General features: G+C 68.9%; 45 protein-coding genes and 3 pseudogenes (1 of these 48 running past the window's edge). 34 read left to right on the top strand and 14 right to left on the bottom strand.

The window, feature by feature from the left end:
• From GQ57_RS41250 to GQ57_RS01405, 3 genes and pseudogenes are all read left to right on the top strand, one after another.
• Positions 1-122 (top strand): annotated as a pseudogene (locus GQ57_RS41250) (electron transfer flavoprotein subunit alpha/FixB family protein); the annotation flags it as partial.
• A gap of 63 nt (positions 123-185) precedes the next feature.
• Complete coding sequence (locus tag GQ57_RS01410) at positions 186-824, top strand: MarC family protein (protein WP_034196836.1); 639 nt, start codon at positions 186-188, stop codon at positions 822-824.
• A 52-nt stretch (positions 825-876) separates the two neighbouring features.
• On the top strand, positions 877-2,472 hold the full coding sequence (locus GQ57_RS01405) for a 5-guanidino-2-oxopentanoate decarboxylase (protein WP_034196835.1): 1,596 nt from the start codon (positions 877-879) through the stop codon (positions 2,470-2,472).
• Between the two features lie 72 nt (positions 2,473-2,544).
• Here the strand turns inward: GQ57_RS01405 and GQ57_RS01400 are convergent, their stop codons facing one another.
• Positions 2,545-3,201 carry a TetR family transcriptional regulator C-terminal domain-containing protein gene (locus tag GQ57_RS01400; protein ID WP_235214998.1) on the bottom strand — a complete coding sequence of 219 codons (657 nt, stop codon included), beginning with the start codon at positions 3,199-3,201 and terminating at the stop codon, positions 2,545-2,547.
• A 238-nt stretch (positions 3,202-3,439) separates the two neighbouring features.
• On the opposite strand from GQ57_RS01400, the gene GQ57_RS01395 reads away from it, so the two are divergent.
• The 17 genes from GQ57_RS01395 to GQ57_RS01315 all read left to right on the top strand — a co-directional run bounded on the left by GQ57_RS01395 (position 3,440) and on the right by GQ57_RS01315 (position 18,211).
• A complete protein-coding gene (locus tag GQ57_RS01395) occupies positions 3,440-4,246 on the top strand; it encodes an ABC transporter ATP-binding protein (RefSeq protein ID WP_034196834.1) in 807 nt (268 codons plus the stop codon).
• Positions 4,247-4,314: 68 nt separating this feature from the next.
• Entirely contained in the window at positions 4,315-5,112 is a 798-nt protein-coding gene (locus GQ57_RS01390; RefSeq protein ID WP_034196833.1) for a transporter substrate-binding domain-containing protein, read from the top strand.
• Positions 5,113-5,166: 54 nt separating this feature from the next.
• Complete coding sequence (locus tag GQ57_RS01385) at positions 5,167-5,883, top strand: ABC transporter permease (RefSeq protein WP_031401475.1); 717 nt, start codon at positions 5,167-5,169, stop codon at positions 5,881-5,883.
• A gap of 49 nt (positions 5,884-5,932) precedes the next feature.
• Complete coding sequence (locus GQ57_RS01380; RefSeq protein ID WP_031401474.1) at positions 5,933-6,628, top strand: ABC transporter permease; 696 nt, start codon at positions 5,933-5,935, stop codon at positions 6,626-6,628.
• A 48-nt stretch (positions 6,629-6,676) separates the two neighbouring features.
• Positions 6,677-7,888: a pyridoxal phosphate-dependent aminotransferase gene (locus tag GQ57_RS01375; RefSeq protein ID WP_031401473.1), complete on the top strand. Its 1,212-nt coding sequence runs from the start codon at positions 6,677-6,679 to the stop codon at positions 7,886-7,888.
• A complete protein-coding gene (locus GQ57_RS01370; protein ID WP_034196832.1) occupies positions 7,885-8,895 on the top strand; it encodes a succinylglutamate desuccinylase/aspartoacylase domain-containing protein in 1,011 nt (336 codons plus the stop codon). Before GQ57_RS01375 ends, GQ57_RS01370 begins: the two co-directional genes overlap by 4 nt.
• Before the next feature lie 380 nt (positions 8,896-9,275).
• Positions 9,276-11,660, top strand: a complete 2,385-nt coding sequence (locus GQ57_RS01365) for an MCP four helix bundle domain-containing protein (protein WP_034196831.1) — start codon at positions 9,276-9,278, stop codon at positions 11,658-11,660.
• 7 nt (positions 11,661-11,667) lie between these two features.
• Positions 11,668-12,411: a methyl-accepting chemotaxis protein gene (locus tag GQ57_RS01360; protein WP_034196830.1), complete on the top strand. Its 744-nt coding sequence runs from the start codon at positions 11,668-11,670 to the stop codon at positions 12,409-12,411.
• Positions 12,408-12,995: a hypothetical protein gene (locus tag GQ57_RS01355; RefSeq protein ID WP_034196829.1), complete on the top strand. Its 588-nt coding sequence runs from the start codon at positions 12,408-12,410 to the stop codon at positions 12,993-12,995. Before GQ57_RS01360 ends, GQ57_RS01355 begins: the two co-directional genes overlap by 4 nt.
• A gap of 21 nt (positions 12,996-13,016) precedes the next feature.
• The gene (locus GQ57_RS01350) at positions 13,017-13,976 is read left to right on the top strand and encodes a chemotaxis protein CheX (protein ID WP_031401468.1); all 960 of its coding nucleotides are present in this window, start codon (positions 13,017-13,019) and stop codon (positions 13,974-13,976) included.
• 29 nt (positions 13,977-14,005) lie between these two features.
• Positions 14,006-14,371: a response regulator gene (locus GQ57_RS01345; protein ID WP_031401467.1), complete on the top strand. Its 366-nt coding sequence runs from the start codon at positions 14,006-14,008 to the stop codon at positions 14,369-14,371.
• Between the two features lie 78 nt (positions 14,372-14,449).
• The gene (locus tag GQ57_RS01340) at positions 14,450-14,695 is read left to right on the top strand and encodes a hypothetical protein (protein WP_152603160.1); all 246 of its coding nucleotides are present in this window, start codon (positions 14,450-14,452) and stop codon (positions 14,693-14,695) included.
• Positions 14,696-14,844: 149 nt separating this feature from the next.
• Positions 14,845-15,147, top strand: coding sequence for a hypothetical protein (locus tag GQ57_RS01335; RefSeq protein WP_034196827.1), 303 nt, complete (start codon positions 14,845-14,847; stop codon positions 15,145-15,147).
• A gap of 9 nt (positions 15,148-15,156) precedes the next feature.
• The gene (locus GQ57_RS01330) at positions 15,157-15,609 is read left to right on the top strand and encodes a DUF3592 domain-containing protein (protein ID WP_034196826.1); all 453 of its coding nucleotides are present in this window, start codon (positions 15,157-15,159) and stop codon (positions 15,607-15,609) included.
• 140 nt (positions 15,610-15,749) lie between these two features.
• Entirely contained in the window at positions 15,750-16,703 is a 954-nt protein-coding gene (locus GQ57_RS01325) for a hypothetical protein (protein ID WP_034196863.1), read from the top strand.
• A 75-nt stretch (positions 16,704-16,778) separates the two neighbouring features.
• Complete coding sequence (locus GQ57_RS01320) at positions 16,779-17,282, top strand: DUF3592 domain-containing protein (protein WP_235214997.1); 504 nt, start codon at positions 16,779-16,781, stop codon at positions 17,280-17,282.
• A gap of 134 nt (positions 17,283-17,416) precedes the next feature.
• Positions 17,417-18,211: an enoyl-CoA hydratase gene (locus GQ57_RS01315; protein ID WP_034196825.1), complete on the top strand. Its 795-nt coding sequence runs from the start codon at positions 17,417-17,419 to the stop codon at positions 18,209-18,211.
• Positions 18,212-18,428: 217 nt separating this feature from the next.
• Here the strand turns inward: GQ57_RS01315 and alr are convergent, their stop codons facing one another.
• Positions 18,429-19,550 (bottom strand): alanine racemase, encoded by a 1,122-nt coding sequence (alr, locus tag GQ57_RS01310; protein ID WP_034196824.1) that lies wholly within the window; start codon positions 19,548-19,550, stop codon positions 18,429-18,431.
• Between the two features lie 300 nt (positions 19,551-19,850).
• On the opposite strand from alr, the gene GQ57_RS01305 reads away from it, so the two are divergent.
• Positions 19,851-20,222, top strand: coding sequence for an MAPEG family protein (locus tag GQ57_RS01305; protein WP_034196823.1), 372 nt, complete (start codon positions 19,851-19,853; stop codon positions 20,220-20,222).
• 38 nt (positions 20,223-20,260) lie between these two features.
• On the opposite strand, the gene GQ57_RS01300 is transcribed toward GQ57_RS01305, so the two are convergent.
• Entirely contained in the window at positions 20,261-21,208 is a 948-nt protein-coding gene (locus GQ57_RS01300; RefSeq protein WP_034196822.1) for a LysR family transcriptional regulator, read from the bottom strand.
• Between the two features lie 121 nt (positions 21,209-21,329).
• Here GQ57_RS01300 and GQ57_RS01295 point away from each other — a divergent pair, with 121 nt between their 5' ends.
• The 5 genes and pseudogenes from GQ57_RS01295 to GQ57_RS01275 all read left to right on the top strand — a co-directional run.
• Entirely contained in the window at positions 21,330-24,869 is a 3,540-nt protein-coding gene (locus tag GQ57_RS01295) for an ABC transporter ATP-binding protein/permease (protein WP_034196821.1), read from the top strand.
• Positions 24,870-25,085: 216 nt separating this feature from the next.
• Complete coding sequence (locus tag GQ57_RS01290) at positions 25,086-26,135, top strand: C45 family autoproteolytic acyltransferase/hydolase (protein ID WP_034196862.1); 1,050 nt, start codon at positions 25,086-25,088, stop codon at positions 26,133-26,135.
• Positions 26,136-26,150: 15 nt separating this feature from the next.
• Positions 26,151-27,485: an aspartate aminotransferase family protein gene (locus GQ57_RS01285; protein WP_034196820.1), complete on the top strand. Its 1,335-nt coding sequence runs from the start codon at positions 26,151-26,153 to the stop codon at positions 27,483-27,485.
• Positions 27,486-27,522: 37 nt separating this feature from the next.
• Positions 27,523-28,077 (top strand): carboxymuconolactone decarboxylase family protein, encoded by a 555-nt coding sequence (locus GQ57_RS01280; RefSeq protein WP_034196861.1) that lies wholly within the window; start codon positions 27,523-27,525, stop codon positions 28,075-28,077.
• A 209-nt stretch (positions 28,078-28,286) separates the two neighbouring features.
• A pseudogene (locus GQ57_RS01275) lies at positions 28,287-28,851 on the top strand (aspartyl/asparaginyl beta-hydroxylase domain-containing protein); the annotation flags it as partial.
• A gap of 114 nt (positions 28,852-28,965) precedes the next feature.
• On the opposite strand, the gene GQ57_RS01270 reads toward GQ57_RS01275, so the two are convergent.
• The 3 genes from GQ57_RS01270 to ahpC all read right to left on the bottom strand — a co-directional run bounded on the left by GQ57_RS01270 (position 28,966) and on the right by ahpC (position 32,854).
• Positions 28,966-30,204 carry a lipase family protein gene (locus GQ57_RS01270; RefSeq protein WP_052000987.1) on the bottom strand — a complete coding sequence of 413 codons (1,239 nt, stop codon included), beginning with the start codon at positions 30,202-30,204 and terminating at the stop codon, positions 28,966-28,968.
• A 372-nt stretch (positions 30,205-30,576) separates the two neighbouring features.
• Positions 30,577-32,175, bottom strand: a complete 1,599-nt coding sequence (gene ahpF, locus GQ57_RS01265) for an alkyl hydroperoxide reductase subunit F (protein ID WP_031401452.1) — start codon at positions 32,173-32,175, stop codon at positions 30,577-30,579.
• A 115-nt stretch (positions 32,176-32,290) separates the two neighbouring features.
• Positions 32,291-32,854, bottom strand: coding sequence for an alkyl hydroperoxide reductase subunit C (gene ahpC, locus GQ57_RS01260; RefSeq protein ID WP_031401451.1), 564 nt, complete (start codon positions 32,852-32,854; stop codon positions 32,291-32,293).
• Positions 32,855-33,138: 284 nt separating this feature from the next.
• On the opposite strand from ahpC, the gene GQ57_RS01255 reads away from it, so the two are divergent.
• Positions 33,139-34,338, top strand: coding sequence for an MFS transporter (locus tag GQ57_RS01255; RefSeq protein ID WP_052000980.1), 1,200 nt, complete (start codon positions 33,139-33,141; stop codon positions 34,336-34,338).
• 43 nt (positions 34,339-34,381) lie between these two features.
• Here GQ57_RS01255 and GQ57_RS01250 read toward each other — a convergent pair whose 3' ends face one another.
• Positions 34,382-35,329 (bottom strand): LysR family transcriptional regulator, encoded by a 948-nt coding sequence (locus GQ57_RS01250; RefSeq protein ID WP_052000978.1) that lies wholly within the window; start codon positions 35,327-35,329, stop codon positions 34,382-34,384.
• Between the two features lie 196 nt (positions 35,330-35,525).
• Positions 35,526-36,422, bottom strand: a complete 897-nt coding sequence (locus GQ57_RS01245; RefSeq protein WP_031401448.1) for a LysR substrate-binding domain-containing protein — start codon at positions 36,420-36,422, stop codon at positions 35,526-35,528.
• 177 nt (positions 36,423-36,599) lie between these two features.
• On the opposite strand from GQ57_RS01245, the gene GQ57_RS01240 reads away from it, so the two are divergent.
• The 3 genes from GQ57_RS01240 to GQ57_RS01230 are packed head-to-tail and all read left to right on the top strand — an operon-like array spanning position 36,600 to position 39,577.
• Positions 36,600-37,766, top strand: coding sequence for a branched-chain amino acid ABC transporter substrate-binding protein (locus GQ57_RS01240; protein WP_031401447.1), 1,167 nt, complete (start codon positions 36,600-36,602; stop codon positions 37,764-37,766).
• A 28-nt stretch (positions 37,767-37,794) separates the two neighbouring features.
• The gene (locus GQ57_RS01235) at positions 37,795-38,319 is read left to right on the top strand and encodes an L-2-amino-thiazoline-4-carboxylic acid hydrolase (RefSeq protein WP_031401446.1); all 525 of its coding nucleotides are present in this window, start codon (positions 37,795-37,797) and stop codon (positions 38,317-38,319) included.
• Positions 38,312-39,577: a Zn-dependent hydrolase gene (locus GQ57_RS01230; protein ID WP_031401445.1), complete on the top strand. Its 1,266-nt coding sequence runs from the start codon at positions 38,312-38,314 to the stop codon at positions 39,575-39,577. Before GQ57_RS01235 ends, GQ57_RS01230 begins: the two co-directional genes overlap by 8 nt.
• A gap of 92 nt (positions 39,578-39,669) precedes the next feature.
• Here GQ57_RS01230 and GQ57_RS41245 read toward each other — a convergent pair whose 3' ends face one another.
• A complete protein-coding gene (locus GQ57_RS41245) occupies positions 39,670-40,197 on the bottom strand; it encodes a hypothetical protein (protein ID WP_152603159.1) in 528 nt (175 codons plus the stop codon).
• Between the two features lie 108 nt (positions 40,198-40,305).
• On the opposite strand from GQ57_RS41245, the pseudogene GQ57_RS38680 reads away from it, so the two are divergent.
• Positions 40,306-40,473: pseudogene (locus GQ57_RS38680) on the top strand (IS3 family transposase); the annotation flags it as partial.
• 59 nt (positions 40,474-40,532) lie between these two features.
• Here GQ57_RS38680 and GQ57_RS01220 read toward each other — a convergent pair.
• The 4 genes from GQ57_RS01220 to GQ57_RS01205 all read right to left on the bottom strand — a co-directional run bounded on the left by GQ57_RS01220 (position 40,533) and on the right by GQ57_RS01205 (position 42,869).
• Positions 40,533-40,961, bottom strand: a complete 429-nt coding sequence (locus tag GQ57_RS01220; protein ID WP_034196818.1) for a MarR family winged helix-turn-helix transcriptional regulator — start codon at positions 40,959-40,961, stop codon at positions 40,533-40,535.
• Positions 40,954-41,409 (bottom strand): SRPBCC family protein, encoded by a 456-nt coding sequence (locus tag GQ57_RS01215; RefSeq protein ID WP_081896550.1) that lies wholly within the window; start codon positions 41,407-41,409, stop codon positions 40,954-40,956. Before GQ57_RS01215 ends, GQ57_RS01220 begins: the two co-directional genes overlap by 8 nt.
• 90 nt (positions 41,410-41,499) lie before the next feature.
• A complete protein-coding gene (locus GQ57_RS01210; protein WP_235214996.1) occupies positions 41,500-42,006 on the bottom strand; it encodes a GNAT family N-acetyltransferase in 507 nt (168 codons plus the stop codon).
• A 26-nt stretch (positions 42,007-42,032) separates the two neighbouring features.
• Positions 42,033-42,869 (bottom strand): c-type cytochrome, encoded by an 837-nt coding sequence (locus tag GQ57_RS01205; RefSeq protein WP_034196815.1) that lies wholly within the window; start codon positions 42,867-42,869, stop codon positions 42,033-42,035.
• A 181-nt stretch (positions 42,870-43,050) separates the two neighbouring features.
• Between GQ57_RS01205 and GQ57_RS42960 the strand changes: the two genes are divergently transcribed.
• Positions 43,051-43,215 carry a hypothetical protein gene (locus tag GQ57_RS42960; protein WP_160257496.1) on the top strand — a complete coding sequence of 55 codons (165 nt, stop codon included), beginning with the start codon at positions 43,051-43,053 and terminating at the stop codon, positions 43,213-43,215.
• A 31-nt stretch (positions 43,216-43,246) separates the two neighbouring features.
• Here the strand turns inward: GQ57_RS42960 and GQ57_RS01200 are convergent, their stop codons facing one another.
• Positions 43,247-44,242, bottom strand: coding sequence for a LysR substrate-binding domain-containing protein (locus tag GQ57_RS01200; protein ID WP_034196814.1), 996 nt, complete (start codon positions 44,240-44,242; stop codon positions 43,247-43,249).
• A gap of 388 nt (positions 44,243-44,630) precedes the next feature.
• Between GQ57_RS01200 and GQ57_RS42955 the strand changes: the two genes are divergently transcribed.
• Together GQ57_RS42955 and GQ57_RS01195 are read left to right on the top strand one after the other, a co-directional pair.
• Positions 44,631-44,846 carry a hypothetical protein gene (locus GQ57_RS42955; RefSeq protein WP_160257495.1) on the top strand — a complete coding sequence of 72 codons (216 nt, stop codon included), beginning with the start codon at positions 44,631-44,633 and terminating at the stop codon, positions 44,844-44,846.
• On the top strand, positions 44,843-44,925 hold the beginning of the coding sequence (locus GQ57_RS01195) for a circularly permuted type 2 ATP-grasp protein (protein ID WP_031401437.1). 1,333 nt of this gene lie beyond the right edge of the window; 83 of the gene's 1,416 nt are visible here — the first part of the coding sequence; it begins with the start codon at positions 44,843-44,845; its stop codon lies off the right edge, out of view. Before GQ57_RS42955 ends, GQ57_RS01195 begins: the two co-directional genes overlap by 4 nt.

Here is a 44,925-nt window from a genome sequence, read left to right as displayed (position 1 = left end):
ATTCGAAGGTGATCGTCGCGATCAACAAGGATCCGGAAGCGCCGATCTTCGGCGTGGCCGACTACGGCCTCGTCGGCGACCTGTTCGCGACGGTCCCCGAACTCCACGCCGAACTCGGCTGACGGCGTCCCCGGCCGCGACGCCCTCGCGCCGCCCATTCAACCGACCGCATCCGGGCGTGAACCATGACCCTGACGTCGAGCGACGTGTTGCTGTTCCTGACGGGCCTGCTGACACTGTTCTGTCCGCCCGTCGCGATCCCGATGTACGCGGCGGTCACCGGGCACTTTCCGGACGCGACCCAGCGGCAGATCGCGTTCCGGCTGTTCGCGTGGATCGCGACGCTGATGGTCGGCGCGGTGTGGGGCGGGCAGTTCCTGCTGCGCGTGCTCGGCCTGACGCTCGGCGCGTTGACGTTGACCGGCGGCGTCGTGCTTTGCCTGTGGTCGATCCCGATGATGCGCGGCATCGCGAACGACGAGCGCAGCAGCGGCGACACGCGGCTCGAGTATGCGCAATGGCGCAACTACATCGCGGTGCCGCTGATTTTCCCGCTGTCGATCGGCAGCGCGGTGATGTCGCTCGTGATCACGACCGCGACGCGCTTCCATTCGCCAGCCGACCTGCTGGCGCTGAGTGCGACCTGCGTGCTGCACGCGGGCGTGATCGGGCTCACGTATGCGTGTTCGGCGTCGTGGTGCCGCCGGCTCGGCGAGATCGGCCGCACGCTGGTCGAGCGGCTGTCCGGCATCGTGCTGACCGCGATCGCGTTCCAGATGCTCGCGCAAGGCGTTCGCGAGCTGCTGCCGGGGCTCGCGCACTGACGCCGTCGGCCGGCGAACGATCCTGAAACCTGTCCTGAAGAACGGAAACCTCATGAAAACAGTAGGCATGTATCTCGTCGACCTGCTCGCGGCGCACGGCGTCGACACGGTGTTCGGCATACCCGGCGTCCATACCATCGAGCTGTATCGCGGGCTGGCCGGCAGCGCGCTGCGCCACGTGAGCGCGCGCCACGAGCAGGGCCTCGGTTTCATGGCGGACGGCTATGCGCGCGCGACCGGCAAGCCCGGCGTGTGTTTCGTGATCACCGGGCCCGGCATGACGAACATCGCGACGTCGATGGCGCAGGCGTATGCGGATTCGATTCCGATGCTGGTGATCTCGAGCGTGAATGCGTCCGGCGACATCGGCTCGGGCAACGGCCATCTGCACGAATTGCCGGACCAGCACGCGTTCGCGGAGAACGTCGCCGCGTTCAGCTACACGGTGCCGTGCGCCGCTGCGTTGCCGCAGGCGATCGCACGCGCCTTCGCCGTGTTTTCCGGCGGCCGCCCGCGGCCCGTGCACCTCCAGATTCCGCTCGACGTGCTCGCGGCGCCGGCCGATGCGCTGCCGCGCGTGCCGGCCGCGCCGCCGCGCATCGCCCCCGGCCCGGCGCGCGCCGACGGCGTCGATGCCTTCCGCGCGATGGCGTGCGCCGCGCGTGCGCCGCTGATCCTCGCGGGCGGCGGTGCGCTCGACGCGGTCGACGAGGTGCGCTGGCTCGCGGAAACGCTCGACGCGCCGGTCGTGATGACGATCAACGGGCGCGGCGTGCTGCCGCCCGCGCATCCGCTCGGCGTCGCGTGGTCGGCGTCGAGCGACGCGGTGCGCGCGCTGATGCGCGCCAGCGACCTGATTGTCGCGCTCGGCACCGAGCTGGGCCCGACCGACTACGACCTCTACGCGACGCGCAGCTTCGCGATGCCCGCGCCGCTCGTGCGGATCGATGTCGACCCGCAGCAGCTGTGCCGCAACGCGGTGCCCGCGCTGCCGCTGCTCGGCGACGTCGGCGAAACCGTGCGCGCGCTCCGGCGCATCTGGCCGGCCGATGCGCGCGCGCCCGGCGCCGGCGTCGAGCGCGCGGCGCGGTGCCGCGCGGCGGCGCGGCAGGAACTGAACGACGAGATGCGGCGCGATCTCGCGCTGCTCGACAGCGTGCGCGACGCGCTGCCCAATGCGGCGATCGTCGGCGATTCGACGCGCCTCGTCTACGCGGGCAACGTCGGGTTCGCCGCGCCGCGCCCGCGCAGCTGGTTCAACGCCTCGGTGGGATTCGGCTCGCTCGGCTACGGGCTGCCGGCCGCCGTGGGCGCAAGCCTCGGCGACGCGTCGCGGCCTGTCGTCTGCCTGGCCGGCGACGGCGGGTTCCAGTACACGCTCGCGGAACTCGGCACCGCGGTGCAGCATCGCGCACGCGTGATCGTCGTGCTGCTGAACAACGGCGGCTATGGGGAGATCAAGCGCGCGATGGTCGACGGCGGCGTCGAGCCGGTCGGCGTGGACCTGTACACGCCGGATTTCGTCGCGATCGCGCGGGCCTACGGATGGGGCGCGCAGCGCGTCGACGAAGGCGACTCGCTGGCCTCGGCGCTGAACGAAGCGGCGGCGCACGATGCGCCGTACCTGATCGAGATTCGCGCCGACTGAAAACGCAGACGGCCTCGCATCGCGAGGCCGTCGCGGCCGCCGTCGCCCGCGCGGCGGCGGCGCAGGCAGGTGTTACGCGCGCTTGCGGGCCGCCTTCGGCGGCGGCAGGAACGTGCCGACGACCCGCAGGCAGCCCGCCAGCGCGTCTTCCGCGGTGAACGACGTGGGATCGCGCGCCAGCTCCAGCCAGAAGCCGTCGATCACGGCCGTCAGCGTCAATGCGGCGAGATCGCTGTCGACGGTGCCGCCGCGCACTTCCGCGATCTGGTCGAACAGCTTCTTCAGCGCTTGCCGGTAGCCGCTGTACAGCTCCTTGTGCGCCTTGCGGATCACCGGGTCGCTGTGCGCGACGCTCCAGAAGCCGAGCCAGACCTTCACGTTCTTCGGGGCGAACACCGGCGCGGCGAAACAGACCTTGATGATCGCGTCGAGCTTTTCCTCGGGGCCCGTCGCGTTCGCGGCCGCGGCCCGCGATACGTCGAGCAGGTCGGTCGCGAGCCGCTTGTAAGTCTGCGCCATCAGCTCGTCTTTCGACTGGAAGTGATGATTGATCAGCCCGCGCGACACCTTCGCTTCCTCGCAGATGCGGTCGATGGTGGTCTCGGAATAGCTGTAGCGCGCGATGCAGCGCATCGTCGCGTCGATGATCGATTGCTGGCGCACCGCGGGCGTTTCTCGGATGCCGCGGCTGCGTGTCTGAACCGGTGCGGTGCCAGGAGTCTTTTTCACGTGATGACCTTACGGAATCGTCAGGGCACCGATTATAGGGGAGTGCCGGACGCTTGTTCAATTGCACCGTCGATCTTGCCGCGACACCCGCGAAAACCCTCGGGCCGGTTTTTATTGAAACTGTTGAACCATCGTTCAACATAGCCTATAGTCGATCCCGCATGAGGTTGGTCGGCCATTCAACAAGGTGCCGCGTTCCTGCACGGGGCGGGCATGAGGATTCGACACGGGAGACAGCATGTTGGCGCGGGTGGAGAGCGTGAAATCGGCGGTCGAGGAGCGGGTGCGGGTGCTGGACCTGCACAAGCGGTTCGGCGAGCTGGAAGTGTTGAAGGGGGTATCGCTGAGTGCGTGCGAAGGCGAGGTGATCTCGCTGATCGGCGCGAGCGGATCGGGCAAGAGCACGCTGCTTCGCTGCATCAACCTGCTGGAGACGCCGAGCCGGGGGCGTATCGTCGTCGACGGCGAGGAGATCGGGCTGAGCGTGGACCGCAAGGGGCGCACCGTCCCGACCGATCCGCGCCAGGTCGAGCGGATCCGCACGCGGCTCGGCATGGTGTTCCAGGGCTTCAACCTGTGGGCGCATCGCACGGTGCTCGAGAACGTGATCGAGATGCCCGTGCATGTGCTGCGCGAGCCGCGCGCCGAGGCGGTCGCGCGCGCCGAGCAACTGCTCGAGCGCGTCGGCCTCGCCGACAAGCGCAACGTCTATCCGGCCTTCCTGTCCGGCGGCCAGCAGCAGCGGGTCGCGATCGCGCGGGCGCTGGCGATGCGGCCGAAGGTCATGCTGTTCGACGAGCCGACTTCCGCGCTCGATCCCGAGCGTGTCGGCGAAGTGCTGAAGGTGATTCGCGATCTCGCCTGCGAGGGCCGTACGATGATTCTCGTCACGCACGAGATGGCCTTCGCGCGCGACGTGTCGAACAAGGTGCTGTTCCTGCACCAGGGGCGCGTCGAGGAGAGCGGCACGCCGGCCGAGATCTTCGATGCGCCGCAAAGCGAACGCTGCCGCCAGTTCGTCAACGCACACCGGCAACACCACTGAATCGCGGGCGCGGCCCGCGAGCGCGCGGGCCGTGCCGATCCCCGTCTTTCCCTGCAAGGAGTCCGACCATGAAACGCGTCGTTCGCAGTCTGCTGTGCCTGTTCAGTCTCGTCGCCGCGGCGCTCGCGCCGCTGGGGTCCGCGCATGCGTCGTCGGGCGTGCTGCGCTTCGGTGTTGCCGCCGAGCCGTATCCGCCGTTCCTGATGAAAAGCCCGACGGGGCAGTGGAGCGGCTTCGAGGCCGACCTGATCCGGGCGCTGTGCGACCAGATGAAGGCCCGGTGCGAGATCAAGGAGGTGTCGTGGGACGGCATCATCCCGGCGTTGCTCGGCGACAAGATCGACGTGATCTTCAACTCGATGTCGATCACGCCGGAGCGCGAGAAGGTGATCGCGTTCTCGCGGCCGTACTACGAGACGCCGGCCACCTTCGTCGCCGCGAAGAACGCGAAGCTCACGCTGACGCCCGACGGCCTGAAGGGGAAGGTGATCGGCGTGCAGGGTTCCACCGCGAACGCCGAGTTCATCAAGGCGGCCTACGGCAAGAGCGCGACGGTGCGCCTGTACAACACGCAGGACGACTGCAATGCCGACCTCGTCGCGGGCCGGATCGACGCGACGTATCTCGACCAGCTCGGCATTCTCGATTTCCTGAAGTCGAAGGACGGCGCGGCGTTCGAGCTGAAGGGCCCCGGCAGCGTGAAGATGGATCCGGCGATCTTCGGCAACGGCGTCGGCGCGGGCCTGCGCAAGACCGATGCGCCGCTGAAGCGGCAGATGGACCAGGCGCTCGAACAGCTGCATGCATCGGGCAAGTATGCGCAGATCGCGAAGAAGTATTTCCCGATCGATCTCTGGCCGCACTGAGAGCGCTGATACGGGCTTCGGGCACACCGGCGGACGCACGGACGAGGAGGCGGGATGGACGGTTGGGGATGGGTGAGCTACCTGGGCATGGACCCGGACGGCTGGGGCGTCGCATTGCTGCAGGGCGCGGGCGTGACGCTCGAGATTTCGCTCGGCGCGTTCGTCGTCGGCATCCTGCTCGGGCTGCTGGGCGCGGCCGCGAAGCTGTCCGGCGTGCGCGCGCTGGAACGGATCGCACAGGCTTACACGACCGTATGCCGCGCGGTGCCTGAACTGCTGCTGATCCTGCTGCTCTATTACGCGGGCACCGACGCGATCAACCTGCTGATGACCGCGGTCGGCGCCGGGCCCGTCACGGTCAACGGGTTCGCGGCCGCGGTGATCGTGCTCGGCATCGTGCAGGGCGCGTACGCGGCGGAAATCATCCGCGGCGCGATCCTTGCGATCCCGTACGGGCAGATCGAGGCCGGCCGCGCGTTCGGCGCGCGGCCGTCGCTCGTGTTCCGGCGCGTCACGCTGCCGGCGATGGCGCCGTACGCGCTGGCGGGCTTCGCGAACCTGTGGCTGATCCTCGTGAAGGACAGCGCGCTGATCAGCGTGGTCGGCTACAGCGAACTGCTCTACACGGCGAAGCAGGCGGCCGGCTCGACGCGCGAATACATGCACTACTACCTGATGGTGGCCGCCGTGTATTTCGCGATCACCTGGCTGTCGGGGCAGCTGTTCCGCGAGGTCGAGCGCCGCTTCGGGCGCTGGATGCCCGCGTCGTGAGCCGCGCCGCGCGCGCCCGCGCACCTTCCCATCGAACCGGACCAATGTCATGGATCTGAGCGTACTGTCCTCCTACGGGTCGTTGCTGCTGCTCGGCGTGCTGACCACCGTCAAGCTGCTGCTCATCTCGGCCGTCTTCGGTTTCGGGCTCGCGATCGTCGTCGCATTCGCGCGGCTGTCGCGCAACCCGTTCGTCGCGCACGCGAGCCGGGGCTTCACCGAGGTGATCCGCGGCACGCCGCTGCTCGTGCAGATCTACCTGATCTACTATGGCGTCGGCTCGCTGTTCGCGGGCTGGCCGGCGCTGCGCGACAGCGTGCTGTGGCCGTTCCTGCGCGACGGCTTCTGGTACGTCGCGTTCGCGCTCGCGATCAGCGTCGGCGCGTATGTCGGCGAGGTGCTGCGCGCGGGCCTGCGCGGCGTGCCGAAAGGCGAGATCGAGGCCGCGCGCGCGATGGGGATGCGCCCGTCGATGATCGCGCGCCGCGTGTGGCTGCCGCGTGCGATCCAGATCCTGCTGCCGACGCTGGCCGGCGAGACCGTGATGCTGCTGAAATCGACCGCGCTCGCGTCGACGGTCGCGGTGATGGACGTGCTCGGCGCCGCGAACTACATCCGCGCGCAGACGCTGCGAACCTATGAACCGCTGCTGGCGATCGCGCTAATCTACGTCGTGCTCGCGTTCGCGATCGAGCGCGCGTTCGGCCGGCTCGAGCGGCGCGTGCCCGTGCGCATGCCGCGCTGAAGAACCCACTGACGGCGCGGCGGCCGGCCGCCGCGCGATGGAGGATGCATGAACTATTCGAAGCTGGTCGATCGTCTGCAGGGCAAGCGCACGCGCGCCTGGGACATTCACTACGCGGCGCAGCAGGCGGTGGCCGCCGGCGAGCCGGCGATCATCCTGAGCGTCGGCGATCCCGATTTCGCGACGCCCGACGTGATCGTCGATCGCGCGGTCGCCGCGCTGCGCGAAGGCGACACGCACTACAGCGCGGTGCGCGGCCGCGTCGAGCTGCGCACGGCGATCGCCCGCGAGCATGCGGCCGTAGCGGGGCAGGCGGTTGGCGCGGAGCACGTGATCGTGACGGCCGGCGCGCAGAACGCGCTGTTCGCGATGGCGCTGTGCCTGTGCGAAGCGGGCGACGAAGTGATCGTGCCGGAGCCGATGTACCTCACGTACGAGGCGACCGTGCGCGCGTCGGGCGCGACGCTCGTGCCGGTGCCGGTCGATGCGTCGCGCGGCTTTCATCTCGATTGCGACGCGCTCGAAGCGGCCGTCACGCCGCGCACGAAGGCGATCTTCTTCGCGACGCCGTGCAACCCCACCGGCGTCGTGACGCCGCGTGCGGACCTCGAACGGATCGCGCGGCTCGCGTGCGAGCACGACCTGTGGGTCGTGTCCGACGAGGTGTACGCGGCGCTGACGTTCGAGCGCGAGATGGTCAGCATCGCGGCGCTGCCGGGGATGGCCGAGCGCACGGTGACGATCGGCAGTCTGTCGAAATCGCATGCGATGCCGGGCTGGCGGGTCGGCTGGGCGATCGGCCCGACCGAACTGATCGAGCATGCGGAGCGGCTCGCGCTGTGCATGCTGTACGGGCTGCCGGGCTTCATCCAGCAGGCGGCCGTCACCGCGCTCGACAACCGGGCCGCGATCGTCGCGGACATGCGCGAACTCTACCGGCGCCGCCGCGACCTTGCGCATGCCCGCCTGCGCGACGTGCCGGGCCTGCGCTGCCTGCTGCCGGAGGCGGGGATGTTCATGATGGTCGACGTGCGCGGCACGGGGCTCGACGCCCATGCGTTCACGTGGGGGCTGTTCCGCGCGAAGCAGGTCGCGCTGCTCGACGCCAGCGCTTTCGGCGATACGGCGGCGGGCTTCGTGCGCTTCGGTTTCGTCGTCGACGATGCGCAGCTGGCCGAGGCGTGCGAGCGCATCGCGTCGTTCGTCGCCGGTCTCGATGCGGGAGCGCATGCGTCGATTCCGCTGGAGACGGGGCGATGATCGAGGCGTTGACCTGGCCGGTGCCGGGCGACGGTGGGCAGCCGCTCAAGATCCGTGCGTGGCGGCTGTCGGGCGGCGACGGGCCGCGGGTGTACCTGCAGGCCGGCGTGCACGCGGACGAGATCGCGGGCATGCTCGTGCTGCACCGGCTGTTGCCGCAACTGGCGGCGGCGCACGATCGCGGCGTGTTGCGCGGCACCGTGACGGTCGTGCCGCAAGCCAACCCGCTCGGGCTCGCGCAATTCCGGCAGGGGCGGCTGCTCGGCCGCTTCCATGAAACGACGCACCGCAATTTCAACCGGCATTTCCACGAATCGGCCGCGCTGCGCTCGCCCGCGACGACGTTCGCGGCGTGGCAGCGCACGTTGCTTGCCGCCGCGTGCAACGCCGATATCGTGCTCGACCTGCATACCGATTCCGAGGCGCTGCCGTACCTGTACCTGCATCGCGACCTGTGGCCGGCCGGCCGCGACCTCGCGGCGGCGCTGGGCGCCGACGTCGCGATCCTGTGGGACGAGGACGGCGACGGCGCATTCGAAGGCGCCGTCGCCGCGCACTGGGTGCGCGACGGCGGGCTGCGCGGCCGGCTTGTCGCGACGGTCGAACTGCGCGGGCAGTCGGACGTGTCGGACGCGCTCGCCGGGTGCGATGCCGACGGCATGCTCGCGTTCCTGCGCGGCCGCGGCGTGATCGCGGAGTCGCCCGGCGTGCGCGACTGGCACGGCGAGGCCGTCCCGATCGCCCACATGGAGACGGTGCTCGCGCCCGTGTCGGGCGTGCTCGTCTACGAACGCGAACTCGGGGCGACGGTCGAGGCTGGCGAGCGCGTCGCGCGGATCGTCGCGCATCCGGGCGTGCCCTCCAGCGAATACGTGCTCGTTGCGCCGCAGGCCGGGCGCATCGTCACGCGCAATCGCGAGCGGCTCGTCGCGCAGGGCGACGTCGCGCTGAAGCTCACGGGTTCGCGGCCGTCGGCCGGCTGGTCGGGCGGCGCGCTCGATCCGTAAGCGACAACGCAGGCCCGTGCGTCGCATCGGGGTTTTCCGCAGCGGGGCGCCAATACGGATCGATTCGCGGGATAATGCGCAAACGTTTTACGGGTATTTAAAAAACCGGATAAACGAAATATAAATAAAAATATGAATATCCGTTGGCCTGTCGATCCCGTCAGTGCCGCAACCGCTCTGGACAAGACGCCCCGAGGTTAACGGACGATCCGGTAAAAACTTTAGGGTTTTCCGGGGAAATTTGTTATTTCAATTTATTCGGTGATCGATTGATTAACGGTCATCGGACAGTCATACACCATCCCCGATAATTCGGCGCTCACATTCTTTCAATCGGCCAAACGGCGGTCGAATCCGGATCGCTGCGGGGAGCTGTACTCATGACCATCCGTCATCGCATTACGCTGCTAGTCGTCCTGACGTTCTTCGCGCTGTCCGCGATCGGCATCTATGCCGTGTACCAGACGCGCAAGAGCGCGTCCGAGGTGCGCCAGGTCACCCAGGGAATCGTGCCGAGCGCGCTCGCGTCGGCGGATCTCGTCGCCGATGTGAAGAACATCCAGATCGCGACGATGACGCTCGTCTACGCGCCCGACGCGAATACCGCCGCGCAGGCGCGCGACGAGCTGAAGGCGAAGCAGGCCGCGCTGCGCGCCGCGCTCGACGTGCAGGCGAAATCGGCGGTCGGCCAGGCGCAGGTCGGGCTGGTCACGCAGGCGAAGGAAAGCGCGACGAACTACTTCGCGGCGATCGACGACACCGTGAAGATGAAGGCGGACGGCAAGGCCGAGATGGCGCAGGCCTACCTGTTCGCGAACGTCGCGCAGTATCGCGACGAGCTCGAAAGCATCGTCGATACGCTGCGCGTCGAGAAGAACCGCCAGAAGGACGACGCGATCAACGCGCTGAACGGGATGCTCGCAACGACGGCGACCGCGATCGCGGGCGTCGCCGGCACGGTGATCGTGCTGCTGACCGCGCTCGGCCTGCTGCTGTATCGCCAGATCACGCGCCCGCTGATCGGCATGCAGACGGCGATGAGCGAGATCGCGACGAGCCAGGACTTCACGCGGCGCGTGCCGGTCGGGCGGATGGATGAAATCGGCCATTCGATCGTCGCGTTCAACGGGATGATCGAGAAGATCCAGGAGAACTCGGCGCAGCTCAAGCAGAAGACCGCCGACATCCAGGCGATGCTGCAGAACATGCAGCAGGGGATCCTGACCGTGGTGGACGGCGGCGTCGTGCATGCCGAGTATTCCGCATACCTCGAAACCATCTTCGAGACGGGCGACATCGCCGGCCGCGACCTGATGGCGCTCGTGTTCGACGATTCGGACATCGGCGCCGACGCGCGCTCGCAGGTCGACGCGGCGGTGCACGCCTGCCTCGGCGAAGACAGCATGAACTTCGAGTTCAACGAGCACCTGCTGGTCAACGACGTCGCGAAGCGCATGCCGGACGGCCGCGAGAAGTGGCTCGACCTGAGCTGGTCGGCGATCACCGACGAGACCGACACGGTTGTCCGCCTGATGCTGTGCGTGCGCGACGTGACCGAGATTCGCGAGCTGACCGCGCAGGCCGGCGAGCAGCAGCGCCGCCTGGAGATGATCGGCGAGATCCTGTCGATCAGCCAGGACAAGTTCCACGACTTCGTGCACAGCGCGAAGGGCTTCCTCAGCGAGAACGAGCGGATGATCCGCCAGCACGAGCGCGCCGATCACTCGATCGTCGCGGCGCTGTTCCGCAACATGCACACGATCAAGGGCAATGCGCGCACGTACAGCCTCCAGCATCTGACGAACATCGTCCACGAAGCGGAGCAGGCGTACGACTCGCTGCGCCGCGCGGACGGCGGCCCCGAGTGGAACCGCGACGCGCTGATGGACGACCTGGCCCGCGTGCGCGAGGCGGTCGAGCACTACGCGACGATCAACGCGGTCACGCTCGGCCGCAGCGGCGAGCCGGCGCCGGGCGGCGCGGACTTCCTGATGGTCGAACGCGCGCACATCAGCGAGAGCCTGCGCGTGCTCGACGGCGCCGATCCCGCGAACGCGGCCGACTGGCACGCGGCGCGCGACGCGGTGCGCCGCATGCTGAGCCAGCTCGGCACGCAGGGTATCGGCGATGCGCTCGGCGGCGTGATCGAGTCGCTGCCGTCGCTCGCGGCGGAACTCGGCAAGCCGGCGCCCGTCGTGCACATCGACAGCCACGGCCATCGCGTGCGCAGCGAAATCGCCGCGACGCTGAAGAACGTGTTCATGCACCTGCTGCGCAATTCGATCGACCACGGAATCGAGTCGTCCGACGAGCGGCGCGCGGCCGGCAAGGCGGCGTCCGGCACGATCGACATCGCGGTCGGCGTGGGCGGCGGCGAGCTGTGGTTCGTGCTGGGCGACGACGGCCGCGGCCTCGCGCTCGACCGGATTCGCGGCATCGCGCGCGAGCGCGGCTGGATCGAAGCCGGCCAGGATGCGGCGCTGTCCGACGACGAGGTGGCCGAGCTGATCTTCCGGCCGGGCTTCTCGACCGCGAACGTCGTCACCGAAGTGTCGGGGCGCGGCGTCGGCATGGACGCGGTGCGCAACTTCCTGAAGCGCGACGGCGGCGATATCGCGCTGCGCTTTACCGACGATCGCGTCGGCGCGCCGTATCGCGCGTTCGAAACGATCGTGTCGCTGCCGGCACGCTTCGCGGCGGACGGCGTCGCGCACGGCGCCGCGCACGAGCGTGCGCGCAGCGCGGATATCGACGCGACGGAGTGATGCGGTGATGGTGCAGGGTTGGATGATCGAAGGGGCTGCCGCGCTGGCGGTCGGTGTAGCGGTCGCGGGCGTCGCGGCGATCGTGTTTCGCATGATGCGCAAGCGGCTCGTCGCGGCGCTGACGCACGATGCGCACGCGTTGCGCGGCGCGCTCGACGCGGCCGGCGTGCGGGCCGAGCAGGCGGCCGCCGCGCATGCGGAGGCGGCCGATGCGTGGGCGCAGCGCGAGGCGCAGCTCGTGGACGCGCTGGCGCGCGAGACGTCCGAGGCCGGCGTGCAGCGCGACGCGCTGCAGGCGCTGTCGGCCGACCGCGCGGCGCTCGCGCAGCAGGCGTTGAAGATCGCCGACGAAGCCGCGCGCCTGCGCGGGCTCGCCGGCACTTTCGAGCGCTGGCATGAGCAGATGATTTCGCTGACCACGCAGAACCAGGACATGCGCGCGAAGAACCTGGAGCTGTCGGCGATCGTCGCGCACGTGTCGATCGTGTCGCTGAATGCGTCGATCGAGGCCGCGCGCGCGGGTACGGCGGGGCGCGGCTTCTCGATCGTCGCGAGCGAGGTGCGCGGGCTGGCCGCGCGCTCGCAGCAGCTGTCGAACAGCTATCGCGACAGCCTGAACCGCAACGATCTGGTGACGGCCGCGACGTTCCAGGACATCCAGGCCGGCGGCAAGATGATCACGGCCGCGCTCGCGACCGTCGAGACGCTGGCCGGGCAGCTGCACACGCGGATCGAAGGGGGCGCGGCGTGATCAGCGCGCAGGCGAAGGCCGGGTTCGAGCGGATCTTCTTCGATGCGGCGCGCACGCGGCTCGCGTCCGGCGGCACGTGCGACATCCGGCCGTCCGCCGGCGCCGCGCACGACGGCCACGATCATGCGCACGCGCAGTCGAAGTCGCGCGCGAAACCGAAGGTGCCCGAGCACGTCGCGGTGCTGACGATCTCGGCGCTGCATTTCCGCCTGCTGCTCGCGCTGCGCTTCAGCGACGACGATCCGACGCGCCGCCATTTCGCCGGCGCGACGGCCGGCGCGAGCCACGCGCGGCCATTGCCCGAGGCGTTCATGGAAGTCGCGAACCTGTGCTGCGGCGCGATCAACCAGGCGCTCATCGTGCCGTTTCCCGATCTCGGGATGTCGACGCCTTTCCTGCTGAGCGGCGCGAGCATCGACTACCTGCCCGCACTCGCGCCCGATCATGTGGCCGCCTACGACGTGACGCTCGACGGCGACGTGCGGGTCGGCGCGACGTTGTGCGTGTGCGCGAATGCGCCGGTCGATTTCCACGTGCCGGAGACGGCCACGATGGAGAGCGGCGGCGAGCTGGAACTGTTCTGACCGACCCGGAGGACCCGCGAGATGATCGAAGACCAACCCGTCAGCAAGGTGCTCGTGCTCGACGACAGCCGCAAGCACGCCGATGCGATCAAGCGTTTCTGCGACGAGCACAACCTGGTCGGCCTGACCGTGCGGCGCAACCGGCTGCTGCAGGTGCTGCGCTCGAACATCGATCTCGGCGCGATCCTGCTCGCCGAGGATTACGGCGGCTCGCCGGCGGAGAGTGCGATCGTCGCGACGCAGATCGATGCGCTGCGGCCCGAGCTGCCGATCATCCTGCGCCGCGAATCGCTCGCGTCGCGCGACGGGCTGCCGGAGGCGCTCGCGCGCGTGGCGTGCGCGGCCTACGTCGCGGAGGACATGACGCCGCTCAAGCGTGCGATCGACGAATACCTGTTCGGCCGCGACTACCCGAACGCGCTCGTGCGCGGCATCGCGGAGATCACGGAGGCGCGCCTCGACAGCCTGTTCCCGGGCATGACGGTCGAGCACGAGACGCCGTGCATCGTGCGCGACCAGATCATCTTCGGCGAAGTGTTCAGCCTGATCGCGCTCGAAAGCGCGTGGTGCCGCGGCTACATGCTGCTGCAGACCAGCGAGCAGCCGCTGCTCGACATGCTCGGCGGCACGCGCGATACCTGCCGCGCGCCGGATTTCCGCGACGTGAACAGCGTGCTCGGCGAGCTGACCAACCTCGTGTGGGGCGCGTTCAAGAACCGTTATCTCGGCGACGCCGAGGCGCTGGCCCGCCATCCGGTGCAGGTGCCGCTCGTCGTCAATCACAAGCAGAAGTTCATTTCGTTCGGCGGCGACTGTCCGCAGCTCTGCTTCCAGTACCGGATGACTGACCCGGCATCGGGGCGCTCCGTCCGTCTCGACCAGCGCTTCGTGTTCAGCCTGAGCTGGTCGCCGGAGGATTTCCGCGAATCGGTACGGGACGTGGGGCCGATGGTCGAGTCGGGCGAACTCGAACTGTTTTGAAGTCAGCAACAAGGAAAGGGGAACAACGCATGGCAAAGATTCTGGTGGTCGACGATTCCGGCACGGTGCGCGACGAGGTCGCGGGCTTCCTGCGCAATCACGGGCTCGACGTCGCGACGGCGGTGGACGGCAAGGACGGGCTCGCGAAGCTCAAGGCGACGCCCGGCGTGCGCCTCGTGATCAGCGACGTGAACATGCCGAACATGGACGGCCTGACGATGGTCGAGAAGATCCGCGGCGAACTGGCGAACGCGACGGTCAACGTCGTGATGCTGACGACCGAAAGCAGCCCGGCGATGAAGGAGCGCGGCAAGGCCGCCGGCGTGAAGGGCTGGATCGTGAAGCCGTTCAAGGGCGACGCGGTGCTCGACGCGCTGAAGAAGCTCGCGGGCTGACCCGCATCGGGCCGCTGTACGGGCGCCGCGGGGCCCCGGTTCGGCGCCGCGATGCGGGCCGTCCGGCCGCCGTGTCGCGTGTCAACCGTTGCCCGTTGCCCGTTGCCCGTTGCCGGTCGCGGGCGTGTGTCGTGGCTCGACGATCATCTCCGTGAAGACCGGCGCGACGACGCGCGGCTGCGCGTGTTCGCACCGCCGTTCCCGAGCGGCGCGTTCGAGTTCGCGCCGCACCCGCCTGAACGCCGGCAGGCCGACGCCGCACATGTCAGTCTGCTGAAGACGTGCGTGCGTGCGTGCGCGCCGCCGGTCGCCGGTCGCGGGTAGCGGGTAGCGGGTAGCGGCGAGCGCGAGCGCGAGCGCAATTTACAGCGTGCCGCGATATCCGTATCCTGCCGGATGCCGAGGGCGGCGTGCCCGCGCGACATGCGCGGCGCGCCCGGCATCCACGACGATCGGGAACGGGACACCTTCCAGTGAAAACGAACATCCAGCGGGCGGCGCACGTGCGCGGCGCTTGCGTGCCGCAGGCGGCTGCGCTTGCGCGCCGAACGAGCGGCGCATGCATCCGCATGGGCGCAGACGGCCCGACGGCGTGCATCCCGGTGCGTGTCCGTCCGGCGAGCATCGGGCGCGCGCCATTCGTGCAGGACCGAGCCAATGGCAACGGCTACAACGGGCCGTACGCAGGCGCGGTCGGCACGACGACGCGAGGCGTGCCGCGCCGCTGCAACACGCGCGCGAAGATCGGCGTGTCGTTCCATCCATCCCGCCCGTAGGCGGCCGGGATGCCGACGGAATCCTCCCGCGCCGCCGCGCAGCGCATCGAGACGCTGTTCGCGAAAGGCGTTGTCTTCACCGTGCTGGGCGCCGGCATGCTGATCGGTGTCGCGCTGTACGCGCAGTGGACGCGCGAGTTCCTGCGAACGTCGGTCGTCGTGCCGGGCCGCGTCGTCAAGCTGAACGCGGGCCCGCATCATCCGGAGATCGCGTTCACGACGCTCGCGGGCGAGCATGTCGAATACCCGCAGGGTGGCGCGGTCAGCGAGCAGGACGGTGCGGCGGTCGAGGTGCGTTACGCACCGGATGCACCCAGGATGACCGCGCGGCTGAATACGTTCGGCGCGATCTGGGGGGACGTGCTGATGCTCGGCGGGATGGGAGCCGTGTTTTTCGGCGGGGGCGTCGGCCAACTGTGGGCGGGCGTGCGCGCATGGCGCAGCCGGCGCCCGCCCGCCTGAGCGCGTGCCGTGCGAACCCCGCCGGGCCGGTCCGCATGGAACCCGTTCGCAACACCGTCGGGCCGCGCGTGTTGCGGCGCGGATGCACGCATGCGCCGCGTTGCCGTATTTTGCTTCGTCACTTCACGGGATATTCCGGCATGACAATCCGCTTGATGGCCCGGCTGGCCGCGCTCGGCGCGGCATGCGCGTGCCTGGCCGCACACGCGGCGGGCACCGCCCGCTCGCTCGACCAGGTGCCGGGGAAACTCGCCTCGCCCGATGCGCGCGCGGCGTACGTGCGCGACATGACCGGCGCACCCGATCCGGACGGTTTCGGCCTGCGCCTGCCGCCGGGCTTCACGAAGGAGGCGCTGGTTGCGCAACTGGCCCCGGGCGAACCGCTCGAGCGCGTCGTGCTGGTCGGCGCGAAGCCGTGGCCGCAGCGCTCCGGTGCGTTCGTCGCGATCGTCTGCGCGGCGCCGACCGATGCGCTCGCGCGCGACGCGCTGCGCTTCCGGGCGCCCGACGACTGCGACGGCTACGAAGCGGGCGCCGATGCCGATACGGTGAAAGGGCAGGTCTGGCTGGGCGTGTTCGAGCGCGGCGCGGACGGTGCGCCGCGCCTCGTCGCGCGCACCGAACAGCCGCTCGACCAGCCGACCGACTGGAGCAGCACGCAACTCGACGCGCCCGACGTGCTCGAACGCGCGACGCAGCCGGGCGACCGCACGTTGCGGCCCGAGCGGTGGTCGAGGTTCGATCTCGCGCCGTACGTGCTGCGCACGGGCGATGCGGCGTTCGGCGTGCGGGCGGGCTGGTCGGTCGGTTATGCGGGCGGCGGCGCATCGTTCGAGGCGCTGTATCTGTTCCGGATCGACGGCAAGGCGCTGCGCGTGGTGTTCGCGCAGCCGATGATGTTCTACCGGAATATCGCCGGCGACTGGCATGCCGACGGCACGCGCGATCACGACATCACGGAAGGCAGCAACACGCTGGCCGTGCTGCCGGCCTCGACGGCGGGTTTCCACGACCTGCAGCTGCGCGAGCGCGGCGGCACGTGGCGCCAGACGTTTCGCTGGTCCGCGCGCGATGGCGAGTACCAGCCGCGCTGACGCCGGGGCGATGCCCGGCCTCGGCGCGCGTCGAATTCAACGGAGCGTTCCGGCATGACGGTATTCAAGGGCTGCATGGCCATGCTGACCGGCGTGGCGCTGCTGGTCTCGGCGGTGGTCGATGTCCGGTCGACGCGGCATTTCGTGCATGAGTCGATCGTCGTTCCGGGCCGCGTGATCCGGCTGGACTACGGTCCGCATCACCCGGACATCGCGTTCACGACGCTCGCGGGCGAACGGATCGAATACCCGCAAGGCGGCGATGTCGACGTGGACCTCGGCGATGCGGTCGAGGTGCGCTACCTGCCGGCCGACCCGCGCAGCAGTGCGAGGATGAATGCGTTCTGGGCGTTGTGGGGCGGCCCGATCACGTTTGGCGCGGCGGGCGCGCTGTTCATGCTGGCCGGGCTGCGGGCGGCGCGGTCGTCGGGGGCGTGTGGATCGTCGGGGGCGTCGGGGGCGCCGGGATCGCCGGGATCGCCGGGATCGCCGGGATCACCGGGATCACCGGGATCACCGGGATCACCGGGATCACCGGGATCGGGCAGCCAGCGGGGCGACGGCACACCCGCCGAATGACGCCGGCGCGCAAGCGCACGCGGTGCCGCCCGCCCGGCGCCGCGCCGATCGCCGGGCACGCCGCCGAACGTGGCGCGATTGGACTATATTGACGCGTCGGCTGGTCGCGGCCGCCTTCAATCTGGTGGACCATCATGGATTCGAACCCCTCGTCGTCGGAACCCGTTTTGCTGCGTGAGGAGCGCGACGGCGTCGTCACGCTGCGCCTGAACCGGCCGCAGCAGTTCAATGCGTTGTCGGAGGCGCTGCTTGCGAGCCTGCACGACGCGCTTGCGTCGCTCGCGGACGATCCGCGGGTGCGCTGCGTCGTGCTGGCCGCCGAAGGCAGGGCGTTCTGCGCGGGCCACGATCTGCGGCAGATGCGCGGCACGCCGGAACTCGACTACTACCGCACGCTGTTCGCGCAGTGCAGCCGCGTGATGCTCGCGATGCGCGGGTTGCCGGTGCCGGTGATCGCACGCGTGCACGGCATCGCGACCGCGGCCGGCTGCCAGCTGGTCGCCGCGTGCGATCTGGCGATCGCGGCCGACACCGCGCGCTTCGCGGTGTCGGGCATCAACGTCGGGCTGTTCTGTTCGACGCCGGCTGTCGCGCTGAGCCGCAACGTCGCGACCAAGCGCGCGTTCGACATGCTCGTCACCGGGCGCTTCATCGACGCGGCGACGGCTGCCGCATGGGGGCTCGTCAACGAGGCCGTGCCCGAGGATGCGCTCGACGCGGCCGTCGCGCGCAAGGTCACGGAGATCGTCGCGAAGAGCCCGGCCGCGGTGCGGTACGGCAAGCAGATGTTCTACCGCCAGCGCGAGCTAGGGCTCGACGAAGCCTACGCGTATGCGGGCGACGTGATGGCGCGCAACATGATGGAAGAGGATGCCGGCGAGGGGATTGACGCGTTCCTCGAAAAGCGCACGCCGACCTGGCGTTCGTAGCGCGCGCAGGCCGGACGGCGCAGCCGGATCGATCGACCGTGGGCTGCCCGGCATGCCGTGTGTTTCCGGCCCACGGGAATGCAAGCGGGAATGCAAGCGGGAACGCAAGCGGGAACGCAAGCGGGAACGCAAACGGGAACGCAAACGGGAACGCAAACGGGCCGCCCGAAGCGGCCCGCCCATGCCGCGCGGCAGCACGACGACGCGCCGCCGCCGTTCAGCGCCCGTAGCTGCCGGTCCGCAGCGCCGGCTCCGCGGTCGACGCGCCGGGCGGCACGACCACCACCGGCACGCGGCGCGCGAGCGCGCACATCAGCTCGTAGCCGATCGTGCCGCTGGCTTCGGCCACGTCGTCCACCTTCACCTGGTCGCCCCACAGCTCGACGCTCGACCCGATGCCCGCGTTCGGGCACGGCGTCAGGTCGACGGTCAGCATGTCCATCGACACGCGGCCGACGACGCGCGTCATCACGCCGTCCACCGCGATCGGCGTGCCGGTCGGCGCGTGGCGCGGATAGCCGTCCGCGTAGCCGCACGCGACGACGCCGATCCGCATCGGCCGGTCGGCCGTGAAGCGGCGGCCGTAGCCGACGGTTTCCTCCGGCGTCAGTGTCTGCACGCCGATGATCCTGCTGGTCAGCGTCATCGAGGCCTGCAGCGGCGTGTCGGCGATGTGCCGTGCCGCGCCCGTCGGCGATGCGCCGTACAGGATCGTGCCCGGCCGCACCCAGTCGCGGTGCGCGCGCGGATGCCACAGCACGGCCGCCGAATTCGATACCGAGCGCTCGCCCGGAATGCCCGCCGTGGTCGCGTCGAACTGTTCGAGCTGCCAGTCGACCTGGCCTTCGTCGGCGTTCGCGAAGTGCATCATCAGCGTGATCCTGCCGATCGACGGCGCGCTCGCCGCGCGCTCCCACGCGGCGCGGAAGGCGGCGGGCCGGTAGCCGAGCCGGTTCATCCCGGAATTCATCTTGAGCTGGATGTCGATCGGCTGCCGCGGCTTCGCGGCGATCAGCATGTCGAGTTGTTCGTCGCAGTGCACGGCCACCGTCAGCCGGTAGCGATCGGCCAGCTCGACGTCGGCCGGCTCGAAGAGCCCTTCGAGCAGCAGCACGGGCTTGTCCCAGCCCAGCTCGCGCACGCGCACGGCTTCGTCGAGATCGAGCAGCGCGATGCCGTCGGCGGCCGCGAGGCCCGGGTAGATCCGTTCGATGCCGTGGCCGTACGCATCGGCCTTGACCACCGCCCACACGCGCGACGGCGCGACGGTGCGGCGAATGAAGTCGAGGTTGTGACGGACGGCATCGGGGCGGATATGGGCGACGATGGGACGTGGCATGGCGATGGCTCGGGGCGGATGTCGTTCGGCGCGCGCGGCGGCGCGGGGTCGGCAGCCTGGCGCGATAACGCGTCAGGCCAGTGTCGAGCGCTATCTTATTGGTGTTCGACCAGTTTTAATTAACGTTTTTGTCGACGATTTGGTGGAATTTTTGGTGCGGCGCCAGCTTGATCGAGGCCGCCGGCGGGCCGTGCGGCCGAGTCTCCCGTCTAGAAAACCGGTGCGCGATCGGCCCGGCGCAATGCTAAGCTTGCGGCGATCTTGTCATTGATCAATGTAATCATAACGGAGGAGACTTTGATGACGACGTCCCAGCTGTGCCTGTTCATCGTGGCGCTGTTGCCGTTCCCGATGACGTTTCTCGCGAAGGCCCGCAAGGGTTACGACAACCGTGCGCCGCGCGATTACCTCGCGAAGCTCGAAGGCTGGCGCGCCCGCGCGCAGGCCGCCCATCAGAATGCCTGGGAAGCGCTCGCGCTGTTTACGGCCGCGCTGGTGGTGGCGTGGCACAACGGCGCGAACGTGCATCGCGTCGACCAGCTGGCGATGGCGTTCGTCGCGATCCGCGTCGTCTATGCGCTGATGTACCTGCTGAACTGGGCGTCGCTGCGCTCGCTCGTGTGGTTTGGCGGAATGGCGTGCGTGGTCGCGCTGTTCTTCGCCGCGCCGTAAGCGGCCCGGCGGGCCGCTTACGGCGTCAGGCCGGCCTGTCAGGCGCCGCCCGCGCCGCGAACGTGATGGTCGTTGGATGCGGGCGCAACGATCTTCGGGACGAACGGCGGCGCTTCCGCCTCGCTGCGCAGGAACGCGATCAGCGGATCGAGCAGCCGGTGCCGCGTCGACGGATGGCGGCGCAGCACGAACTGCCACGACGCATCGCGTGCGAGGCCCGGCACCAGCGGCACCAGGCGCCCGCTGCGCAGTTCGGGCTCGATGAGCGGCATGCGGCCGAGCGCGATGCCCGCGCCGCCGACCGCCGCGCCGATCACCTGGCTGAAGCTGCTGTAGCGGACGATCTTCGTCTCGAAGTCGCCCGGCAGGCCGAATGCCGACGCCCAGTTGCGCCAGTCGATCTCGGGGCTGTCCTCGTGCATTTCCTGCAGCAGCCGCGAGCGGCATACGTGCCCCGATGCGTACGGAAACAGCTCGGGGCTGCAGACCGGGAACACCGTCTCACGCAGCAGCACGTCGTCGTCGGCCCGCAATCGCTGCGCCGGCACGTGCACGATCGCCAGATCGACGCCGCTGCGCGCGAAATCCGGTTCGTTGTCGAGTACGACCGCATGCAGCGGCGTGTCGGGATGAAGCGATGAAAATTCCGCAAGACGTCGCGCGAGCCACATCGACGAAAACGGCGCGTTGGCGGACACGGTGAGCCGTTGCGCGGTGCCGCGAATCTCGGCGCAGGCATCGGACAGCCGCGACAGCGCATCGCTGACGGCCGGCAGCAGGCGCGCGCCGGCGGGCGTGAGGCTGATGCCGCCGAGCCCCGTGCTGCGTTCGAGCAGCCGCGTGCCGAGCGATTCCTCGAGCGAGCGGATCTGGTGGCTGACCGCGCTGGTCGACACGTTCAGCTCGGACGCCGCGCGCGCGAACCCGCCGAGGCGGACGGCCGCTTCGAAAGCCCGCAATGCGCTGAGGGGAGGGAGGTGCGACATGCGGGGTATTGTAGTTGACTCAACACCCGTTGAAAAATCATCTTTTGCCGCGCGCGGACGGCGCGGGTAGCCTCGATCCGGTCACAAGAAAACAGCAACGCAACATCGACTGGAGGGTTTCATGTATTTCGACCGGCGACTATGGGCCATGATGGCGGGGCTGCGCGGGCGGGTGGCCGCGGCCGTCGCGCTCGGGCTGCTCGCGATGGGTGTCGGCATCCTGCGCTTCGTGTTTCTCGGCCGCGTGCTCGCGCTGGTCTTTTCCGGCGCGTCCGTCCGCAGCATCGGCGAAGCCGTCGCCGCAACGGCGGCCTGCGTGCTGCTGCGCGCATGGCTCGACCATCGCCGCACGGTGCTTGCGCAGCACACGGCCGGGCGCGTGCAGGCGGCGCTGCGCGCGCGGCTGTTCGACCGGATCGCCGCGCTCGGCCCGGCCTGGTTCAGCGGCGAACGCACGGGCGGCGTGATGCTGGCCGTCGTCGACGGCGTCGAGCAACTGCAGACCTTCTTCGGCGTCTACCTGCCGCAGCTCGTGATCGCCGCGTGCGCGCCGCTCATGATCTTCGCGGTGCTCGCGTGGTGGGACGTGCCGACGGCCGCGATCCTGCTGGTCGGGGCGCTCGTCACGCTCGCGCTGCCGCAGCTCGTGCACCGCGCCGACAGGCGCGCGGCGCTCGCGCGCTCGGCTGCCTTCAAGGCGTTCGGCGAGGAGTTCCTCGACGCGGTGCAGGGCCTGCCGACGCTGAAGGCGTTCGGGCAAAGCACCGCGTTCGGCGCGAAGCTGGCCGCGAAGGCGCGCGCGCTGTCCGACAGCACGTTCTGGGTGCTCGCGCTCGGCCTGCTGACGCGGTTTTTCACCGATCTCGGCACCGGCCTCGGCGCGGCCGTCGCGATCGCGGTCGGCGCGTGGCGCGTGCGGCACGGCGACATGAGCCTCGAGGCGTTGCTCATCGTGCTGATGGCCGGCAGCGAGATCTTCCGGCCGCTGCGCGACCTGCGCTCGGTGCTGCACCAGGGGATGATCGGCCAGTCGGCGGCGAATGCGATCCACGCGCTGCTCGACGCGCGCGGCGACGCGCCGGCCGACGGCGCGTCGCGCGTCGCGGCCCTGCGGCCGGAGATCGCGTTCGACGGCGTCCGTTTCGCGTATCCGGGGCGTCGCGCGGACGCGCATGCGGCGCTGAGCTTCTCGGTGCGCGAGGGCGAGACGGTCGCGATCGTCGGCCCGAGCGGCGCGGGCAAGTCGACCATCGTGCGGCTGCTGCTGCGCCAGCACGACGCGCAGGGCGGCGCGATCCGCATCGGCGGCCACGACGTGCGCACGCTCGACGCCGGCCAGGTGCGCGAGATGATCGCGGTCGTCGCGCAGGACGCGACGCTGTTCGACGGCAGCGTCGCCGACAACCTGCGGCTCGGCCGCCCCGATGCGAGCGACGCGGACATGATCGCCGCCGCGCGCGCGGCCAACGCGCACGATTTCATCGCGGCGCTGCCCGACGGGTACGCAACCCGCATCGGCGAACGCGGCCTGATGCTGTCGGGCGGCCAGCGCCAGCGCCTCGCGATTGCCCGCGCGCTGCTGCGCGACGCGCCGATCCTGCTGCTCGACGAGGCGTTGTCGTCGGTCGACGCGGAGAACGAGGCGCTGATCCAGCAGGCGCTCGACCGGCTGACGCGCGGGCGGACCACGCTGGTGCTCGCGCACCGGCTCTCCAGCGTGATCGGCGCCGATCGCATCCTGGTGCTCGACCAGGGGCAGGTGGTCGACGAGGGCACGCACGCGGCGCTGATCGCACGCGACGGCCCGTATCGCCGGCTGATGGGGCCGCAACTGGAGGCGGTCGCCGATGCCGTCGGCGCGACGGTCACGGCCGGTGCGACCGCACGCGCATCGTCGGGCCCGCAGGTGCGGCCGCTGAACGACGACGCGGCGGCGATCGGCTGGGCGGAGACCCTGCGGACGCTGCTGCGGTTCGTGCGCCCGTGGACGGGCAAGGTCCTGCTGACCGTGCTGTTCGGGATCGGCCGCGTGCTCGCGTTCATCGGCGTCGGCGTGATCGGCGCGAAGGTGGTCGGCGAGGTGTCGGCCGGGCACGCGAGCGGCGCGCTCGTCGTCGCGCTGCTCGTGATCGCGCCGGTGGCGGCCGCGCTGCACTGGCTCGAATCGTGGCTCGCGCACGACATGGCGTACCGCCTGCTCGCGGAAATGCGCATCGCGCTGTTCGCGACGCTCGAACGCCTCGCGCCGGCCGGGCTGCTGCGCCGTCGGTCCGGCGATCTCGTGTCGCTCGCGACGCAGGACGTCGAGACCGTCGAGTATTTCTACGCGCATACGCTGGCGCCCGCGTTCGTCGCGGTGCTCGTGCCGGCCGCCGTGGTGGTGCTGCTCGCGTCGGTCGCGTGGCCGCTCGCGCTCGTGCTGCTGCCGTTCCTGCTGTGGGCCGGGCTGGCGCCGGTGCTGGCGCGGCGCGACGTCGACCGGCTCGGCACCGGCGCGCGCGAGGCGCTGGGCCAGCTCGGCGCGCACTTGACCGAGACGATCCAGGGGCTCGCGGAGCTGACCGCATTCCAGGCGGTCGCGCGCCGGCGGTCGGCGTTCCTGGCCGAAGTCGACGCGTATCGCGCGCAGCGCGCGAAGCTGCTCGACGACCTGTCGCGGCAGAGCGCCGCGCTGGAAATCGCGAGCGGGCTCGGCGGCCTGGCCGTCGCGGCGCTCGGCGCGCTGCTGTGCGCGCGCGGCTGGTTTCCGCGCGAATCGCTGCCGTTGCTGGTGCTGGTGGCCGTGGCCGCGTTCATGCCGGTCGCGGAAATCGGCCAGGTCGCGCGCCAGCTCGCCGACACGATCGCGTCGACGCGCCGCCTGCGCGCGCTGGAAAAGGAGCCCGTGACCGTGACCGACGGCACGCACGCGATGCCCGTCGATCCGGCGGTGCGGTTCGAGGCGGCGTCGTTTACCTATCCGGGCCGCGGCGTGCCCGCGATTGACCGCGTGAGCTTCGAGGTGCCGCCCGGCAGCACGGTGGCGCTGGTCGGCGCGTCGGGCGCCGGCAAGTCGACGGTCGCGAGCCTGCTGCTGCGCTTCTGGGATCCGCAGCAGGGCCGCGTGACGCTCGGCGGCGTCGACCTGCGCGACCTGCGGCTCGACGATCTGCGGCGGCACATCGCGCTCGTCGCGCAGGATACCTACCTGTTCAACGACACGCTCGAGGCGAACATCCGGCTGGCCGCGAACGACGCCACCGACGCGGACGTGCAGCGCGCGATCGATCATGCGGCGCTCGGCGAATTCGTCGCGCGGCTGCCGGACGGGCTCGCGACGCGCGTCGGCGAACGCGGCGTGCAACTGTCGGGCGGCCAGCGCCAGCGCGTCGCGATCGCGCGTGCGTTCCTGAAGGACGCGCCCGTGCTGATCCTCGACGAGGCGACGTCCCATCTGGACACGATCAGCGAGCAGCAGATCCGCGCGGCGCTGGAGGACCTGATGACGCAGCGCACGTCGATCATCATCGCGCACCGGCTGTCGACCGTGCGCAATGCCGACCTGATCCTCGTGATCGAGCACGGCAGCGTGATCGAGGCCGGACGCCATGCGGACCTGCTGGCGCGGCACGGCGCGTATGCGCGGCTCGTGTCGCATCAGGCGAGCGGGGTGGCGGCGTGACGGGTGGCTGAGGGGCACTGAAGGGCGCTGAAGGGCGTTGAGGGGCGCGGCGCCGGTGTTGTCCGCGCCGGTCTATTGACAACATATGTTGTGTGATTGTCTAATTCCTCATCGCGTGTTGCAATGCGCGGGCGGCGGGCGTTCCGGCATCATGAAGCCGGCCGCGCCAGCCGCGCGCAGGCCGCACGCCACAGGAACCAGACCCTTTCGCCCGACATGCCGCTTTCCCTTGCTCCCGTCATCGCCGGCGCGCCGTTCGACATCGGCGTGCGCCTCGGCGAGCTCGCCCGTCCTGTTTTCGACGAATACATGCGGCAAAGCCGCGCGTGGCAGGCCGTGCGGCGCTGGCGCGGCCATCCGTTCGTCGAGGCGCTGCGGCACGCGGCGCTGGCCACGTACCCCGATCTCGTCGCGGAACTGGACGGGATCGCGGCGGGCATCGGCTGGCCGGCCGAAGATATTTTCCTGTGGAATTGCCGTGGCGAGCTGATCCACAACGCGCCGGACGGCTGCACGACGCTCGCCGCGCGCGGCGCGGACGGCACGCGCTGGATCGCGCACAACGAGGACGGCGATCCGTTCCTGCGCGAGCGCTGCCTGCTCGTCGACGTGCGGCCCGACGGCAAGCCGGGCTTCATCAGTTTCTACTATCCCGGCTCGCTGCCGGGGCATACCTTTGCCGCGAACCGCGCGGGCATCGCGCAGACGATCAACAACCTGCGGATCGAAACGCCCGCGCCGGGCGTGCCGCGCATGATCCTTGCCCGCGCCGTGCTCGATGCGGCGTCGCTCGACGAGGCCGCCGGCGTGCTGCGCGCGAACGCCCGCGCGAGCGGCTTCCACCATACGCTCGGCGCGACCGGCGACACGCGGCTCCTGAGTATCGAGGCGAGCGCCGCGCGCTGCTCGGTCGTCGATGTGTCGAGTCTTGCCGGGCACGCGAATCATCTCGTGCATCCGGGTTGTGAAGCCGAAGCGCAGATCGTCACGCAATCGTCGGCCGATCGCCAGCGGCGCGTCGACGCGCTGACAGCCGGGATCGACGCCGTCGACGAAGCCGCGTTGCTGCGCGTGCTCGGCGATCGTGCGCCGCAAGGGCTGCCGATCCATCGCGACGACCCGGCCGATCCCGACGACGAGAACACGCTGGCGACCGCGGTGTTCGCGATCGGCGCGGCGGCGATCGACGTCACCATTCACCAGCACGGCACGCAGCGTTTCGCGACGCGCATCGCGCCGTCCGGACGCGCGCACCGCGCATCCTGATCCATGAGGCAACGCATGACGACCGTATTCCATCGCGCTCCGCGCGCCACCTTGCCCGTCGCCGTCGCAGGCGACGGCATCGAGATCGTCGATTCGACCGGCAAGCGCTATATCGACGCATGCGGCGGCGCGGCCGTCTCGTGCCTCGGCCACAGCAACGCACGCGTGATCGACGCGATCAAGCGGCAGGCGCAGCAACTCGCGTACGCGCACACGTCGTTCTTCACGACCGACGTCGCCGAGGAGCTGGCCGACCGGCTCGTCGCCGCCGCGCCGGCCGGCCTCGAACACGTGTATTTCGTGTCGGGCGGCTCGGAAGCGGTCGAGGCCGCGCTGAAGCTCGCGCGCCAGTATTTCGTCGAGAAGGGCGAGCCGCAGCGCCGTCATTTCATCGCACGGCGCCAGAGCTATCACGGCAACACGCTCGGCGCGCTCGCGATCGGCGGCAATGCATGGCGGCGCGAGCCGTTCCTGCCGCTGCTGATCGAAGCGCATCACGTCAGCCCGTGTTACGCGTATCGCGATCAACTCGCCGTCGAAACCGACGAAGCATATGCGCAGCGGCTGGCCGACGAACTCGAACGGAAGATCGTCGAACTCGGCGCGGAAAACGTCGCGGCGTTCGTCGCGGAAACGGTCGTCGGCGCGACGGCCGGCGCGGTGCCGCCGGTGCGCACGTACCTGAAGAAGATTCGCGCCGTGTGCGACAAATACGGCGTGCTGCTGATCCTCGACGAGATCATGTCGGGGATGGGGCGCACCGGCTACCTGTACGCGTGCGACGAGGACGATGTCGCGCCCGACCTGCTGACGATCGCGAAAGGGCTCGGCGCGGGCTACCAGCCGATCGGCGCGACGCTCGTCAGCGACCGCATCTACCGGACGATCGTCGACGGGTCGGGGTTCTTCCAGCATGGCCACACGTATCTCGGCCACGCAACCGCCTGCGCGGCCGCGCTCGAAGTGCAGCGCGTGATCGCCGAAGAGAAACTGCTCGACAACGTGAAGGCGCGCGGCGAGCAGTTGCGCGCATCGTTGCGCGAGCACTACGGCAAGCATGCGCATGTCGGCGACGTGCGCGGGCGCGGCCTGTTCGTCGGCGTCGAACTCGTGCGCGATCGCGACAGCCAGGCGACGTTCGATCCCGCGCTGAAGCTGCATGCCGCGGTCAAGCGCGAAGCGATGCAGCGCGGGTTGATGGTGTATCCGATGGGCGGGACGATCGACGGCGTCCACGGCGACCACATCCTGATCGCGCCGCCGTTCATCTGCACCGCGCAGCAGATCGATACGATCGTCGAACGGCTGTCGGGTGCGATCGACGCGGCGCTCGCGGCCGTCGGCGCATGACGGCTTCGTTGCACTGAACCTCACCCGGATCATCGCCATGACGAACAGACTGCCCCCTTTCGATCCCGCGTCGGCCACCGACGCACAGAAGGCCGTGCTGGCCGACATCCTGAGCGGCCCGCGCGGCAACCTGAACGGGCCGTTCCTCGGCTGGATCGCGAGCCCCGAGCTGGCCCAGCATGCGCAGAAGCTCGGCGCGTTCTGCCGCTATCGTACGGGCCTGCCGCTGCGGCTGTCGGAGCTTGCGATTCTCGTGACGGCCGCACGCTGGCGCTCGCAGGCCGAGTGGCACATCCACCATCCGATCGCGCTCGACGCGGGCGTGCCGGCCGCGACGGCCGACGCGATCCGGCTCGGCGCCGCGCCGGTATTCGAGTCGGACGACGATGCGCTGATCTACGCGTTCGCGACCGAGCTGTACGACACGCGGCGCGTTAGCGACGCGACGTTCGCGCGCGCCGAGGCGCGCTTCGGCCACGAGACCGTCGTGAACCTCGTCGCATTGCTGGGCTATTACGCGCTCGTCGCGATAACGCTGAACACGTTCGGCATGCGCGCCGACGGACAAACTGATTTGCCGTTTCCGGAGTAATCGCTGCCCGCCGCGCGTGTCGGCGCCGCGCCGCGCGCGGCGCCCATCGCCTGCCGAAGCCCGTCCGCATGGGCCTTTCGGCGTTTCCGCGCGGGCCGGTGCGCAGCCCCGTCGCGTCGTGTCGACTCACACGCCGCCACCGGCACGCCAGCGCAGAGAATTTCCCCCGTGCCTGGAATCTCCTCAGGCAGATTACGGGGAAAATATCGATGCGCCGGGTCTTGCTGATCGTGTTCATCGCGTGCGTCGTCCACACGCATCGGCGCGGCAGGGTACGGCGCAGGTTGTTCACGGTCATTCGACCTTTACCGCGCCGCTGAACTGTTTTTCATATGCGTTCTCGTCGGTGCCGATCACGCCGTTTCTCGATACGCGGCAGTTTCCGGTTCTTGCGGTGCTGCAGCGCGAATGGCGCACGTTTCGCGGCGAGGCGCTTGCGTTGCGCGACGCGAGCCGGATCAAGGCGTCGGGCGAGTACAACGACATCGGCTTCAATTCGTTCTTTCGCAACGGCTGGAAGCGCTTCTACCTGACGTGATACGACGCGCAGCATTCGTCCGGGCAGGCGTTGTGCCGGCGCCCGGTCGAGATCCTGTCGCGCATTCCGTCGATCAGGGCGGCGATGTTCGTGCAACTGCCGCCGGGCGGCAAGCTCGGGCTGCATCGCGACCCGTATGCGGGCCGCTACGCCATCACCGGGGGCTCGACACGCCGAATGCGAACGACGACGCGCGCCGGTTTATCGTCGGGCGTGAATCCGGTGGCTGCCGCGATGACCGAACAACTGGTCCGGGCGTCGAGCAGTTTCGGGGCGACGGGCGCAGGCACGGCCGCCGCCGCCGCCGCCGCTGCCGCGAAGCGAGGCCGGCGGTTGCGCGGCAAATGGAATCACGACGCGTCGGCGTCTGCGCGGGGCGGCACGGATAAAGCGGCGCAATTGCCGTCGAGGCGTTCGCCTGCAAACGCTTTCGCGACGAACCGGGTCGAATCGGGCAGCGAGCCGTTGACGGTTCCGGAGTGATCGAGCGCCGGATAGAAGTGCCATTCGATCCGGTCGCCGGCGCGGCATGCGTCGGTGGCGAGCGCGATCTGGTCCGGCACGAACACGTCGCGATCCTTGCCGCCGGTGCCGATGAAGATCGGAATGTCCGATTTCAGCGCCGGATACGCGGCTTCCCGGCTGATCGCCGCAAACGCCTGCCTGGGCGAGCGCTTGAAGCTGTCGTCGTAGGTGAGCCCGTCCGCGACGATCCGTTTTTCGAGCGCGTGCAGGCAGTCGTGCCGGCTGAGCTGGAACGCCGGCATCGCCCGGTCGCTCAGGTAGTCGGCGGGGACGAACGCGGGGTCGAGCAGCGCGGCGGTTCCCATGCGCAGCATGTCGTACGCGAAGGTCGGGACGACCGACCGGTGCGCGTCCGCCCGCTCGGCGTCGGCCGCGTGGTTGTGAACGGCCGCATAGGGCGTGCCGGTCGCCACCACGCCGGCAACGGCCAGTTCGGGCGCATAGGATTTCGCATAGACGGCCGTCGCGAACGCGGCGCGGGCGCCTTGCGACTGCCCGAACACGACGGTGCGGGACGTCAGGTCGAAGTCGCCGTGCTGCACCGCGCGGATGCTGTCGAGTACGTTGTATGCGAGCGGGCGTGTCAGCCCGTACGGATGCACGCCGGGCGCGCCGAGGCCCTGATAGTCGGTCGCGACGATCGCGTAGCCGCGGGCCAGCCATGCATTCAGGTAGCGTGCGTCGCGTTCGCTGCGGTGCGCGAGCGACGGTGCGCATACCGTGGCGCTGCCGACGGTGCCGTGCGCCCACGCCAGTAGCGGCCAGCCGCCGTGCGGCGGCGTTCCTTTCGGCAGAAACAGCGCGCCGGACACGACGACCGGCGTGTGGCCGTCGACACCGTCGGTCGACGTGTAGAGCAGCCGGATGTTCTTTCCGGCCTCGGCGAGGCTCTGTTCCGGCGTCAGCGGCTCGGTGCGCAGCAATTGTCCGGGCGTTGCCGGGACGGCGTCGCTCCATGCGTAGAAGGCCGGAACGACGGCCTCCCGTGCGGCAGGGAGCGGTTCGGCCGCCCATGCCCGCGTGCCGGCGGCGGCGAGGGCCAGGACAAGGAATCGCTTGAACATCGTGCCGATCATGGTCGGGGGTTCTCCGTTTCCGCGCAGGTTCGACGAAGACTACGCCCGATCCCGGCGGTCGCGCAAACGAAGTGTTGACGGCGGGCTGTCGCACCGGCGATGCGGCGCGCCGGCCGGTCGTCGGTCGCCGGGTCGTCAGGTCGTCACGTACGCAGGGCGGCGGCCCGGTGCGGTGCGGCGGTGAACGGTCTGCGGCTGGAAAGCGCCGGGTCGAGGCCGGCCGCGCCGCGAGGCGGGCGGGTTTCGACCGGCATTGCGTCGCGCCTCGGCGACGATCCGGAATAAAAAAGACCCCGCACGCCGACCAAGGCATGCGAGGCCAAGAGAGACCGATTGCTGCAGCGTCGCGCTGCCGGTGCGTTACGCCGCGACCGCTTCTTCGGCTTGCGGCTGCGCGGCGGCTGCCGGCGCGACGTCCTGGCGGATCAGGTGATCGAACGCGCCGAGCGACGCCTTCGCCCCTTCGCCGACCGCGATCACGATCTGCTTGAACGGCACCGTCGTTACGTCGCCTGCCGCGAACACGCCCGGCACCGACGTCGCGCCGCGCGCATCGACGACGATCTCGCCGTGCTTCGACAGTTCGACCGTGCCTTTCAGCCATTCGGTGTTCGGCACGAGGCCGATCTGCACGAACACGCCTTCGAGATCGATGCGCCGCGTGTCGCCCGAGCGCAGATCCTTGTAGACGAGCCCGTTCAGCTTGCTGCCGTCGCCGGTCAGCTCGGTCGTCTGCGCCTGCGTGACGATCGTCACGTTGGGCAGGCTGCGCAGCTTGCGCTGCAGCACTTCGTCCGCGCGCAGTTGCGCGCCGTATTCGATCAGCGTCACGGCGCTCACGATGCCGGCGAGGTCGATCGCGGCCTCGACGCCCGAGTTGCCGCCGCCGACCACCGCGACGCGCTTGCCCTTGAACAGCGGGCCGTCGCAGTGCGGGCAGTACGCGACACCGCGGTTGCGGTATTCGCGCTCGCCCGGCACGTTGATTTCGCGCCAGCGCGCGCCGGTCGCGAGGACGATCGTCTTCGCCTTCAGCACCGCGCCGTTCGCGAGGCGGATCTGGTGCACGTCGCCGGGGATCAGCGCGTCGGCGCGCTGCACGTCCATGATGTCGACGTCGTATTGCTTCACGTGCTGCTCGAGCGCCGTCGCGAACTTCGGCCCTTCGGTTTCCTGCACCGACACGAAGTTCTCGATCGCCATCGTGTCGAGCACCTGGCCGCCGAAACGCTCGGCGACGACACCCGTCGCGATGCCCTTGCGCGCCGAGTAGATCGCTGCGGCCGCGCCCGCCGGGCCGCCGCCGACGATCAGCGTGTCGAACACCGGCTTGTTCTCGAGCGACTTCGCGGCGCGTGCGCCGGCGCCCGTATCGAGCTTCGCGAGGATTTCCTTCACGCTGCTGCGGCCCTGGCCGAACGAGGCGCCGTTCAGGAACATCGTCGGCACGGCCATGATCTGGCGCGACTCGACTTCATCCTGGAACAGCGCGCCGTCGATCGCGACGTGACGGATGCGCGGGTTGATCAGCGACATCACGTTCAGCGCCTGCACGACTTCCGGGCAGTTCTGGCACGACAGCGAGAAAAACGTCTCGAACGCGTAGTCGCCGTCGAGCGCGCGAATCTGTTCGATCACGTCGTCGTCGAGCTTGATCGGGTGGCCGCCCGTCTGCAGCAGCGCCAGCACGAGCGACGTGAATTCATGGCCCATCGGGATGCCGGCGAAGCGGATGCCGGCCGGCTTGCCGGGCTCGCCGATCGAGAACGACGGCTTGCGCTCGGCGTCGTCGCGGCGTTCGGTCACGGTCACGCGATCCGTCAGCGACGCAATCTCGTTCAGCAGCGCCAGCAGTTCCTGCGATTTCGCGCCGTCGTCGAGCGAGGCGACGAGTTCGATCGGGCGCGTGATTTTTTCGAGGTACGCTTTCAGTTGGTTCTTGAGATTGGCGTCGAGCATGGCGTTTCGGATTCCGTATGATTGTTTCTGGTCGGGCACGTCGTGCCGGGGGAGGGCGCGGGCCGCGCCGCGGCGGCCCGCTGTCGCGCGCCTCGTGCGAGGCGCGCGGCGATCGTCAGATCTTGCCGATCAGGTCGAGCGACGGGGTCAGCGTTTCCGCGCCCGGCGTCCACTTGGCCGGGCACACTTCACCCGGGTGCGCCGCGATGTATTGCGCGGCCTGCACCTTGCGCAGCAGCTCGCCGGCGTCGCGGCCGATACCGTTGTCGTGGATCTCGCACAGCTTGATCTCGCCTTCCGGGTTGATCACGAACGTGCCGCGCAGCGCCATCCCTTCTTCCTCGATCAGCACGTCGAAGTTGCGCGACAGCGTGAGCGTCGGGTCGCCGATCAGCGGGTACTTGATCTTGCCGATCGTCTCCGACGTGTCGTGCCATGCCTTGTGCGTGAAGTGCGTGTCGGTCGACACGCCGTAGATTTCGACACCCAGCTTCTGGAATTCCGCGTAGCGGTCGGCGAGGTCGCCCAGCTCGGTCGGGCAGACGAACGTGAAGTCGGCCGGGTAGAACACGACGACGGACCACTTGCCCTTGAAGTTCTCTTCCGAGACGGGCACGAATTCGCCGTTGTGGTAAGCGGTTGCCTTGAACGGCTTGATTTGGGTGTTGATGATCGGCATCTGGTGTGTTCCTTTGCGTCAGGGGTGAGTGGAGTGTTGCCAGTATCCGGGTTCACCCTGATCTTGTGAAATTGCTTGTTTCAATCCGAGGGATCGGGAATTTCTATCCGCTTCCGGCCCTTGATTGATGGAGGTGGGGCGGGGCACGGCATTCCGGAAGGTTTTTCCGGGAAGAAGCGAACCGCCCGCGATGTTTCGGCGGGCCTGAAATGCGTACGCTGGCGTGTCGTCGGTCGCCGCGGCGCGGCGGCCAACCCCACGTCAACGTATGGAGGGCGCCCGCCGTGGCGATTTCAACCCGCATCGACCAGGAACGAACCGACGCGAACCGTTTTGCGCTGCTTGCAATGGCCATGACGTCGTTCGGCGTCGGCACCACCGAAACCATCGTCACCGGCCTGCTGCCGGACATCGCCGGCAGCCTGTCGGTCCCGCTGTCGAGCGCGGGATTGCTGGTCAGCGCCTACGCATGGTGCGTGGCGATTGCGGCGCCGACGCTCACGGCGCTGACCCTGCGCGTGCCGAAGAAGCCGCTGCTGCTGGTCCTGCTGGCGATCTTCGTGCTCGCGCACGTCGTCTCGGCGCTGTCCGGCAGCTACGCCGTGCTGCTGATGTCGCGTTGCGTCGCGGCGGCGGTGCACGGCGTGGCGATGGGGATCGGCGTGGTGGTATCGGCCCATCTGGTCGACGAGCGCCGCCGGGCCAAGGCCGTCGGCGTGATGCTGTCCGGCATCACGCTCGCCAACGTGGCCGGCGTGCCGCTGGGCCTCTTCCTCGGCCACGCGTTTTCCGACTGGCATGCGCCGTTCTGGGCGATCGCGGGCTGGGGCGGCCTGTCGCTGCTCGCGCTCTGGAAGACGCTGCCGAACGACGTGAACCTGCACGTGACGTCGGTCGCAAGCGAGGTGGCCGTGTTCCGGGACGGCAGGATGCTGCTTTCCTATGCGGCGATGATCGTGGGTTTCGGCAGCACGTTCGTGGGTTTTACGTACATCGCGCCGATCCTGGAGGGCGTGGCGGCCTTCCCGCCGTCGAGCGTCACGTGGGTCCTGCTGGTGTTCGGGGCCGGCCTGAGCGCGGGAAACGCGGCGGGCGCGCGCTATGCGGATACATGGCCGCTGCGCACGGCCTTCGTCAGCCTCGCGTGTCTCGCGTGCGTGATGGGGTCGCTGGGCCTGGTCTATGCGACGAAATGGGCGGTGGTCGCGTACGTGTTCCTGTGGGGCGTCGCGTCGTATGCGTTCGTGCCGGCGCTGATCATGCGTATCCTCACCCGCGCCGGGCGTGCGCCGAATCTGGCGTCCGCGATGAACGTCAGCGCATTTAATGCCGGGATCGGCGGCGGCGCGCTGGTCGGCAGCCTGGTCGTCAAGGGCGGCGGCGCCGGTGTGGCGGCTACGCCGGCGGTCGGCGCGGCGGGCGCCGTGCTTGCCATCGTCCTGCTGGCGCTGTCCGTCAAGGCCGGCGCGGACCGGGCCGAGTGAGCGGCCGCCGGGCCCACGCCCGGATCGTCGCGGGCGGACGGCTTCAGGCGAGCGGCGTGACCTGTTCGGCGTTGGCGTCTGCGCGGGCTGCGTGCGCCTGCGTCTGCATCGTGAACAGGTTCTCGTGCAGGAAGTCGACGAAGGCGCGCAGCTTCGGCGACGGATGCTTGCTGGACGGCCACAGCACGCGGAACGCGCTGGAATGTCGCATGTACGCGTCGAGTACGATCTGCAGCTCGTGTGCGGCGATCGCGTCGCGGACCGCGAAATCCGGCAGGCACGCAATGCCCTGGCCGGCTTTCGCGACCTGCAGCAGCGTCTCGACGTTGTTGCAGATCATCCGCGCCGGCAACGGCAGGCTTGCATCGGGCGGGTCGTCGCTGAGCGGCCACTTCTGGATCATGCCGGTGGTCGGGAAGCGGTGCTGGAGGCAGTCGTGCCCGCGCAGGTCGGCGGGGCGTTGCGGCACGCCCTTGCGCGCGAAGTAGCCGGGCGCTCCCACCAGCACCAGGCGAAACTCCCCCAGCTGGCGCGACATCAGCCGCGAATCGTCGAGCGTGCCGGTGCGCACCGCCGCGTCGAAGCCCTCGTCGATCAGGTCGACGAGCCGGTCGGAAAAGTGCACGTCGAGCTCGATTTCCGGATAGCGCTGCATGAACGCGGTGAGGGCGGGCACCATCAGCCCGCTCACGAGCGGCAGGCTGACCCGGAACTTGCCGCGCGGCGCGTCGAGCGCATGCAGCAGCTCGGTTTCCGCCGCCGCGGCTTCCGCGAGGATGTGCCGGCAGCGCGTCAGGTAGAGCGCGCCTTCGGCGGTCAGGTTCATGCTGCGGGTGCTGCGATGCAGGAGCTTGACGCCGAGGCGTTTCTCCAGCCGCGCGATGCTCTTGCCGACCGCGGACGCGGACAGCCCGAGTTGCTGGCCCGCGCCCACGTAGCTGCGCGCTTCGGCAACCTGGACGAACACCGTGATTCCGTTCAACTGATCCATGGTCGTTCCAATCCGAAGGATGTCCCGTGATCGATGGTCCTGGGGGAGTGACGCCGCGCCGGACCGGCCGTGAGAACCGGTCGACGGCGCCGGGCTGATGCGGCTTGCGCGCCGCGACCCGGCGGCCGGTCCGCCCTTGCGTGCGCACGTGCACACGTGCGTACTGGCGCAGGGCGGGGCGGCCGCGCATCCCGGCTCAGATCCCCGCCATCTTCCTCAACCATGCCGCCAGCCGCCGCGCGCCGTCCGGCAGGTCCGCGTCCTCGCGCGTGCACAGATAGTAATCGCGCCCGTCGTCGAGCGCGTGATCGAACAGCTTCACGAGTTCGCCGTTCGCCAGTTCGCGCTCGACCAGCGGCGCGCGCAGCAGCGCCGCGCCGAGATCCGCACGCGCGGCGCTCAGCGTGAGCTGGCCGTCCTCGAACATCGGCCCCACCGCATGCGACACGTGCCGCACGCCGGCGCCCTGCAGCCAGTTGACCCACGTGCTGCGATCCTCGTCGTGCACGAGCGGTGCGCGCGCGAGATCGGCCGGCGTGCGGAACGGCCCGTGACGCCGCAGGAACGACGGGCTGCACATCGGCACCATCGCGCCCGGCAGCAGCCGCTCGCAGTTGTAGCCGGGCCAGTCGCCGGTGCCGAAGCGGATCGACAGGTCGGACGCGTCGCTGCGGTAGTTGCGGTGATGGGCGTACAGCACCGTCACGTCGACGTCGGTGTTGTCGGCCAGGAACGCATGCAGCCGTGGAATGAACCAGCCGATGCCGAGCAGCGGAATCAGGCTCACGGTGATCTGCCGTAGCGACGAACGGTCGCGCACGAAGCGCGTCGCGCTGCGCAGCACCGAGAACGCCGCGCTGATCGAGCGGTAGTAGTCGCGCCCTTCGTCGGTGAGCGCGAGCAGCCGGCCCTCGCGCACCGTCAGCGGCGTCTGGATGAACGCCTCGAGCAGCTGCAGCTGATGGCTGACCGCCGACGGCGTGATGTCGAGCTCGCCCGCCGCCGCGGTGACCGACCCGAGGCGCGCGAAAGCTTCGAACGCACGCACCGCGCGCAGCGGCGGATCGTGCGGCAATTGTTCGATATTTTTCATGTATCGAATTTTATAGAAAAGTCAGGGTAAGCGACAACATAAAAATATTCAGTGTTTACAAGGATGTGAGTTAATGTGTCGGGAACGGCATAAGCATCCAACAATTGGATATTTGGGGTTTGAGGGCTCACTATTTAATATTTTTCATGTTTTGATCCGATTCACAGATCCCCGCACATGAAAATCGCATTTCTTCCCGCCAGCCTTGCCTTCTCGGCGGCCGCCCTGGTTGCCTCCGTTCCCGCGTTCGCGCAAGCCGCGCCGCAGACGATCCTGATCGGTCTCGCCGCGCCGCTCACCGGCCCGTCCGCACGGATCGGCAAGGATCTGCAGAACGGCGCGCAACTCGCGATCGACGACGCGAACGCGAAGCATCCGACGATCGGCGGCAAGCCGGTCGTCTACAAGCTCGTCGCGGCCGACGACCAGTCCGATCCGCGTACGGCCGTCGCGGTCGCGCAGCAACTCGTCGACCGGCACGTGATCGGTGTCGTCGGCCACTGGAACACCGGCTGCAGCGTGCCGGCGTCGCGCGTCTACCGCGATGCGGGCATTCCGCAGATCGCGCCGGCGTCCACCGGCCATCAATACACGCAGCAGGGCTATGCGACGGCCTTCCGCATCATGGGTCACGACGATGCGGGCGGCAACTTCACGGGCGCATACGCGGTGAAGACGCTGAAGGCGAAGCGCATCGCGGTGATCGACGATCGCACGTCGTTCGGTGCGGGGCTGGCCGACCAGTTCATCAAGGGCGTGCAGGCGAACGGCGGCGCGATCGTCGATCGCCAGTACGTGAACGACAAGACCACCGACTTCAGCGGCGTGCTGACCGCGATCAAGGGCAAGCGCGCGGATCTGGTGTTCTTCGGCGGGCTCGATGCGCAGGCCGCGCCGATGGCGCGCCGGATGCGCCAGCTCGGCGTGAATGCGCCGCTGCTCGGCGCGGGCGGCTTCGTGAGCCAGACTTTCCTGTCGCTCGCGGGCAAGGACGGCGACGGCGTGACGGCGCTCGAACCGGGCCTCCCGCTCGACCGGATGCCGGGCGGCAAGGCGTTCGACACGCAATACCAGGCGCGCTACCGCGCACCGATCGAGCTGCATGCGCCGTTCGCCTACGATGCGGCCGCGACGCTGATCGCCGCCGCGCAGAAGGCCGGCACGACGCAGCCGGCGAAGCTGGTCGCGGCGGTTCGTGCGATCGACCGGCCCGGCGTGACGGGGCGCATCGCGTTCGACGCCGAAGGCAACCTGAAGGACCCGGCCTTCACGATCTACCAGGTGCGCGATGGCAAGTGGACCGTCGTCGACGTGCTCGGCGGCTCGCGCACCACGGCCAAATAATCGACACAACGACGACAACATTCTCCCCATGACCGAAGCTACCCGGACATCCGCCGCCGCGCCCGAGGACACCCGCCTCGGGATCCTCGCGCGGCGCCGCATCGAGGCGGAAATCATCAAGCCGATCTACGAGATCATGAAACGCGAATTCGGCGCCGAGCGCGCCCAGGCCGTGATCGCGGAAGCCGTGCGCGGCGCGGCCGTCGACGCGGGCCGCACGTTCGCCGCGCAGGAACCCGAAGGCGCCAGCGTGAAGTCGTTCATCGCGCTGCAGGTGCTGTGGGAGAAGGACGATGCGCTCGACGTCGAGGTGCGCCGCGCGGACGATGCGCATTACGACTACGACGTGCGTCGCTGCAGCTACGCGGAGATGTATCACGCGATGGGGCTCGGCGAGATCGGGCATCTGCTGAGCTGCGCGCGCGACAGCTATTTCATCCAGGGCTATGCGCCGGACGTCGCACTCACGCGCACGAGCACGATCATGCAGGGCGGCAAGCGCTGCGATTTCCGCTACGCGCGGCAATCCGCACCGGAGAACGGCGATGCGTGACGACAACGCCATTGCGGACAACGTGCGCGTGCCGCGGGTCGACGGCCGCCGTCTGTGGGCGTCGCTCGAACGGATGGCGCAGATCGGCGCGACGCCGAAGGGCGGCGTGTGCCGTCTCGCGCTGACCGATCTCGATCGCGAGTCGCGCGACCTGTTCGTGCAGTGGGCGCGCGACGCCGGCTGCACGGTGCGCGTGGACCGGATGGGCAACGTGTTCGCGCGCCGCGCGGGCCGCGATCCCGCCGCCGCGCCGGTGATGACCGGCTCGCACGCCGATTCCCAGCCGACCGGCGGCCGTTACGACGGCATCTACGGCGTGCTCGGCGGGCTCGAGGTCGTGCGGGCGCTGAACGATGCGGGCATCGAGACCGAGCGCCCGATCGACGTCGTGATCTGGACCAACGAGGAGGGCTCGCGCTTCGCGCCGGCGATGGTGTCGGCCGGCGTGTTCTCGGGTGTCTATACGCTCGAATACGGGCTGTCGCGCACCGACGGCGCGGGCAGGACGATCGGCGAGGAACTCGCGCGGATCGGCTATGCGGGCGCCGAGCCCGTCGGCGGTTATCCGGTGCACGCGGCGTACGAACTGCATATCGAACAGGGCGCGATTCTGGAGCGGGCCGGCAAGACGATCGGCGTCGTGACGGCCGGGCAGGGGCAGCGCTGGTACGAGGTGACGCTCACCGGCGTCGACGCCCACGCGGGCACGACGCCGATGGCATTCCGCCGCGATGCGCTGGTCGGCGCGGCGCGCATGATTTCGTTCGTCGAGGTGCTCGGCCGCCGTTACGCGCCGGACGCGCGCGCGACGGTCGGGATGATCGAGGCGCGGCCGAACTCGCGCAACACGGTGCCGGGCGGCTGCTTCTTCACGGTCGAGTTCCGGCATCCCGACGACGCGGTGCTCGACGAACTGGACGCCGTGCTGCGGGCCGAACTTGCGCGCGTGGCCGACGAAACCGGTCTCGGCGTGCAGATCGAGCAGATCTTCACGTATGCGCCGGTGCCGTTCGCGCCGAACTGCATCGACACGGTGCGCGACGCGGCCCGGGCGCTCGGGCTGCCGCACATGGATATCGTGTCCGGGGCGGGGCACGACGCGTGCTACGTGGCGCGCGTCGCGCCGACGGGGATGATCTTCGTGCCGTGCGTCGACGGGCTGAGCCACAACGAGGCCGAAGCGATCACGCCCGAATGGGCGGAGGCGGGGGCCGATGTGCTGTTGCGGGCGGTGTTGCGGAGTGCGCAGGAAGTGTGAGCGTGAGCGCGCGGTGCGGCAGGCGGGTGTCTGGCGGGCCGCACCGGGTTGTGTCGGATGTGCGGTTTCGCGCGCCGTGTGGCAGGTCGTAATCAGCGACGTTGGACGGGTACGTTGAAACTGCCGCGACCGATGTTCTCGCCTGCTTGTGCAATCGACACCCCGATCGATGGTTCATCTGCGGACGCAACGTCGACGATATGATTCAGGCACAGCGCCGCCCAGTGCTTGTATGGGCCGGGATGGTCCGCACAGGCCCAGGATGCTCTCTTGAGATAGTCAAGGTAAGTGGACGACGAATATTCGACGAATAGACGACCCACGCGAGTCGATGTTTCCGGCTCCGGCATGGCGAAACTTTCATTGAGCACGGAGTAGCCAACGTAGCTGGGCCAGGTTAGCTCAAAGATACGGCATCCCTCTCGATGTTCAATGGCCGTCGCGTGGGCGAGGGCATCCTTCACGGGTTTGAACGGTTCAGAGTCCAGAAGTGCGGCTGGTATTTGACCGCCGCCGGTTGCCTCAAGGATACGTACCGACAGTTGATTTTCGGCGGGCTCAAACAGCCGGTCGAGATAGAGGTATTCGCAGTCTGCAAAGATATCGGTAAGGTGGGACATCGTTCTCCCTGGCGGGTCGCTGAGTGACTATCTTGCCTGATGTGTATTAGCCGGGACTCGATCTGACAGGGAGTCGGACCGACAAAGAACGAGTCCCGGCTAATACACATGACGCGCGACTATGTCGCCTTCATGGCGAAGCCGGGTGCAGCGACCGCTGCAAGCAACCTGGCCATTGCGTTCGAGCATTACAACGAGAAGCATCCCCGTAGCGCGCTGAAATACCGCTCGCCTCGCGCGTTCCGGCGCTCGATGGACTCGGCAACCTCAGTGTGACGCCGTGTCCGGGATTGCAGGGTCAACGCCACGCGATGCTGCCGGATGGGTGACAAGATTCATCGACTTAGGGTGCCTAGAACGCTCATCAGCGCTTGTTGGTCCACGGCCTCAAAGAAGGCGCGATCCGCAGCTTCAACGACCTTCACAGCGCGGACGGCGAGGTCCACACCTTCTGGCGTCACGTCAATGATCCAGGCTCGCGAGTCAGAAAGGTCCGGCGTTCGAGTCAGTAGTTTTCGTTCGGCAAGTGCGCGGAGAACCTGTGAGGTCATCATCGGGTCCGTATTGGCGTGTTCGGAGATGCGGCGTTGACTCGGGGTCTCCTCGGCAACGCACGTTAGCCACCAAGTACTGGCCAGCAGGACGAACTGCACATGGGTCAGCCCCAACGGTTTCAGTGCGGCAGTGATGCGACGCTGCCAGCTCAGCGTCGCGCGCCACAGAAGCAGGCCAGGGCTTTCGCCAGGTTCCAGAGATTTACTCACCGAGCAGCTCTGCCCGTGCGCCAAGGGCGGCAATCACATCGGCGAAGTCGGAAGTAATCGCTGCGCCCAGCTCCCCGGCTATTTGCTCGGGTCCGTCGATTTCACAGCGATACGTAATTCGAGTCCCCAGCTCGATCGGCGACAGTTCGTGCCGAACGCGAACAACCGCGCCAGCGTCGGGTACCTCAGTGACGTCCTCGAAGCCTCTGTCGGCTTCAACCCACTCGAAGCGGAACGGCAACGTCGTCGAGTCAGGTAGAACCATCACTGCAGTCGTGCCGGATTGGAATGGACCGTGCATCTCGATCCGAAGGACGCCAGGATTCCACTCCGACCACCTCTGCGGCTCGGCCAAGATGCTATAGACCTGCGCCGGCGTTGCGGCACACTCACCCGCGACCTCGATTGACCACATGTCAGTCTGTTCCAATAAATAGTATGCGCGCATACTATCTCCATGCAGATCCGAGCGCAAGGCCAACCCTTGTGTTGGCACGCAACGAGACGACGGTAGACGCTGGATTTGCAAAAAACTTGGTTACTTCAAGGGGTTAGAGCCATCCCGAGACGCACTGGCCATCCGCCCCACATACCGCCGCATCACATGAAACGCCGTATCGGTGCGCCCCGGCATCGTCACCAGCGCACCATCGGCGGTAAAGCCGAGCTTTTCATAAAACCGGTACGCCACTTCGCGTGCCGTACACCACACGAGCGCGGCCCCGTTTGCTTCCGCGTGGCGCAAGCACACCTGCACCAGTACCCGCCCGAAACCCATGCCGCGCACGTCGGGATGCACGGCCATCCCGCGCAGCCGCCAGGCCGGCCGGGCCGGATCGTCGTCGCGGGTCTCCTCGCAGAGCGACGCGACGGCGACGATGCCGGACGGATCGCGCACCCCGACGTGCAGCGTCGTCGGCGCATGGTCTCCGGCCAGTTCGCATGCGTTCAGGTCGCCGTTCAGCAGGATCGCCGCCCTGAGCGGGTGCGTCTGCGCGGCATCGATCGATGCGATGGTGAACAGCGGGTCGCGTGGCGTCGTCAACATGGGTCGTGGTGTCCGATAGTTCGTCACTGGCCGGCCTTGCGCCGCGCCACATAGCCGAGATACGCGACGATCTGGTCGAGTTCCCGGTCGCTCAACTGGTCGGGCGGAAACGCCGGCATGCTGCGGCCCGGCCAGTCGCGCACCGACGCCGGGTTGCGGATGTAGCGGCGCAGCGCGGCGGGCTTGAAGTAGTCGACCGGATTCATCGGCGTGTTCAGGTCGGGGCCGGCGTGGCTGCTGCCCGCGCCGTCGAGGCGGTGGCACGCAAGACACTGCGTGACGAACAGGCGCTGGCCCACGCGGGCCGGATCGTCGGCGGGCAGCGCGGGATCGACGGCGAGCGACGGCCAGCGCGCGAGCGGCGACGATTCGAGCGTGATGCGCACGATCTGGAACGGCCACTGCTCGCCGCGCACCGACGCCGCATCCGGCCCGAGCCAGACCAGATAGAACGGCCCCGCGCTGACCTGCTTGCCGGGCAGCTTCGGCCACGGGTGGGCCGGATCCTCGATCGCGAGCCACGGGACGGCACGGGCCGGTGCGCGGCGGCGCACCAGATCCAGCGGTAGTTGGGCGGCGAACCCGTCGGCCGCGCGCGTTTCGAGCACGCCGTCGGCCGGCAGCGACGCGTCGCCGAGCAGCGCCGCGAACGGCACCGCGCGAAACGTCATCGGCCGCCCGTACGCAATGTCGCGGGGCACGCGGATGCTGGTTGCATCGGGGCGCGCGAGCAGCGTCTGCGGGGTGAGGGCGCGAGCCGTGCCGTCGGTCTCGAGTTCCAGCGTGGACTGGGCCGACGCACGTTGTCCGATCAGGCAGACCGTCAGCAGCAAAAGAGAAAACAGGCGACGCTTCAGCATTCGTTCTCCGTGGAGGGGGCGGTCCGGGCGATGACGCGGGGAGGCGTGCCGCTGCCGGAACGAGCCGGGCGTCAGTCTATACGGCCGGCGGCCCGAGTGCAGCGCCAGTCAGGCAAATCCGGCAGGGAGAGCGCCGGCCGATCTGCTCGGCGCATGGCTGGAGCGAATCGGCGTGGTCGCGATGATCGATTTCCTGGAGCGGAGGATCAAGAGGTCTGCGGGTGCAACGCGACTCGAGATGACCCTGGGCCGAGCCCCCGAGTTCGGCGACATGATCGAACCGATCGATGACCTCGTTGCATGCGGCGGGCTGGCCGTCGTCGACGAGCGCTTGTTCGGCGCATGACGGCCGGCGGGCGGATGAGGGCCGCGTCGCGTTACCGTGCGCCGCCCGATGATGCCCGTTTCACGATCCGCGCCGGCGCGGCCGCTTGCGCGGCGCCGGCGGCGCTTTCGACCGCCGCGCGCGGCCGGTTCATGATGTAGGTCCACAGTTGCTCGGCCGCGAGCCCGCGCTTCCGCGCCGAGCGATACAGGCGGATTTCGAGTTCGGTGATCCAGTCGCCGGACCCCGCGCACACGAGCGTGCCTTCCGCGAGTTCCTTCGCGACGCAGCTTTCCGGCAGCCAGCCGATCCCGTGCCCGGCCACGACCATGCCCTTCAACGCCTCGGACATGTGCGTCTCGAAGCACCGATGCAGCGCATACGGTTCGGTCGCGTTCAGCAGCAGCATCTCGACAATGTTGCCGAGAAACGCGCCCGACGAATACGCGAGCAGCGGCAGCGGCGCGTCGGGCGCGCCCGGCAGCTGAAATACGGGCTTGCCGAGCGCATCGGGCGTCGATACCGGCAGGATCCGCTCGACGCCGAGGTTGACGAACGGGAAGTGGTTCGGGTCGAGCACGATCGGCAACTGCGGATGGTGATAGCCGAGCAGCAGGTCGCATTCGCCTTCGACGAGATGCTGCACGCCTTCCGGCACGTTCACTGCGTTGACGCGCGCCGTCACGTGGCCGACTTCGCCGTTGAGCTGCTTGAGCCATTCGGGAAACAGCGTGAAGACCAGCGTGTGCGCGACCGCGAAACGCACGACCTGGTCGCTGGCCGCGAACTGGTCGTAGCCGTTCACGAGATTGCGCGCCGCATACATGCTGCGCAGGATGTCCGCGGCGAGCCCGCGAAACATCTGTCCGGCCGGCGTCAGCGCGATCGGGTTGATGCTGCGGTCGACCAGCTTCGCGTCCATCCAGGTTTCGAGGGCGGCGATTCGTCTGCTGAATGCAGACTGCGTGAGGTGCCGATTACGCGCGGCCCGGGAAAAACTTTTGGTATCCGCAAGGCTCAGGAAATCTTCCAGCCACTTTGCTTCCATTTCGATCGTCGCTTTTTATAGTCGGGCGCCAAAGAGGCGGCGCCGCTTCGCTGCACTAACGTTCTAGCGTACCGCGCCTCGCGCCGGTCGGGACGATGTTTTTTTTCGATGGGTTCCAGTCTAAATATGCATGGGCGTTGTCGGCGGGATTACGGTTGCTTAGGTTTGAGGTGCCGGACCCGGCTAACCGGACAGTTCATCGCGTCGAACTGCCGGCCAGGCCGCAGACGGTACTTCCCCCCAGGGTCGGTTGCGCCGTGCGCGTACCGGCCCGCCTCCCCATCCGTTCGTTCCGGTCGTCCGGTGCCCGGGCAGGCCGTTTTTTGTGCAGTGCAGATTGCATATTCGTGACACGCGGGGGAACTATGTTTGAAAGTCGCGGCGCAGCATGGACCGTGCGCAGCGGCGACGCACCGGCGTCGCCCGTCGTGCGGGGCGCTGCACCGTCGTGGTGCGCAATGCCGCCCGGGCGTGCCTGACGCGGCGCAAAAAAGGGGGGATTATCGAAGGGATCGCGCAAGGCACGTTCCTTGCGATGCAGTCAGTACGCCGGTCCGGCATGCGCAATGCCGGGGAAAACGATCGATGGAGAAAAGATCGATGAAGCCATTCGATGAAATGCTGCAATCCGGCGACATGGTAAGGGCGCCTTACGCGCGCCTGAAGCAGTGGCTCGACACGCA

Origin of the sequence: Burkholderia sp. MSh2 (assembly GCF_000731655.1) — a bacterium.
GTDB lineage: Bacteria > Pseudomonadota > Gammaproteobacteria > Burkholderiales > Burkholderiaceae > Burkholderia > Burkholderia paludis.
The sequence above is the reverse complement of the archived record's forward strand: the minus strand, read 5'-3'. Positions and strand labels throughout refer to the sequence as shown.

Excerpts from the sequence above, each read along its gene's own strand:
- GQ57_RS01410 (WP_034196836.1), top strand. The coding sequence starts at position 186 with ATGACCCTGACGTCGAGCGACGTGTTGCTGTTCCTGACGGGCCTGCTG.
- GQ57_RS01405 (WP_034196835.1), top strand. The coding sequence starts at position 877 with ATGAAAACAGTAGGCATGTATCTCGTCGACCTGCTCGCGGCGCACGGC.
- GQ57_RS01395 (WP_034196834.1), top strand. The coding sequence starts at position 3,440 with ATGTTGGCGCGGGTGGAGAGCGTGAAATCGGCGGTCGAGGAGCGGGTG.
- GQ57_RS01390 (WP_034196833.1), top strand. The coding sequence starts at position 4,315 with ATGAAACGCGTCGTTCGCAGTCTGCTGTGCCTGTTCAGTCTCGTCGCC.
- GQ57_RS01385 (WP_031401475.1), top strand. The coding sequence starts at position 5,167 with ATGGACGGTTGGGGATGGGTGAGCTACCTGGGCATGGACCCGGACGGC.
- GQ57_RS01380 (WP_031401474.1), top strand. The coding sequence starts at position 5,933 with ATGGATCTGAGCGTACTGTCCTCCTACGGGTCGTTGCTGCTGCTCGGC.
- GQ57_RS01375 (WP_031401473.1), top strand. The coding sequence starts at position 6,677 with ATGAACTATTCGAAGCTGGTCGATCGTCTGCAGGGCAAGCGCACGCGC.
- GQ57_RS01370 (WP_034196832.1), top strand. The coding sequence starts at position 7,885 with ATGATCGAGGCGTTGACCTGGCCGGTGCCGGGCGACGGTGGGCAGCCG.
- GQ57_RS01365 (WP_034196831.1), top strand. The coding sequence starts at position 9,276 with ATGACCATCCGTCATCGCATTACGCTGCTAGTCGTCCTGACGTTCTTC.
- GQ57_RS01360 (WP_034196830.1), top strand. The coding sequence starts at position 11,668 with ATGGTGCAGGGTTGGATGATCGAAGGGGCTGCCGCGCTGGCGGTCGGT.
- GQ57_RS01350 (WP_031401468.1), top strand. The coding sequence starts at position 13,017 with ATGATCGAAGACCAACCCGTCAGCAAGGTGCTCGTGCTCGACGACAGC.
- GQ57_RS01345 (WP_031401467.1), top strand. The coding sequence starts at position 14,006 with ATGGCAAAGATTCTGGTGGTCGACGATTCCGGCACGGTGCGCGACGAG.
- GQ57_RS01330 (WP_034196826.1), top strand. The coding sequence starts at position 15,157 with ATGCCGACGGAATCCTCCCGCGCCGCCGCGCAGCGCATCGAGACGCTG.
- GQ57_RS01325 (WP_034196863.1), top strand. The coding sequence starts at position 15,750 with ATGACAATCCGCTTGATGGCCCGGCTGGCCGCGCTCGGCGCGGCATGC.
- GQ57_RS01320 (WP_235214997.1), top strand. The coding sequence starts at position 16,779 with ATGGCCATGCTGACCGGCGTGGCGCTGCTGGTCTCGGCGGTGGTCGAT.
- GQ57_RS01315 (WP_034196825.1), top strand. The coding sequence starts at position 17,417 with ATGGATTCGAACCCCTCGTCGTCGGAACCCGTTTTGCTGCGTGAGGAG.
- alr (WP_034196824.1), bottom strand. The coding sequence starts at position 19,550 with ATGCCACGTCCCATCGTCGCCCATATCCGCCCCGATGCCGTCCGTCAC.
- GQ57_RS01305 (WP_034196823.1), top strand. The coding sequence starts at position 19,851 with ATGACGACGTCCCAGCTGTGCCTGTTCATCGTGGCGCTGTTGCCGTTC.
- GQ57_RS01300 (WP_034196822.1), bottom strand. The coding sequence starts at position 21,208 with ATGTCGCACCTCCCTCCCCTCAGCGCATTGCGGGCTTTCGAAGCGGCC.
- GQ57_RS01295 (WP_034196821.1), top strand. The coding sequence starts at position 21,330 with ATGTATTTCGACCGGCGACTATGGGCCATGATGGCGGGGCTGCGCGGG.
- GQ57_RS01290 (WP_034196862.1), top strand. The coding sequence starts at position 25,086 with ATGCCGCTTTCCCTTGCTCCCGTCATCGCCGGCGCGCCGTTCGACATC.
- GQ57_RS01285 (WP_034196820.1), top strand. The coding sequence starts at position 26,151 with ATGACGACCGTATTCCATCGCGCTCCGCGCGCCACCTTGCCCGTCGCC.
- GQ57_RS01280 (WP_034196861.1), top strand. The coding sequence starts at position 27,523 with ATGACGAACAGACTGCCCCCTTTCGATCCCGCGTCGGCCACCGACGCA.
- GQ57_RS01270 (WP_052000987.1), bottom strand. The coding sequence starts at position 30,204 with ATGTTCAAGCGATTCCTTGTCCTGGCCCTCGCCGCCGCCGGCACGCGG.
- ahpF (WP_031401452.1), bottom strand. The coding sequence starts at position 32,175 with ATGCTCGACGCCAATCTCAAGAACCAACTGAAAGCGTACCTCGAAAAA.
- ahpC (WP_031401451.1), bottom strand. The coding sequence starts at position 32,854 with ATGCCGATCATCAACACCCAAATCAAGCCGTTCAAGGCAACCGCTTAC.
- GQ57_RS01250 (WP_052000978.1), bottom strand. The coding sequence starts at position 35,329 with ATGGATCAGTTGAACGGAATCACGGTGTTCGTCCAGGTTGCCGAAGCG.
- GQ57_RS01245 (WP_031401448.1), bottom strand. The coding sequence starts at position 36,422 with ATGAAAAATATCGAACAATTGCCGCACGATCCGCCGCTGCGCGCGGTG.
- GQ57_RS01240 (WP_031401447.1), top strand. The coding sequence starts at position 36,600 with ATGAAAATCGCATTTCTTCCCGCCAGCCTTGCCTTCTCGGCGGCCGCC.
- GQ57_RS01235 (WP_031401446.1), top strand. The coding sequence starts at position 37,795 with ATGACCGAAGCTACCCGGACATCCGCCGCCGCGCCCGAGGACACCCGC.
- GQ57_RS01230 (WP_031401445.1), top strand. The coding sequence starts at position 38,312 with ATGCGTGACGACAACGCCATTGCGGACAACGTGCGCGTGCCGCGGGTC.
- GQ57_RS41245 (WP_152603159.1), bottom strand. The coding sequence starts at position 40,197 with ATGTCCCACCTTACCGATATCTTTGCAGACTGCGAATACCTCTATCTC.
- GQ57_RS01215 (WP_081896550.1), bottom strand. The coding sequence starts at position 41,409 with ATGCGCGCATACTATTTATTGGAACAGACTGACATGTGGTCAATCGAG.
- GQ57_RS01205 (WP_034196815.1), bottom strand. The coding sequence starts at position 42,869 with ATGCTGAAGCGTCGCCTGTTTTCTCTTTTGCTGCTGACGGTCTGCCTG.
- GQ57_RS42960 (WP_160257496.1), top strand. The coding sequence starts at position 43,051 with ATGATCGATTTCCTGGAGCGGAGGATCAAGAGGTCTGCGGGTGCAACG.
- GQ57_RS01200 (WP_034196814.1), bottom strand. The coding sequence starts at position 44,242 with ATGGAAGCAAAGTGGCTGGAAGATTTCCTGAGCCTTGCGGATACCAAA.
- GQ57_RS42955 (WP_160257495.1), top strand. The coding sequence starts at position 44,631 with ATGGACCGTGCGCAGCGGCGACGCACCGGCGTCGCCCGTCGTGCGGGG.